Source organism: Vibrio rotiferianus, from assembly GCF_002214395.1.
In the GTDB taxonomy this organism is placed as follows: Bacteria; Pseudomonadota; Gammaproteobacteria; order Enterobacterales; family Vibrionaceae; genus Vibrio; species Vibrio rotiferianus.
Map to the genome: position 1 here is coordinate 2,651,384 of NZ_CP018312.1, position 57,671 is coordinate 2,709,054.

A 57,671-nucleotide genomic window follows, 5' to 3' on the forward strand; every position below is an offset into this window, starting at 1 on the left:
CCCCGAGAACCTTAAACGCGATCACAGAGGTGTGCGAACACTTTGAAACCGTTCGGCAAAAACGCTAACGTTTCCGTTGGAAATCCCGTACAATTTCCGTCCCATTTCTGTTCCCCCACAATTTGTTTATAAGGTACCAAGTAACATGGACTCCATGCTGCTTTATATGATCGATTTATTCGGTACTGCTGTCTTTGCGGTTTCTGGTGTTTTGCTCGCAGGCCGATTAAAGATGGATCCTTTTGGTGTGATCGTGCTCGGTAGTGTGACAGCTATTGGTGGTGGCACTATTCGTGATATGGCGCTTGGCGCAACCCCGGTATTCTGGATCACTGACACTACCTATCTTTGGGTAATTTTCATTACCTGTTTGCTCACCATGATTCTGGTTCGTCGTCCTAAACGTCTACCTTGGTGGGTGCTTCCCGTATGTGACGCGATTGGTTTGGCAGTATTTGTTGGTATTGGTGTTGAAAAAGCCCTGGCCTACAATGCATCCGGCATGGTAGCGGTGATCATGGGTGTCATTACTGGCTGTGGTGGTGGCATCATTCGCGATGTGTTAGCTCGTGAAGTACCAATGGTTTTAAGAAGCGAAGTCTACGCAACCGCATGTATCATAGGCGGTATTTTCCACACCACGGCATTGAGCATGGGTCATGACCACTCTTTCGCCCTACTCGCTGGCGTCGTTTCGACATTGATTATTCGTCTTGGTGCGATTCGCTGGCACTTATCACTGCCAACCTTTGCCATCAATCGATAATCTTCAGCTAATTAACTAAAAAGAGCCGTCCTAATCGACGGCTCTTTTTGTTTGCCCCACGCCTATCGCTTCTCGCACAAAGCTTGGTTATATTAAGGCTATTATTCCCAACATTCATGGATAGGCATGTTACTGGAAGGCATCGAAACACTCTTGGTATTAAGTAAAGAAAAGACCATGAGTCGTACTGGAAGTCAGCTTTACATCAGTCAATCAGCAGTCAGCAAACGGATTGCGAACCTAGAAAAAAAACTAGGGAAGAAGTTGATAGAGCCAAGTGGTCGCCATATAAAGCTCACTTCAGATGCTATAGCACTAATAAGCACTATCGAGCCTACATTTAATGAGTTACGTGGTCAGATACATGACCAACAAGAGCTCGAAGATTCGTCATTGATAAAAATAGACTGTTCGGAAACGTTGGTAGCAGGTTACCTCAGTTTGATCATGGAAGAGCGCTTAGCCCAAGATCCATACCTAAGAATTTCAACCAACCATACGCCACGAATCGTAGAAAACGTAAAATCAGGCAAAGCCACTCTTGGATTCTGCGCGGGTTACTTACCTCCTCATCATGGTTTGATGAGTTATCATCTAGCAGATGAGCCTTTCTCTATCATAAGCAGACATGAGCTCACAAAGATGCCAAAAGCAATTCTGACCAATGACTTAAATAATCCAGCCAACACTTATCAGCAGGCCGTGCTCTCTAAACACAATATCCAGCCTTTAATGGAAATGGATTCGTACACGGCAGCAGCACAATTAGCGTTAGGTGGTATGGCACCAGCTCTAATTCCAAGGTCGATCATTAAAACACTGAATATAGCGGAGGAGTACTGTTACAACTTTGAGGAACTCGCCCCCTTAATTCGTCCAATACACATCTGCCTACGCCACAACGCCTATCGTAATGAACGAGTTAAAACAGTGATAGAAGCCATTGTTGATGTTGTTGCCAAAGAAGTTTCGCCGCCATCAGCATTGACATAGTTATAACTAAAGGTCGAATCCACTTTTGTCCTTTGGTTACCACCACTTTGGCACCAAGTTGAGCACCAATAAAGCCACCTACAGCCATAGTCAAACCGATTTCCCACACAGGTAAGCCAGCTAGAATAAAGAACAGCAGAGCCGCAATATTCGAAGTGAAGTTAAGAATCTTAGTTCGAGCCGTTGCATCAACTAACGAGAAGTGACCAAGCGCGACAAAGCAGAGCGCAAATATAGAGCCAGTCCCCGGCCCAAAAAAACCATCGTAAAAACCAACACCACCACCAACACACAGAGCGAACATAGCTTCAGAGAGCTTTGGTTCACCCTCAGCCGCTTTCGAGGTTGAAGAAAGCAAAAAGTAGAGTGAAATCGCGATAAGTAATACTGGAATAAGGCTGGTTAGTATCCCGGCATCAATAAACTGCACAGCTTCTGCACCAATAGCAGACCCAATAAAGGTGCATAGAATCGCTAAGCGCATCTCTTTAAGGCTAACAATACCATTACGCACAAAATACCAACTGGCAGAAAAACTTCCGAATGAGCTTTGTAACTTGTTGGTCGCTAGCGCCTGAGTGGGACTGAGCCCCGCCGCTAATAAAGCAGGCAGAGTCAATAGGCCACCACCACCAGCCATTGCATCGATAAATCCCGCTGCCGATGCAACAAAAAACAATGCAACTAAAATCTCAAAAGTGATTTCCACTTATGCGTCCTTGTAAAAATGTGTAACGAAGAGAAGGCAACGATAGCACCACCACACCAACGCGCAAAAGGAAACTCAAGACACCAACCTATTCCTAATATTCATCAATAAGAAAAATCCAAGAAATGATACGTTAAATGTATCAATTACATTTCCAATCGAATTCACTCTCAAGAGCATTTCATTTTTTTGATGGCCAAGAAAAACACTGGCCTAATCTGGTAAATTCAATCTCATAGAAAGTGAAAACAATGGATGCTTTAGGGATTCGCCCATCAATAAAAGAGCAACAGCTACGTTCTCGTATAGAACAAACCGTAAATTTAAAACAGCTCTTCAGAGTCATAGATTCTAGGCCTGAAACTTCGGGGGCTGGGGTTATTTATATCGATAGAAAATTTACCATTATTCGCTTGAGAGACTTTAAGTCTACATGCCGTATCAACCCCATTTTCATCGTCTTACGTGAGCCGATAAAAGCTCAAACCACGCATGAGTTTGCAAAAGAGATAAAACAAGAAGAGCCCAAATCCAAGTTCAATCAAGAACTTTTGTCAGCGAGCATTAGCTGCGTTGGAGCTGCTATTGGGTGGCTTGGTGTTATTGGCTCCGGTTTGACAATACCCATTAGTGGTCCCGCAGGTTTAGCCATGTCCTATATTTCATTTGGAGCGACTGCCGCGGCTACAGCTCAATGCTCTATAGGAGTAGCAAGAACTGTAATGGCTTCAAAATCACCAGATAAGCTATCTAATTTAGACAGTAATGAATGGTACCAAAACACAACAAAAGCTTTAGATTACATATCTTTAGCCGGAGCTAGTGTAAGCGGATATCAGACAACAAAAATGGTTCTATCTCTCAAACAAACCACCGGAAAAGGAGTCTCCGAGATCCTAAAAGGACTAAACAGACAAGAACGTGCAAACTTGACTAAAGAAATTGTCCGTAAAAACCTCCCTACGTTTTCAAGTAAAGCGCGCAAGCAGCTTACGTTGTCTGGGGTGATACCTAAAAGGTATTCACAAGCAACGATTTCTACATCTATTTCCCACCAACTCCTCGACGCTATTGGAGGCTCAGTGAGCATAGTTGGAAGCGGCTATTCAGGTGAGATCAAAAACCTTGCCATTGGCATTTATGAGGAGTTGAAAGTTGAATACTGAATCGATTGGCATTGTGAACATATTAATAAGCATATGCTTATATTTAGCATTAACCATTGGTCTAGCAATAAGCCTAAGCATCTGGAATGAATGGTTTTCTATCACTCAACAAATGGAACTCGATACTTATTTCATTCTCTTCGGTACCATAACTGCAACAGTAATATGTGTGCCAAACATTCTGACTATAAGCAAGGGCTTGAGTATTGCAGCGAAAGTAAACTTGCTCACCATTGCATTTATTCTTGTTACTTGCAGCGCTAATTTTGTTATTACAAATGGCAGTACTATTGCTTCATCTTTAGGGACGTTACTTTCAGTTATCAGTTTGATGCTATACAAAAGTCCGCTCTACCAAGCTTTCTTAGCGCACTTCAATTCTCTCCATTTTAAGAAACCTTAAAGACAAAAAAAGCCCGCTCAAATGAGCGGGCAATGAGGTTGTCATATAAGCCCTATTTTTCGGGCTTACTGATTTTTATCTATTACGCTTCTAGGCTAGCTTTCACTTTTGCGTGTAGCTCTTGAACCGAAGTTACCGTGCTCTTCGCGTCTGCAGTGTGTGCCATACAAGTTGCGAATGCAGCGTTTAGTGTTGTCGTGTAGTTCACTTTCTCTGCTAGTGCTCCGCGACGAAGAACTTTAGAATCTTCAATCGCTTGACGGCCAGCGGCAGTATTCACGATGTAGGTGTACTCGTTGTTCTTGATACGGTCAAGAATGTGAGGACGACCTTCGTGTACTTTGTTTACTAGACGTGGGTTAATACCCGCTTCGCCAAGAATGACAGCTGTACCGTGCGTTGCATCTAGCTGGTAACCAAGTTTTGTCAACTTAGACGCTAGGTCCACAACGCGCTCTTTGTCACCTGCACGAACAGACAGTAGTGCACGACCACCTTCTGGGTAAATGTTGCCACAACCCAATTCTGCTTTCGCGTAAGCTTCTGCAAACGTAGCACCAACACCCATAACCTCACCAGTAGAGCGCATTTCTGGGCCTAACAGTGGGTCAACACCAGGGAACTTGTTGAATGGAAGTACAACTTCTTTCACTGAGTAATAAGGTGGGATGATTTCTTTCGTAAAACCTTGAGCTTCAAGCGATTGACCCGCCATTACACGCGCAGCAATCTTAGCGATTGGTGCACCCGTTGCTTTAGATACGAACGGTACTGTACGCGCTGCACGAGGGTTCACCTCGATTAGGTATACTTGGTTGTTCTTAACCGCGAACTGCGTGTTCATCAGACCACGAACACCCAACTCAAACGCTAGCTTTTCAACTTGCTCGCGCATTACGTCTTGGATTTCTTGGCTTAGCGTGTATGCAGGAAGAGAACATGCTGAGTCACCTGAGTGAACACCCGCTTGTTCAATGTGCTCCATGATACCGCCGATAACCACACGCTCACCGTCACAGATAGCATCGATATCGACTTCAACTGCATCGTCTAGGAAGCTATCTAGTAGAACTGGAGATTCGTTTGATACGCTTACTGCTTCGTTGAAGTAGCGACGTAGGTCTTGCTCATCGTATACGATTTCCATCGCACGACCACCAAGTACGTAAGAAGGACGTACAACTAGTGGGTAACCGATTTCACGAGATTTCTCTACCGCTTGCTCCATCGTCGTTACTGTCGCGTTTTCTGGCTGTAGAAGACCTAGACGGTCAACAGCAACTTGGAAACGCTCACGGTCTTCTGCACGGTCGATTGCATCTGGGCTAGTACCGATGATAGGCACGCCAGCCGCTTCAAGTGCACGAGCCAGTTTAAGTGGTGTTTGACCACCGTACTGAACGATAACGCCTTTTGGCTTCTCAACACGAGCGATTGCTAGTACGTCTTCCAGTGTTACTGGTTCGAAGTACAGACGGTCAGACGTGTCGTAGTCCGTAGAAACAGTCTCAGGGTTACAGTTAACCATGATAGTTTCGTAGCCATCTTCTCGCAGTGCTAGCGATGCGTGTACACAACAGTAGTCAAATTCGATACCTTGGCCGATACGGTTTGGACCGCCGCCTAGAATCATGATCTTGTCTTTGTCTGTTGGGTTCGCTTCACACTCGTCATCGTAAGATGAGTACATGTAAGCTGTATCAGAAGAGAACTCAGCCGCACACGTATCAACGCGCTTGTACACTGGGTGGATGTCGTACTGGTCACGTAGACGACGGATTTCGCTTTCCGCAACACCTAGAATCTTAGATAGACGTGCATCAGCAAAACCTTTGCGCTTCAGCTTGTTAAGTTCTTCTTTGTTTAGACCAGCGAAGCCTTTTGCTTTTAGCTCTTGCTCAAGCTTCACGATGTCTTCGATTTGAACTAGGAACCAACGGTCGATTTGCGTTAGGTTGAATACGCCATCTACTGACATACCTGCACGGAATGCATCCGCGATGTACCAAATACGCTCTGCGCCTGCTTCTTTCAGCTCATGACGGATTTTCGTCAGTGCGTCTGGCGCATCTAGGTCAACCATCTCGTCAAAACCAGTAGCGCCTACTTCTAGACCGCGAAGTGCTTTTTGTAGTGACTCTTGTTGGTTACGCCCAATTGCCATTACCTCACCAACTGACTTCATTTGCGTCGTTAGACGGTCGTTAGCACCAGCAAATTTCTCGAAATTAAAGCGAGGAATCTTTGTTACTACGTAGTCGATGGTTGGTTCGAATGATGCTGGCGTAGCGCCGCCAGTGATGTCGTTCATTAGCTCGTCTAGCGTAAAGCCAACTGCTAGTTTCGCTGCAATCTTAGCGATTGGGAAACCTGTTGCTTTTGAAGCTAGAGCAGAAGAGCGAGATACACGTGGGTTCATCTCGATGATAACCATACGGCCATCTTTCGGGTTGATACCAAACTGTACGTTAGAACCACCAGTTTCAACGCCAATCTCACGCAGTACTGCTAGAGATGCGTTACGCATTAGCTGGTATTCTTTGTCTGTTAGTGTTTGCGCTGGTGCAACCGTGATTGAGTCACCCGTGTGGATGCCCATTGGGTCAAAGTTTTCAATCGCACATACGATGATACAGTTGTCCGCTTTGTCACGAACCACTTCCATCTCGTACTCTTTCCAACCGATAAGAGATTCATCGATAAGAAGTTCGTTGGTTGGAGATAGGTCCAAACCACGACGACAGATTTCTTCGAACTCTTCCTTGTTGTATGCGATACCGCCACCAGTACCACCCATAGTAAATGATGGACGGATGATACAAGGGAAGCCAACCATATCGAGTACAGCGTAAGCTTCTTCCATCGTTTTTGCAGTATCTGCACGTGGACACTCAAGGCCGATAGACTTCATCGCTTTATCGAAACGAGAACGGTCTTCCGCTTTGTCGATTGCGTCAGCAGTCGCACCAATCATCTCAACGCCGAACTCTTCAAGAACACCGTGCTTCTCTAGGTCTAGTGCACAGTTCAATGCAGTTTGACCACCCATTGTTGGTAGTACTGCATCCGGCTTTTCTTTCGCGATGATGTTGCGAACCACTTCCCATTGGATTGGCTCGATGTAAGTTGCATCCGCCATGTCTGGGTCAGTCATGATGGTTGCAGGGTTAGAGTTTACTAGGATAACTCGGTAACCCTCTTCACGCAGTGCTTTACACGCTTGTGCGCCAGAGTAGTCAAACTCACATGCCTGACCGATAACAATCGGACCAGCACCAAGAATAAGAATACTTTGAATGTCAGTACGTTTTGGCATTATCTACTACTCCGAATTAAGCGCTGTGTTTTTTGATTAGTTCGATAAAGTGGTCAAATAGCGGTGCCGCGTCGTGTGGACCTGGGCTCGCTTCAGGGTGACCTTGGAAGCTAAATGCTGGCTTGTCTGTGCGGTGAATACCTTGTAAAGAGCCATCAAATAGCGATACGTGAGTAGCACGTAGATTTTCAGGTAGTGTTGCTTCGTCTGCTGCAAAACCGTGGTTCTGCGACGTAATCATCACAACATTACGCTCCAAATCTTTTACTGGGTGGTTTGCGCCGTGGTGACCAAACTTCATTTTCACTGTTTGTGCACCCGATGCTAGCGCAAGGATTTGGTGGCCTAGACAGATACCAAAGATTGGCAGGCCTTTTTCTAGGAATACTTTTGTCGCTTCAATCGCGTAAGTACATGGTTCTGGGTCACCAGGGCCGTTTGATAGGAAAACGCCATCTGGGTTTAGAGCCAGAACTTCTTCTGCTGAAGTTTCAGCAGGAACAACCGTTAGGCGGCAGCCTCGGTCAACCAACATGCGCAGGATGTTGCGTTTTGCGCCGAAGTCGTAGGCAACAACGTGATATGGCAATTCGCTGTCGTCTTTCGCTTCAGGAAGTCCACCCTCAAGCGTCCACGAACCTTGTTTCCATTGATACGCTTCTTTTGTTGTAACCTCTTTCGCAAGATCCATTCCTTTCAAACCTGGGAATTCTTTTGCTTTCGCTAGTGCCAAAGCTTCGTCTAGATTGTTACCAGCTACGATACAACCGTTTTGAGCACCTTTTTCACGCAGGATACGAGTTAGCTTACGCGTGTCGATGTCTGCAATGCCGACGATGTTTTGCGACTTGAGGTAATCAGAAAGGGATTGTTCATTACGGAAGTTAGAAGCGATAAGAGGGAGATCGCGAATCACAAGGCCTTGTGCGTGGATTGAAGAAGATTCTTCGTCTTCGGAATTGGTTCCGGTATTGCCAATGTGAGGATAAGTAAGAGTAACGATTTGTTGAGAATAGGAAGGATCAGTGAGAATTTCTTGGTACCCCGTCATCGAGGTATTAAAAACAACTTCACCAACGGAAATACCATCTGCTCCAATGGAAACACCGCGGAACACTGTCCCATCTTCTAGGACTAACAGTGCTAATTTACCCAAGACAACCTCCAGAATAAAAATGCATAAAAAATAAATTAAGCTGCAAATTTGCCTTCCTTTACCTTGATTATTTACATAAACAGGTATTTTTGACAAATTGGCGGTATTCTAAAGAGGGACTTGGAAAGTGTCAACACACATTGAAAAATAAATTATTACTTTCTAGCGAGTAAGGGCATTTCAACAGAAAAAGCCCTAAAAAAGTAAGTTTTACCTATCTACATACCACTTGCCATGACTTTTTTGTGAATTTTACAAATTTGAACTTATTACAGATCACAAAATTTTCTGAGATTTTTGCGCAAACGTTCATCCAGCAAAATCAACACTTACTTTTGAGCATTACACCAACATAAATAGCAAAACCACCCAAAATACCAATCAAACTATCGATAACACGCGCATCTCACGTACTCATTTCATTTACATAATTTTCTTCAAATACAAAAAAGCCGGCTTGCGCCGGCGAATAATTATGTACTTAAAGCTCATTCAGCCCGAGGACATCGGTCATGGTATAAAAGCCTGCTGGTTTAGAATGTAACCAAACAGCTGCCTTAACGGCACCATTAGCAAAGGTCATACGGTCAGTCGCTTTGTGTGTGATCTCAACACGCTCACCGATATCAGCAAACATCGCAGTATGCTCACCGACGATATCACCAGCACGAATAGTGGCAAAACCGATCTCATCTTTAGTGCGCTCACCAGTAATGCCTTCACGCGCGTACACCGCCACATCGCTCAGTTTGTTGCCCATTGCACCAGCAATGGCTTCACCCATACCAATCGCTGTACCTGAAGGCGCATCCACTTTATGGCGGTGATGCGCTTCAACAATCTCAACATCACAGTAGTCGCCCATGACTTTGGCTGCTTTCTCAAGAAGCTTGAAGACTAGGTTCACGCCAACAGAATAGTTTGGAGCCATGACAACAGGCACTTGCTTAGCGGCTTCATCAATCAGTTCACGCTCTTCTTCACTGAAGCCCGTTGTACCAATAATAATGCTCTTACCATGTTGCTTACATAGCTCTAGATTCGCTAGCGTGCTCACTGGAGCAGTAAAGTCGATAACAACATCAAAGTTCTCGACTTCTTTTGCTAAATCATCTGTCAGAAAGACATCAAACTTACCCTCACCACACAATTCACCCACATCAACGCCAACTAATGAAGACTCCGGACGTTCAGAGCCTGCTGCAACAGAGGCTTCCGGATTTAAGTGTGAGGCCTTTACTAGGTTGCGACCCATACGGCCAGCTGCTCCTGCGATTGCAATACGAACCATTGCGCTTTCTCTCCTTCTCTGGATAACGAGGCTTGTTCTCGTTCTCTTTCGTTTCGCGGTATCTTTTTAAACTAACAATATCCCGAGTTAACCACAAGATAGTTCGCGGTGAGTTAAGAAAACTCTTTTACTACTCGCTCAAGGATAGGTACATTCGCTTCAGGGAAGGTGTAATCAGGCAATGCTGTAATATCGACCCAACGGCCTTCTTGACCTTCACGACCATAAGGTTGGTTATTGAATTGAGTGACCGTCATGAAATCAAACTTCAGAGACTTATCTGGATAATCGTATTCCAAGTGCTCAAACAAGGCTTGCTCTGTCGCCGTAATACCAATCTCTTCCTCGAGTTCACGAATCATCGCTTGTTCAACACTTTCACCTTGCTCAACTTTGCCGCCAGGAAACTCCCAAAAGCCGCCTTTGTGTTTGTCATCTGGACGTTTGGTGATGAAGATTTGCGATTTGTCTTGGTTGAAGATGATCGCCGCAACAATGTGAATTCTTTTCATTAGATTCGTTCCTACAAAAAGAGCCGCCTAAGCGACTCTTTATTTATGTTTTCAGACTGTATTAGTCGATTTTACCGTGGCACTGTTTGTACTTTTTGCCGCTGCCACATGGACAAGGCTCATTACGTCCCACTTTACGCTCTTCGCGAACCATTGGCTGATGAGAACCTTCTTCAGACTCTTCACCTTCAGACAATGGGTTCTTTGCTGCCGCGTGTTGAGCTTGTGCACGACGAGCCGCTTCTTCAGCTTGCGCGCGACGCTGCTCTTCCATACGTTCAACTTCTTCTTGCTGTTGAACACGAACGCGAGATAGAACAGTAATCACGTCTGTTTTCAGCGCTTCTAGTAGACCTTCAAACAGTTCAAACGACTCACGCTTGTACTCTTGTTTCGGGTTCTTCTGCGCGTAACCACGCAGGTGAATACCTTGACGTAGATGATCCATCGCTGCTAGGTGTTCTTTCCATAGCGTATCTAGCGTTTGAAGCATAACTGACTTCTCGAAGTTACGTAGCACTTGTGCGCCAACCACTTCTTCTTTCGCTTTGTAAACTTCAACCGCTAGGTTAGTGATCTTCTCACGTAGCGCTTCTTCGTATAGCTTGTCGTCTTCTTCAAGCCATTGCTTGATTGGCGCATCTAGATCGAAGTCTGCTTTCAAGCGCTCTTGTAGACCTTCCACATCCCACATATCTTCTAGAGATTGTGGTGGAATGTATTCGTCGATGATCGCCGTAATAACATCTTCACGGTTTTGCTCGATCATGTCGCTAATGTCGTCAACGCTCATTAGCTCATCACGCAATTCGTAAACCACTTTACGTTGATCGTTCGCCACGTCATCGTATTCAAGAAGTTGTTTACGGATATCGAAGTTACGACCTTCCACCTTACGCTGTGCTTTTTCGATTGAACGAGACAGCATCTTAGATTCGATCGCTTCACCTTCTTCCATACCACTTTGGATAAGGCTAGCCATACGATCTGAAGTGAAGATACGCAGCAATGAATCTTCCATCGATAGGTAGAAACGAGATGAACCCGCATCGCCTTGACGGCCAGAACGACCACGTAGCTGGTTATCGATACGACGAGATTCGTGACGCTCAGTACCGATGATGTGTAGACCACCTGACTCTAGTACTTGATCGTGAACCTGTTTCCACTCAGCTTTGATAGCATCGATCTGTTCTTTGGTTGGATCTTGCAGTGCTTCCACTTTCGCTTGCCAGCTACCACCCAACACGATATCGGTACCACGACCAGCCATGTTGGTCGCGATGGTTACTGCGCCAGGTTTACCAGCTTCTGCAACGATTTCAGCTTCTTTCTCGTGGAATTTCGCATTCAGTACGTTGTGCTTGATCTTAGCTTTCTTAAGCGCGTTAGATAGCAGCTCTGATTTCTCGATTGAAACCGTACCCACTAGAGATGGTTGACCTTTCTCTACACGCTCTTTGATGTCTTCGATGATGGCAGCAAATTTTTCTGCTTCAGTACGGTAAACAACATCTGGCATATCGTCACGAATCATAGGTTTGTTAGTTGGGATAACAACCGTTTCTAGACCGTAAATCGATTGGAATTCGAATGCTTCTGTATCCGCTGTACCTGTCATGCCTGACAGTTTTTCGTATAGACGGAAGTAGTTCTGGAAAGTAATCGAAGCCAGCGTTTGGTTTTCGTTTTGAATCTTAACGCCTTCTTTCGCTTCAACCGCTTGGTGAAGACCTTCAGACCAACGACGACCCGGCATTGTACGACCAGTGTGTTCATCAACGATAACCACTTCGCCGTCTTCGTTAACGATATAATCTACGTTACGTTCGAACAATACGTGTGCACGAAGTGCTGCATTTACGTGGTGCAGCAGGCTGATGTTAGTTGGAGAGTAAAGCGTGTCACCCTCTTCCATCAGGCCGTTTTTCACCATCAGCTCTTCAACGAACTCTTGGCCCGTTTCAGTTAAGTGAACCTGTTTGGATTTCTCATCTACTGTGTAGTGACCATCACCGCGGTATTCTTCAGAATCTTCTTTATCTTGTTTTTGCAGATTTGGAATCAATAGATTAATACGAGTGTATAGCTCAGAGCTATCTTCTGCTGGACCAGAGATAATCAGAGGAGTACGAGCTTCATCGATAAGGATTGAGTCCACCTCATCGACTACAGCAAAGAAACGCGCGCGTTGAACACGGTCTTCGTTGCGGAAAGCCATATTGTCACGTAGGTAGTCAAAACCAAACTCGTTGTTTGTGCCGTACAGGATGTCGGCTTGATAAGCTTCTTTCTTCGCTTGAGGTGGCATGTTTGGCACGTTCACGCCAACAGTCATACCTAGAAATTCAAATAATGGACGGTTAGTCTCAGCATCACGTGTTGCTAGGTAGTCGTTCACTGTGACTACGTGTACGCCTTTACCTGGAAGTGCGTTTAGGTAAGCAGGAAGGGTTGCAGTTAAAGTTTTACCTTCACCAGTGCGCATTTCCGCAATTTGACCACCGTTCAGTACCATACCACCGATAAGCTGAACATCGAAGTGACGCATACCGTACACACGCTTAGATGCTTCACGAACCGTAGCAAATGCTTCTGGAAGCAGCTTATCAAGCGTTTCACCTTGTTCTAGGCGTTCACGAAACTCAACTGTTTTCGCTTTTAGTTCTTCATCTGATAGTGCTTCGAACGTCGGTTCGTAGTTATTTATTTCTTTTACAATTTTTCTAAGGCGGCGCAGTGTTCGGTCGTTGCGACTGCCAATTACTTTTGTCAGTAGCTTAGTTATCATTTTATGTAAATCTCTCGTTTATCAGACCGTTCCCGATCTACTTGAATGCCTTCAGTCTCTACCAGTTTGGAACTAAGAATACTGAGATAAATCATTTATCAAAGATATTGAGTTCAAACGTCCAATTTTCAAGGCTTAAATTTGAAACAATGTGGCATAGTGTAAGGATTTTTCTTCAATCCAACCATAAATAGCCCAATTTGTTTGAAGCACTCGGAAGTTTTTATCCAAACTGATGATGGATTAGCCAATATTCTCATGCAAAATCCCCAAAGCTTTGTGTCTCAAGCAATCAGAAATATCCATCAGAGATATGCAACTATAGATTAAAGGCCATAATGTAAACTATACCTGAGCAGAAAGCTGCTCTAGAATAGCTTTATCTCAACAAAATTAGTTTTTACCTATGCGCGACCACCGTCCTACCTCTACTGAAGATCTCATCGCTGAATCCCGGCTTAGTCAGCTTCAAGAACACGCGGGCGAGATCTTACTACTGAACAGAGCGTTACAAGAGATCTTACCGAAAGGAACGGCTGATCATTGCCGTGTGGCAAACGTGCGAGGCGGCCATTTATTGATCGATGTATCTAGTGCCGCGATCAAAATGAAGATCGATTATGATCGTTTGATGATCTTAAACAAACTAAGAAGCCAAGGACATGCAAAACTGATGAGCGTAGAAGTAAGGATTAATCCATCTCTCTACCGTAATCACTACGAGCAAGAACAAAAACCAAAGCGGCCACCGTTGACAGAAGCGGCAGCAAACTCGCTATTAATCATTGCTGACATGGCTCCGCCAAAAATCCAAGAACGCTTAAAGCGTCTTGCTGATATGGCAGAAAAGAAAAGCAAAGAATCCTAATCTGCAAATAGTAAAAAGCCAGGCATTGCCTGGCTTTTTTAATTTATTGCGTCTGAGTGTTGGGTATTACGCTAGAACCATATTTGGTTCTGCAAAAGCAACCGGAGAACCCGCTTCTTCTTCGAATGTTGTCCATTCCCATGCTTCTTGATCAGCAAGGACCGCACGCAGAAGTTGGTTGTTCAGGCCATGACCTGACTTGTACGCTCGGAACTCACCGATAATTGCGTGACCACACATGTAAAGATCACCAATTGCGTCCAATACTTTGTGAGTAACAAACTCATTTTCAAAGCGAAGGCCTTCTTCATTAAGAATGCGGTAATCATCCAGTACGATTGCGTTGTCAAAGCTACCACCAAGAACTAGGTTCTGGGATTGTAGGTATTCGATATCTCGCATGAAACCGAACGTACGTGCACGAGAAATCTCACGAACAAAACCTTGAGATGAGAAGTCAAACAAAAGACGTTGCTCGTCTGATTCGATCGCTGGGTGATTAAAGTCGATTTCGAAATCCATACGGAAGCCGTTAAATGGAACAAACTCTGCCCATTTATCACCATCTTCAAAACGAACTGGCTTCTTAATACGGATAAAACGCTTAGGTGCATTTTGTGGTTCAACACCCGCTTGTTGAAGCAGGTAAACAAAAGGACTTGCGCTACCATCCATAATTGGGATTTCAGGAGCATCAACTTCAACAATAATGTTATCGATACCCATACCAGCAAGTGCCGCATTCAAATGCTCAACAGTTGAAATACGTACGCCTTCATCATTCACCAATGCTGTACAAAGCATTGTATCGCGAACCGATTCTGGATCTGCTGGGAAATCTACAGGAGGATTTACGTCTGTACGACGGTAAATAATGCCTGTATTTGCAGCTGCCGGGCGCAGAGTAAGCGTAACTTTACGACCAGAGTGGAGACCCACACCAGTTGTTTTCACTATTTCTTTCAGAGTACGTTGTCTGATCATCTGCTTGCCTCTTAAAAAGTGCTACAAAACACGGCCGATTGTAACGTCGACCGTGAATGCTACCATAATTTTGAGCTGTGTCAAATTTACGGGTTAATAATTAATCAGCCTGACGACGCAAAAATGCCGGAATATCTAAATAACCGCTTTCCTTCTCTTGCTTAGGAGCAGCGCTTTGGCCACCAGCTGCAGGAGAAGAAGAAACTGTGTTTGTCGGCTGAGGAGTTACTTGTGGCTTCTCTTGTACAGGATTTGTCTGCAAAGTTTGTGCCGGTTTCTCTTCAGCTTGTGGCGCTGCGCTTTGAGCTTGTGGTTGAGCAGCTTGTGGCGCTGGAGCCACTTTCGCTTTACCACCAGCAACTAGCGTGATATCTGGCTTTTTCTCATTGCCAATACCAGTAGCAACAACAGTTACTCGGATTTCATCTGTCATATCTGGATCTAGTGAAGTACCAATAACAACAGTTGCGTTATCAGAAGCAAAAGCTTTCACTGTGTTACCCACTGTCTCAAACTCGTCAAGACGCATATCCAGACCTGCAGTGATGTTCACAAGGACGCCACGTGCACCTGCTAGATCGATATCTTCTAGAAGTGGGCTAGAAATTGCCATTTCAGCAGCTTCTTCTGCACGATCTTCACCTTTCGCGATACCGCTACCCATCATTGCATGTCCCATCTCAGACATCACAGTGCGTACATCCGCAAAGTCGACGTTGATCATGCCAGGACGAGTGATTAGCTCAGCGATACCTTGCACCGCGTTCTTAAGAACATCGTTAGCACTTGCGAAAGCTTCTAGTAGCGTTACACCACGACCAAGTACTTTAAGTAGCTTTTCGTTTGGAATCGTGATCAAAGAGTCAACGTGCTTAGATAGCTCATCGATACCTTGCTCCGCAAATGCCAAACGCTTTTTGCCTTCAAAGCTGAACGGTTTTGTTACTACCGCAACAGTAAGAATGCCAAGCTCTTTAGCTACTTCAGCAATAACAGGTGCTGCACCAGTACCTGTACCGCCACCCATACCAGCTGCGATAAATACCATATCGGCACCAGTGATGGACTCTTTAATTCTTTCTCTATCTTCGAGAGCTGCGTCACGGCCAACTTGTGGATTCGCACCAGCACCCAGACCTTTAGTGATGTCACCACCAATCTGGATCACATTGCCAACGCTTGTCTTACGAAGTGCTTGCGCATCAGTATTAACGCTGATGAATTCCACACCTTCGATGGATTCACGCACCATGTGTTCAACAGCGTTACCACCGCCGCCACCAACCCCAACGACCTTGATTACTGCATCGTCAGACATTTCCATCATCGGTTCAAACATGTGTTGTCTCCGTTTATCCTGCAACTCAGGTTAAAACTCTTTTTGTATCCAATTACGCAATTTACCGAAGAAGCCAGTAACAGATGAACGTTTCGGTTCATTATACTCGCCATCATCACTGGACTGCATGTCTCTTGCGTAATGAAGTAATCCAACTGCCGTAGAATGATACGGCTCTTTTACATAGTCAGTTAAACCACTAACTTCAAGTGGCTTGCCAACCCTAACTTGATTGCGGAATACGCGTTCCGCACACTCTACCACTCCGTCAATTTGCGCAGCACCACCAGTTAAAACCACACCTGCGGCTAAATGATGTTTGATGCCCTCTTCGCGCAATTTTGCTTGTACAGAGTCGATAGTTTGGTTAACCAGTCCCATAAGCTCAGAGTAACGAGGTTCAATCACTTCTGATAACGTCTGACGTTGCAGACTACGAGAAGGTCGACCTCCTACACTTGGGACATTAACCGTGTCATCCTTACTGACCAGTTCACTTAGGGCACAGCCATATTTAACTTTTATCTCTTCAGCATCGCTTACAGGCGTACCAAAAGCAAAAGCAATATCGCTTGTTACAGCATTTCCTGCGTAAGAAAACACTTCAGTGTGACGTAGCGCACCACCAGTCCAGATAGATACATCCATCGTGCCAGCACCAATATCAACCACACAAACCCCGAGCTCTCTTTCATCCTCGGTGATTACTGCGTTACTTGCAGCAAGCCCAGAAAATACAAGTTGCTCTACTTTAAGGCCGCAGCGCTCTACTGCCTTAATAATATTGCGTGCCATATCATTATGACATGAGATCAAATGGACACTTACTTCCATTCTTACTCCAGATAAACCAAGCGGGTTTTTAATGCCTTCTTGGTAGTCGATGGTGAACTCCTGTGGAATCACATGAAGGATTCGTTGTTCATCACCGATTTTAATCGATTTTGCAGTATGGATAGCGCGATCCATATCTTCTTGGGATACTTCCTCATCGGAAATAGTTCCCATGCCTTTCTCAATACGGCTCGCAATATGCTTACCCGATAATGAGATAAACACTCGGCTAATTTGGCATTCAGCCATTAGTTCGGCTTGATCAATGGCTCTTTGGACGGATTTAACTACCGACTCCAAATCGTTCACGCCACCTTTATCCATGCCACGTGACGGGCTGCTACCTGCACCAATAATATTTATTTGGCCATCAGGTAAAATTTCACCCACTAGAGCTGACACGGTTGCAGTGCCTATATCAAGACCAACAATAATGTTGTCATCAGCGGCCTTAGTCATCTGTACTCTCTTGTTCTAACTCTTGTTCAGGAAACCAACCGACTGCGGCTCCTGTATCGTACCGTAAGTCAATATAACTGATTCTTTGGGTGTCACTGCCAAGCTGATGATACAACTCAAAAAAACGCTGTATACGCTCGTCAAGAGACTCTTTACCTAATTCTAAACGTATGCCGTTATCGAGGATAATTTGCCAAGCACGACGTTCATTCAATACGAGTGAAGAAATCGCAAGACCAAGTTTTGCAAATTGAGGCTGTAATGTTCGGTAGGTCTCTAAGACTTCCGGCCCACTTGCTGCTGGTCCATATAATTTTACTTTTTCTTCCTTCAGCAGACCTACATCACCATCAAAAACGATCCCACTATTATCTAGTAGTTCGTTGCCATTCCAAATGGCTTCGGGATGATACTCCGTTAAGAATACTTTTACTTTATCTGGCCATTGCTTACGAATTGCGGCATGAGCAACCCAAGGCAAAGCTTCGACACTCTGCTGTAATACATCAATGTCCTGAGACATAAATGTACCGATATGATCGATTCGCCCGAACGCACTTTGCACGTCCTCAGCCGTGACATACTCCAAGTTACCTTGCAGTATTATTTTGGAAAGAGGTAACCTTTGGTCATCCCACATCCAACTGATCGCCGAATACAACACAGAACTAATCAAAGTCACGACGAAAACGAAAAACAGAGCACCTATTAGTTTTTCTTGACGACCACGGAGTAATTCCTTTTGTGGTGGTTCTTCATTCAGTGCCATATTTAACAATGGTATTGTTTCCTGACTGTTGTCCCGTGTTTTACCTTATCTATTACAAGGTGGTAAAAACTCTGACTTTAACCTTGGGATTATACTTAGCTCTTGTAAACTATCAAACATTGATAGTGACAAATCACAACTATCCTGACGCAAAATCGAGATCTGCGTCTTTTTCCACACTATGTGTAAACGAAAGCACTTATCCCTGCTGCATCTTTTCAATGTTTAACTCTAATGTTGCAAGTTGTTTAGCTACTTTACCTACATCTCCCGCACCTTGAGTTAAAACTAAGTCACCTTCTTGAATGACATTAGCAAGCACTGATGGTAGTTGGCTAGTTTCTGGGACAAAAATGGGATCAACCTTGCCACGGCTGCGAATCGTACGGCATAAAGCACGGCCATCCGCCCCTGCAATTGGCTTTTCGCCCGCAGCGTAAACATCCAACATGATTAGCACATCAACTTGTTCAAGTACGTTTGCAAAGTCATCGTACAAATCACGCGTACGGCTATAGCGGTGCGGCTGGAAAATCATCACCAAACGCTTGTCTCGCCAACCGCTGCGGGCCGCGTTAATTGTTACATCCACTTCTGTTGGATGATGGCCGTAATCATCAACAAGCATTGCATGACCGTTACCAGTATCAAACTCACCTAAGTGATCAAAACGACGGCCTGTACCTTGAGTGCCAGCCATTGCTTTTAGAATCGCTTCATCACTGATGTCATCTTCTGTCGCAACCGCAATCGCCGCTGATGCGTTGAGTGCGTTATGACGTCCTGGAATGTTTAGCGTGATATCAAGGTTTGCACGGCCTTCACGTACTACGGTGAATTTGCCTTGCTGGCCTTCTTGGTGGTAATTCTCGATACGCACATCAGCATCTTCAGAGAAACCGTAAGTGATCACTTGGCGGCTGATACGAGGAATCAATTCACGAATCACAGGATCATCGATACACACAATCGCTTGACCGTAAAACGGTAGGTTGTGAAGGAAATCAATGAAGGTCTGCTTCAAGGTTTCAAAGTCACCACCGTACGTATCCATATGGTCAGCTTCGATGTTCGTCACGATGCTCACCATAGGTTGTAGATGCAGGAATGAAGCGTCACTTTCGTCCGCTTCTGCAATCAAAATTCGGCTAGAGCCTAGGCGCGCATTCGTACCCGCGCTCTTAACCAGACCACCGTTCACAAACGTTGGATCAAGGCCTGCTTCAGAATAGATTTGAGTTACCAAAGCTGTGGTCGTCGTTTTGCCATGTGTACCCGCGACAGCAATACCATGACGGAATCGCATTAACTCCGCCAGCATTTCTGCGCGACGTACGATAGGGATACGCAACTCACGCGCTGCGATCACTTCTGGGTTTTCTTCATTGATCGCGGTGGATACAACAACAACACTGGCTTTTTCTACATTGCTAGCTTGATGGCCGATAAATACCGTCGCACCTTTTGATACTAGACGCTCGGTCACTGGGTTTTCTGATAGATCAGAACCTGTGATTTGGTAGCCTTCGTTCAACAGCACTTCAGCAATGCCGCTCATGCCCGCACCACCAATACCGATGAAGTGGATGGATTTCACGCGGCGCATCTCTGGCACCATTGCGCGAATCTGAGCTAAGTCTTGTGTATGTTGGATTGTCATCAATTCTATTCTCAATAATTCGTTAACGCTTTTCGGTCAAAGCGACAATGGCCTGTGCGACAACTTTGTCTGCGTTCAGTTTTGCAGCGCTACGCGCTTGTTCAGCCATTGTAAGTAAAGCTTGTCGATCCAATTGTTGGATCTGCTGAGTCAATGCCTCAACAGTTAAATCTGGTTGTTCTATCATTTTTGCAGCGCCGCAATCTACCAGATGGTCCGCATTCAAAGCTTGCTGACGGTCTTTATGCATAAATGGAACAAAGATGGCACCGACACCTGCCGCCGATACTTCAGAAACGGTTAGCGCTCCTGAGCGACAAACCAAAAGGTCAGCCCATGCATACGCTTGTGCTACGTCATCAATGAACTCTGTTACTTCTGCATTAGCCACACCATTGGCTTGGTATGCCGCATTCACTTCTTCAGCAGAACCTTTACCTGCTTGATGACGAATACAGTAATCTTCGCCTAATTTCGCCATTACTTCTGGCAGAGTTTGGTTAAGAATGCGTGCGCCTTGGCTGCCACCCATCACCAAAATACGAATTGGACCTTGTCGCTCTTGCATGCGTGTAACAGGAGCATCGAGCTGGGTCACATCTTCACGAACGGGGTTACCGACTACTTCCGCATTTGGGAAAGCACCGGGGAAAGCTTGGAATACCTTCTTCGCTATTTTTGACAACCATTGGTTAGTGAGGCCTGCCACGGCATTTTGCTCATGCAAAACCACTGGAATACCACTCATCCAAGCAGCAATACCACCAGGACCACTAACGTAACCGCCCATACCAAGCACTGCATCTGGCTGCCAGCGCTTCATATGAGCACGAGCCTGCATGACGGCATTGATGATCTGAAATGGTGCCGCAAGAAGACGCTTAACACCTTGACCTCGTAGACCTTTTACTTTGATAAAATCAATTTCAATACCATGTTTCGGCACTAAATCGGCTTCCATTCTATCCGCGGTACCCAACCAGCGAATTTCCCAGCCTTGCTCTTGTAGCTGCTTCGCTACTGCAAGACCTGGGAAGACGTGACCGCCAGTACCACCGGCCATCACCATCAAATGTTTATTTTTCTTCATCGACTTGTTGTTCTGATTCTTTCTGGCCGCGCTTCAAGCGGCATTCGTGATCGATTCGCAGCAAGATTGATACTGCTACGGACATGATAATAAGACTCGAGCCACCATAACTTATCAGCGGCAGAGTAAGACCTTTGGTTGGAACAATACCGGCAGCGGCGCCAACGTTAACCAAAGTCTGAAAAGCAAACCAAATACCGATACCAAACGCGAGGTAACCACCAAACATTTCACCTTCTTCGAAAGCACGTTTGCCAATGTAAACTGCTTTAAGTACCAAGCTAAAAATCAGCATAAGGACCAAGACAACACCAACAAAGCCTAGCTCTTCCGCCAATACTGCAAATACGAAGTCGGTATGCGCTTCAGGTAGGTATTCGAGTTTTTGAATTGAGTTCCCCAGACCTTGACCAAACCACTCGCCGCGACCAAACGCCATCAGCGACTGAGTGAGCTGGTAGCCACTACCAAATGGATCTTCCCAGGGGTCTAAGAAAGAGGTTACACGTCTCATCCGGTAAGGTTCTATAAGAATCAACCCGACAACCGCCCCAATACCAGCAATCATCAATGCTAAGAATTGAGTCAGTTTAGCCCCTGCGATAAATAGCATGCCAAAGAGGGTCACCAACATTACGACGACTGTGCCTAAGTCTGGCTGGCCGAGCAGTAATACCGCTAAGAATGCAAACACCATAATTGGCTTCATAAAGCCACCAAAGAAGGTTTGCCTTACTTCTTCTTGCTTACGTACTAGATAGCCAGACATAAAAATAAACAGCGATAACTTAGCGACTTCCGCTGGCTGTAAGTTAAATAGCCCTAAAGGAATCCATCGCGATGCGCCATTGACCGATTTACCCGCCAGTAACACAATGATGAGTAACGCAAATGAAATGCCTAGTAAGTAGTGACTGCGCTTAAACCATTGTTCTAACGGTATCTGAAGGATCACACATGATGCACCCAACGCAAGCACCAAGAACGTGGCATGTCTAAACATGAAATGGAAAGGCTGATCAGTCAGGCGCGAGCTGATTGGAAATGATGCCGAAGTCACCATCACCAAACCCGTTAACATCAAACCCAGCGCAATCCAAACAAGCTGGCGATCAAAGAGCGCCTCTGGAGCAGGATGCTTAAGCCAAGTGCCAATGCTGCGTTTAACGTTACCTAAACCCACGAAGTGTGTAACCTTTAATTATGCGTATTTATTAGCAAGAGCTGCAAATGCATCACCTCTTGCCATAAAGTTATCGAATTGATCAAAGCTAGCACAGGCCGGAGACAGCATCACCATATCACCCGTTTTTAACTGCGAAGATATTTGCTGAATCACATCTTCCATAGTATCAAAGCGAGTTGCTGATTCATGCAATGGCATAAACTCATCACCATCTGCGCCAAAACAACACAGTTGCAAGTTAAGTGTTGCGAAGATCGGTTTTAGTGGAGTGAAGTCCGCACCTTTACCAACACCGCCAACAAGCAAATACAGTTTACCTGTCGACTCTAGGCCAGAAAGTGCAGCCATAGTGCTCGCGATATTAGTTGCTTTAGAGTCATTCACCCATTTTACGCCCCGATTATCCGCAACCACTTGGCATCTATGTGTCAAACCAGTGTAAGTTTTCAGTGCATTCAAAGCGTTATAATAATCAACGCCTGCAGCTTTCAGCAGCGCAAGTACAACCAATGCGTTAGCAAGGTTATGCTTTCCGACAAGCATCAACTCATCGCTGGCGATAACACGCTGACCATGATCAAGCAGCCAAGTTCGTTGACCATCAGACTCAAGGCCGTAGGCTTGATCATCGCAGCCAAACGTGACAATTGGCATATCAACATCAGGGAAAGTTTCTTGATCATCACGGTTCACGATGGCCAGTTCAGCGTTGTCAAAAATACGCAGCTTAGCTTGTCGGTAGTCCGCCATGCCGTCATACCGATCCATGTGGTCTTCCGAAAGGTTTAGAAACGCCGCCGCTTTAAGCTTCAAACTTGATGTGGTTTCTAGTTGGAAGCTCGACAGCTCAAGCACATACAAGTCTGCGTCTTGTTCTAGCAAATCGAGAGCAGGAACACCGATATTACCACCGACACCGACCGTTAAACCTGCAGCTTTCGCCATTACGCCAGTGAGGTCGGTAACTGTGCTTTTACCGTTCGAACCAGTAATCGCAATTACAGGCTTATCGACTGTCCAAGCGAAGAGTTCGATATCACCAACAACCTGCGTGCCTTTGGCAAGAACCGCTTGGATTTCTGGTGTTGCTAAGGCGATCCCTGGGTTGGTCACAACTAAGTCGGCTTCTGCAAGCCACTCGGTATTCCAACCACCACTGTGCAGATCAACTTGCTCAGGTAAACGCTCAGCACTAGGAGGCGTAGCACGCGTATCGATAACTTTAACCGTCAGTTGCGGCTGTGTTTTTGTTAGGTGTTTAACGACAGAGAGCCCGGTAATACCGAGCCCTACAACAACGACCTTATGTATGTTTTGCCAACGTTCCATATTCGATCACAAAATTATAGTCTTTCCAAACAGTAAGCCTGTCCAAAAATTAACGAACTTTAAGTGTTGCTAGCCCAATTAAGACAAGAACAATAGAAATAATCCAGAAGCGTACAATAACACGAGGCTCTGGCCAGCCTTTCAACTCGTAGTGATGATGAATTGGCGCCATTCGGAAGATACGCTGCCCACGCAGTTTGTAAGAACCGACCTGCAAGATTACCGATAATGTTTCCATTACAAACACACCACCCATGATAACCAGAACGAGCTCTTGGCGAACCAGTACTGCAATCGTACCAAGTGCTCCACCAAGTGCTAGTGAACCGACATCACCCATGAAAACCTGGGCAGGATAAGTGTTAAACCACAAGAAACCTAGGCCAGCTCCAACAATCGCCGTACAGACGACAACCAATTCAGAGGCGTGAGGAAGGTACGGAATATGTAGATACTCTGAGAAATTGATATTACCTGTTGCCCACGCAATCACAGCAAAACCAGCAGAAACCAAAACCGTAGGTAAGATCGCCAAACCATCTAGACCGTCGGTCAAGTTCACAGCATTACTCGTACCAACAATCACGAAATAGGTCAGGATTATGTACATCAATCCTAGCTGAGGCATGATGTCTTTAAAGAATGGCACCACCAGCTGAGTAGCAGCAGTGTCTTTACCGTATGCGTACAGTGCGAACGCGACAACAAACGCGATCAATGACTGCCAAAAATACTTCCAACGAGCGACTAGACCATCTGTGTTCTTACGAACAACTTTTCGATAATCATCAACGAAACCAACAGCCCCATAGCCTAATAACACGGTTAATACCGCCCATACGTAAGGGTTAGATAAGTCAGTCCAAAGAAGAATGGTAATAGAAATTGCAGCCAAAATCATGATACCACCCATTGTTGGAGTACCACGTTTGCTAAAGTGAGATTCTGGACCTTCGTTACGTACGACCTGACCGATTTGCAACAACTGTAGTCGCTTGATCATGATTGGCCCCATCCAAAGAGATAAGCCAAGTGCAGTTAGTACGCTTAAAATCGCTCGGAAAGAAAGGTATTCGAACAATCGAAAGAAAGAAAAGTATGGCTGTAGCAGCTCGGCAAGCCAAATAATCATTAAAAATACTCCTTCAAAGCAGCCGCTATTTTAAACATTCCCGCACTGTTTGCACCTTTAACCAGAACGGTATGGTTGTCAGAACTAGCGAGGGTAAGGTGCTGCTTGATGTAGTCAATCATCGCTTCATGTGTTTCAAAATGAACGCCGGAACAAAGGTCACTAATAACCTTTGCATCACAGCCATACGTCAACACATGTTCAAAATTTTGTGGGGCAGCATGTTCTCCGACTTGACGATGAAGTGCAAGACTTTCGTCTCCCAATTCCGCCATATTGCCCAAAATCAACCAACGTTGGCCTTGAAACGTACCAAGAAGATCAACGGCGGCTTTCATTGCCGGAACACTTGCGTTATAGCTATCATCGATCAATTTAACGTGAGCATTAAGTTGCTCAACTTCAACTCGGCCTTTTACTTTACTTAAGTTCTTCAGACCAGCTTGAATATCCTCGACCTTCGCGCCCATATTAAAAGCAATGATGGAAGCAGCGATGGCATTTGCAACGTTATGCTGACCGATAATACCCAATTCAATTGAGAAGCTCTGCTGCCGAGGTTGATCATGGAGAACAAAGCTCGCTTCTCCTGAGGTATTTAAAACGATATTAGACGCATAATAGTCAGCATTTGAATGATTTTGTGAAAATGTAATGACATGTTTGTCAGACAATACCTCTTTCCACATTACCTCACCCTGACTGTCTAAATTTACGATCGCGACACCGTTTGATGGCAAGCCCTGATAAATCTCACCTTTAGCTTGCTTAACGCCATCGATTGACCCGAACCCTTCTAGGTGGGCAGCAGCCACATTATTAACCAACGCAATGTCAGGATTGACGAGTTGAGTAGTATAAGCAATTTCACCAGTATGGTTTGCTCCTAACTCAATCACAGCGTAGTCATCTGACGGCTGAGAACGAAGCAGTGTTAGTGGCACACCGATATCATTATTAAAATTGCCAGCAGTAAACAACACTTGGCCTTTTGACTGAAGAATACTCGCCACCATCTCTTTCACTGTCGTTTTGCCACAACTGCCAGTGATCGCGACGGTTGGGGTTCCACACTGCTTATGAACCCAGGCAGCCACATCACCCAACGCGACCTTACTATCGTCAACAACGACTTGAGGTACATTCACATTAACACGCTTTTGTACCAATAATGCGCCCGCACCGGACTCCACCGCTTGGTGACAAAAATCGTGAGCATCAAAACGTTCTCCAACCAAAGCAACAAATAAAGCACCTTGTTCGATAGCTCGAGTGTCGGTCGAAACAGACTCAATAGATAGATCATTGCCAACCAGCTCACCGCCGGTGATGTCCGCAATTTGAGAAAGCATTACTGTGATCATGATGAAAGCCCCAATAGTGTCATGGCTGACTCGCGGTCAGAGTAATGGACGGTTCCAGAATTTAGAATTTGGTAATCCTCATGGCCTTTACCCGCCAGAAGGATAATGTCTTGCGAAGAAGCATGCTCAAGGGCGTAAGACAACGCTTTAAAACGGTCATGCTGCACAATCGCCTCAGCCGGTTTCGTTAGACCAGCCAGCATGTCTTTCATGATCAGCGCTGGATCTTCACTGCGAGGGTTGTCATCAGTAAGTACAACTTTGTCACCCAAACGTTCGGCGATTTCCGCCATCATCGGGCGTTTACCCACATCGCGATCGCCACCGCAGCCAAAAATTGCCCACAGTTCACCTTGACAATGAACACGCAGAGCTTGTAATGCTTTCTCTAGTGCATCTGGAGTATGCGCGTAATCCACCACCACTTTTGCATTACCACTTGATTGGAATAATTCCATGCGCCCTAAGACTGGCTGCAATTGGCTTGCTGTCGTTAGTAAATCTTGCTTATAAAAACCGAGGCTAAGCAGCGTTGAGAAGGCCAACATCAAGTTCGCCGCATTGAACTCGCCAATAAGCGGCGCATGCAAGGTTCCTTCACCAAACTTGCCATCAAATTCAATCGTAATACCAGATTCCGCATACTTGATGTGGTTTGCATATACGCTCTGAGAAAATTCTGTGGTTGGTTTAAGTGATACAGCAAGCGCGTTGTTCAATTTCTTCGCCCATGCAGCTCCTACTTTGTCATCGACGTTGATGATCGCGTGGGTGCACTGATGCTGAGTAAACAAGGTGAGCTTCGCGTTTGCATACTCTTCCATCGTGCCATGGTAATCCAAGTGATCACGACTTAAGTTGGTAAATACGCCCGCCGCAAAAGATAACGCTTTAACGCGACCTTGAATCAAACCATGAGAAGAAACTTCAAGCGCTGTGTATTGCGCTTTTTGCTCCGCTAGAGAAGATAATGTCTTTTGAATTTCGACCGCATTACCGGTGGTGTTTGCAGCTTCTTGTAGGCTATTGAGGAAGCCATTGCCAGTAGTGCCCATGACTGCCGCTTTTGAACCAATTAAATCAATCCATTGTGCAATGAGCTGAGTGATGGTGGTTTTACCGTTTGTGCCAGTGACACCGATCAAATCCATATTTGGGTAAGGATACAAATGACCAGCAATTTCAGATAAGCACTTGTCCAACGCGTCGAGATATATCACGGGTACGTCATCAACAATCTCAATCATGCCATGCGTTTTTAGGTCACATGCTTGAGCAATAACCGCATTTGCACCTTGTTCAATTGCTGCTGGGATAAACTTACGTCCATCCACAACGTGGCCAATAATGGCAACAAAGGTAGTGCCTGATTGGACTCTACGACTGTCGAGTTCCAATTCAGAGACAATAATCGACGACAGGCTGGAGCAATCAACCCAATTTGAAAGCAGCGTGTCCATACTGATGGCTTTAGTCATATCTGTTCTCCGAGCTACAGCCCAACTCTTAATGCTATCGCAGCAGGTTAACACCTACTGCTGGAATTTATTTTCGTCTGGGGCAACATTAAGGATTTGTAATGCGCCCTTCATGATTTCCGAAAAGACAGGCGATGCGACTGAACCACCATAGTAATCATCACCTTGCGGTTCGTTAACAATCACCACTAATGCAACTCGCGGATCACTCACGGGTGCGAGGCCTGCGGTATACGTAATGTATTCATCACTGTAACCACCAGCGGCGGCCTTACGTGACGTACCTGTCTTTGCTCCAACTCGGTACCCAGGCACCGCAGCTCGACGAGCTGAGCCACCTTTCTGAGTCACGGTTTCGAGCATATCCAGAACTTGACGAGCATGTTCTTTACTGACCACCTGGCGAGACATATCTCGATCGTTGCTCTCGATAATATGAATAGGCTCGTACTTACCTAAATTCCCCAATGTCGCATAGGCATGAGCAAGTTGAATTGGAGTTATCGACAAGCCGTAACCAAAGGCAATGGTGGCACGTTCAATTGGAGACCAACGCGTTCTGGTCGGAAATATACCAGTTACCTCACCAACTAGGTTGAGCCCTGATACCTCACCGAGACCAACCGAACTATACAGTCCAAGTAAGGCTTCTACTGGCATCTGCATCGCCAACTTAGTCACACCAATGTTACTCGACTTCTTAAGAATTTCAGTCAGGCTCGCTTTGCCAACTTTCGATACATCTCGGACTCGACTACCACCTAGCTGAAGGATGCCGTTCCCGGTATCGACAATGGTATCCTTGTCAGCAACACCGTTTTCAAGCGCTGCAAGAATAACAAATGGTTTGATCGTTGAACCAGGCTCCATGGAATCGGTAATAATGCGATTACGCATCTTATAGCTCTGCCAATCACTGCGGTTGTTTGGGTTGTAAGACGGTGCGTTTACCATGGCTAATACTGCGCCCGTTTTAACATCTAACATAACTGCAGAACCCGATGTCGCCCGATGGTCAGCGACCGCTTGCTTAATTGCGCGGTATGCGATGGCTTGTAGTCTTTGATCGATCGTTAACTGTAGAGGCTTACCTTCTTCCTTTTCCTCTAGAGAAATATTTTCAACAACTCGTCCGTATCGGTCTTTTCGAATTGTTTTTTTGCCAGCTTCGCCTGTAAGCCATTTATCATAACTACGCTCAACCCCTTCTAGGCCGTGTCCGTCGATACCCGTAACGCCCACAAGGTGTGCACTCACTTCCCCTGCTGGATAATAACGACGTGATTCTGACTTAAGCCCAACGCCTGGCAACTTCAACTCACGAATGTAGTTTGCCATCGCTGGGCTCACTTGGCGTTGCAAGTAGATAAAACGGCGCTTTTCGTTCTTTTTGATTTTTTCAATCAATCCTTGGCGATCTAAACCCAGTACGTCCGCTAAGGCGTACCAGCTCTGAACTTGGTCTAGCGCTTTATCTTTGAAAATTGTAGCAGGATCGGCCCAAACGGCTTCAACAGGTACACTGACAGCAAGAGGCTCTCCATTTTGGTCAGAGATGATTCCTCGAGCAGATGGAAGAGACTTAACGCGCACAGAGCGTAAGTCACCTTGTTTGATCAGGTTATCTGGCTCAACAACCTGTATGTATGCAACTCGGCCAACCAGCAGTGCAAAAGCACAAAAAACGAAGAATAGTAAGAGGTGAAATCGCCATCGAATTAAGAACGGGTTATCGACTGTTTGAGGAGAACTCGATTTAGTCAATGTGTCTTTCTTATCGACCTTTGGCTTTGAGGAGGAAGTCTTCCCTTGCTTAGTCTTGGTTTTCTTTCCAATCATTTTAGTGTGATCACCACTTCTTTATCGCCATCAGGACGCTTCATTTCTAACTCTTTTTTAGCTAGGTCTTGAACACGACTGTGCTCTGCGAGCGCGGTCTCCTCTAGCATCAAGTTACGCCACTCATTATCTAAACGTTCTCGCTCAACTAAAGTGAGATCTTTTTCTGTAATCGCTTGGCGAGCGTGATGAGTAGCAAAAACCACCCCCATTGCAGACGCAAATATCAACAACATCAGCAATAAGGACCATCGACCAACGGTTATCAAATCCATTGCGATCAATTTAGCGAGGTTAGGAGTGGTTTTCGTCATGATTATTACAGTTTTTCTGCAATACGAAGAACTGAACTACGAGATCGCGGGTTCATCTCAATCTCTTGCTTGGTAGGCTTAATCGCTTTACCAATAGGCTTCATGTTCGCGCTACCAAGTGCACGAATTTGCTCTTCTGTCATCGGGATCCCATGTGGCACTTCAGGGCCTTTACTTTCTTTGCGGATGAAGCGTTTTACCATGCGGTCTTCCAACGAGTGGAAGCTGATCACTGACAAACGACCTTCTGGTGCCAGAATGCTCGCAGCGCCTTTCAGTGCTGTATCAATTTCTTCTAGTTCACTGTTGATGTAAATACGGAATGCTTGGAAAGCACGAGTCGCTGGGTGCTTTTTCTCTTTGAAACTTTTTGGCGCCGCATCTGAGATCAATTTTGCTAACTGACCAGTACGAACCATTGGCTCGTTCTCTTCATCTTCACGGTATGCCACGATTGCTTTTGCAATACGACGAGCATGCTTATCTTCACCAAACTCACGAATCACCCAAGTAATATCATCTAAGTCGGCTTCCATTAGCCATTGAGATACGGGAATACCTGATGTTGGGTCCATACGCATGTCTAGCGGACCATCTTTCATAAAGCTAAAACCACGTTCAGCATCATCGAGTTGCGGGGAAGAGACACCAAGGTCTAGCAATACACCGTCCACTTTACCAACAAGGCCATACTCTTCTGCGTATTTCGCCATACCTGAGAACGGGCCATGAATGATGGTGAAGCGCGGGTCGTCGATTTTTCCCGCTTCAGCGATTGCCTGCGGGTCACGATCGATGCTGTATAGTCGGCCGTTTTCACCTAGTTTCGACAAGATTGTTCTGCTGTGACCACCACGGCCAAATGTTCCATCGATATAGGTACCGTCGGGTTTGATAGCCAAGCCATCAATGGACTCATTTAATAACACAGAGATATGTTGGAATGTTTCGGTCATAGCTTTCTCGTTGAATGATCTTGAAGCGATTTCTAGGGCATGTAGACCTAGTGTACTGATTTCCCACATCATCGCCACTACAAGTCTAAAGTTAGACGTGATTCAGCGCCAAGTTTATTGGTAATGACATAGTTTGCGTCAATAAAATGCAAAAAACCCATCACTACCGAAGTAATGATGGGTCTCGAATAGGTGGAGCCGACACATAAGCCGGGTTCTGTTCCGCTTGCGCGGCGGTAGCCATTCGTCTAGGCCAGCAATCACTCACTGGCTCGAGCAACCTACCCGCCTCCTTACGCGAGCAACGCAATGTGGAGGCCTATTTGGTCTTGCTTCAGGTGGAGTTTACCCTGCTACGAACTATTACTAGTCGTCCGGTGCGCTCTTACCGCACCCTTTCACCCTTACCTGTGCCCTAGGGCCATCGGCGGTCTTCTCTCTGCTGCACTTGTCGTAGGCTTGCGCCCCCCAGGCGTTACCTGGCACCTTGCTCTATGAAGCCCGGACTTTCCTCCCCTTTGTCAGTCTCCCGAAGGACGTCAACGTCAGTCTCCCAAAGGGACTTCGACGTCAGTCTCCCGAAGGACATCAACAAAGCAGCGACTACCCAGTCAGCTCCGAGGGCGGATTGTATAGAGTTATCCCCTCAGAGTCTAGTGAGATCACAGAAATGCTGAAAACGGTCGGTTAAGTGGTCAAAAAGGCAGCGTTCTAAAAGCAGAGCGCTCCCGAAGCGCCAGCTTCCATAAGCAAAAGGGGAGCCGCGTTAACGACTCCCCTTATCAATCTTATCTAAACAACTCTGAAAGCTAACGACTCTTGAAAGAAACTACTAAAGCCCACTTCTCGGCCCTCGCCTCTCGAAGCGAAGTATTCCTGAAGTGTCAGCGTTCTGAGAGCTTCTAGCCCAGATTCTCTAAACCCCACTTATACAGTGCGTTTTTCTTTAGGCTATAGATCTCTGCGGCAAGTGCTGCGGCTTTCTTCAATGGCAGCTCTTTCGTCAAAATACCCAGCGTACGGGTTGCTTCATCTGGCAACGTATCTTCGGTTGAATCACGGTGACCGTGGATAAGCAGCACCATCTCACCGCGCTGTTGGTTGTCATCACTCTTGACCCACTCAATCAGTTCACCTAGAGGCATTCCTTGAATGGTTTCAAAGGTTTTCGTTAGCTCACGCGCCAAGACAACTTCTCGTTCAGGACCAAGAACGTCTAACATATCTTGTAGAGAGTCTAAAATACGGTGTGGTGACTCATAGAAGATACAAGTGCGTTCCACTGACGCAATTTCCAAGAACTTGTCTTTACGACCTTTGCTTTTCGGTGGTAGAAAGCCTTCAAAGCTGAAACGATCTGATGGTAAACCAGAAGCACTTAACGCAGTGATGACTGCACACGCACCAGGAAGAGGCACAACTCTTACGCCCGCTTGACGACATTTTGTGACCAAATGGTACCCTGGATCGCTAATTAGTGGCGTTCCAGCGTCAGAGACTAAAGCAATAGACTGACCTGAAAGTAGTTTTTCGACCAAGGCTTGCGCTTTTTGCTGCTCATTGTGATCATGCAAAGCAAAAGTTTTAGTTTGGATATTGAAGTGAGACAGTAATTTGCCCGTATGTCGAGTATCCTCTGCGGCAATGATGTCCACATTCGACAGAACTTCGATAGCGCGTTGTGTGATATCCGCTAAATTTCCGATTGGAGTCGGTACGATGTAGAGAGTTGGCCCCTCATTTGGCAACTTATTTTTATCTGTCATTTGTTTAGCATCACTTCAACGATTAATATAGAGACAATTTTGTACAAAATTATAGAGAACTCACGGCAATGATGAACCATAAGAGACTCAGTGTACCACGCTTACTCACTCCTGTTGCACTGGCAATTACGTTGGCAGCTTGTTCCTCTGGTCCAAAGCAACCAGACAGCGTAGACATTACGCTAGAGCCAACCCAGTCAGTTCAAAACTACATGATTCAAGCAGATAGCACTGAAGGTAGCCTACAGAATGACTGGCTTATTATGGCTTCTAAGGCTGCTATCCAGGCAAATGAATTCGATCAAGCTGAGTTACTACTAAAACGTCTTTCACGCCAACAACTTACTGACGTACAACAAGCTGAGTGGCAATTAACACGTGCGACGTTGAAACAGAAACAGGGCAATTACCAGCAGCTATTGCAAGAGTTGAACTTTCAGCCGTGGTGGAAACTACCAACGGAGCAGTGGAAAGATTATTATTCCCTCCGTGCGGATGCCTTCCAAAGCTTGCACAAACCCTTTGATGCAAACCGACAACTGGTTGCTCTTAGTCAGTACTCATCGCCATCTGAGCAAGCCGCTATTTCAAGTCGAATCTGGATGAACTTTGCAAGTTATTCAGAATATGAGCTGACCTCGCTACGCACAGAAGCGAGTGAAGATGTTCTAGATGGCTGGCTTCAGCTAGCAATTTACGCGAAAACACTTGCAGGCAATATACCTCAATTAAAAAACACGCTTGAACGCTGGTTGAGCGAAAACCCATCGCACCCAGCAGCCGTTTATACACCTACGGAAATCAAAAATATTTTGGCGTTAGAGATTGTTAAGCCAAACAATACAGCCTTATTACTTCCGCTTACCGGTAAGTTCGCCCCTCAAGCTCAATTGATTCGAGATGGCTTTATTTTTGCCATGATGAATGATGAGTATCGTGATCCTAACGCTACGCTAACAGTCATTGATACCCATGCGTACAGCGCTGATGAAATTAAGCAAAGACTTATCGATGATCGTATCGACTTCGTTGTAGGACCATTGCAAAAAGAAAACGTGACTTTGCTACAAACAAGCTTGGATGGCACCTCAAATGGCCCACACATTCCAGCCTTGGCACTCAACATCCCAGAAGATGTACAACCTGGTAATGAAATTTGCTACCTAGCACTCTCACCGGAACAAGAAGTTGCACAAGCAGCGAAACACCTATTCAGCCAAGGTTATCAGTTCCCAATGATTCTCGCGCCAAGTGGTTCATTTGGTCAACGTGTTGTTGAAGCCTTTAATGCCGAATGGGCTAAGTACAGTTCAAACAAAGTGGCAACTAGCTACTTCGGTGATAAACGCCAATTGCAAAAAAATATCAACGGAGTTTTTGGTCTACAAGAAAGCCAGCAACGTATCGCTCAAATGCAATCACTGCTACGCACCCCGCTAGAAACTCAACCTCGCAGCCGAAGAGATGTTGATGCGGTATACATTGTTGCACGCAGTTCCGAGTTGACGCTCATCAAGCCATTTATCGAAGTTGCAATCAACCCTGACGCAAAGCCGCCGCAGCTATTCTCTAACTCGCGTAGTAATAGTGGTGATACTGTATATGAGGATCTCACGGGGATTATTTACAGTGATATTCCATTGCTAATTGATGCAGACCCAACAGTGAAAGCTGAAATGACAGAGCTTTGGCCAAACCAGTCAAATATGGAAAAACGTCTAGAGGCTCTAGGTATGGATGCTTACAAACTGATGGGCGAATTACCACAAATGAAGGTGGTTCCAGGCTACTCCGTACCGGGCCAAACAGGCACCCTAAGTATTGATAACAACTGTGTCGTACAACGCGAGTTGAGCTGGGCTGAGCGTGGGGCTCTTTAGTAAGCGACAAATTGGTAATCAATACGAAACCCTGGCGAAGCAGTATTTGCAGCGCCAGGGTTTGCGCTTTTTAGATCAAAATTATCTGACTAAAGTCGGCGAAATTGATTTAATCTTCCAACAAGGTGAAACTATCGTCTTTGTTGAGGTCAAATATCGTAAGAATGATAGCTTTGGCTCAGCAGCAGAAATGGTCACCCGCGCAAAAATGCGTAAACTAGTCAAAACAGCCCAAATTTGGCTAAGCCAGCAACAGCGCTCGGCGTACAATATCGATTATCGGTTTGATGTGGTCGCCATTCACGACAGTGGTCGAGACATCAACTGGATACAAAATGCAATCTCTGAAGGATAAACGATGCTAGACAGCATTAAAGACAGTTTTACAGAAAGTATTCAAATTCAAATTGCGGCAGCAGAAGCACTGCCAGACGCCATTACTCATGCAGCTCAAGCCATGGTCTCGAGTTTGCTCAATGGCAATAAAATTCTATGTTGTGGCAACGGTGGCAGTGCGTCGAACTCTCAGCAGTTTGTTTCTTGCCTTTTAAACCGATTCGAGACTGAACGCCCTAGCCTACCAGCAATGGCCCTAACAGCAGACAACACAACGTTGACTGCCGTCGCCAACGACTACCACTACCAAGAGATCTTCTCTAAACAGGTGCGTGCTTTTGGTCAGCCTGGCGATATCCTACTAGCGATTTCAACCAGTGGTAATAGCAAGAACATCATCAAAGCAATGGAAGCTGCCGTAACGCGTGATATGACGATCATCGCTCTTACGGGTAAAGATGGCGGTGAGATGGCAGGTCTGCTTGGCGAAAACGACGTAGAAATTCGCATTCCTTCTCACCGAACTGCACGTATTCATGAAGTTCATATGTTAACGTTGCATTGCCTTTGTGATTTAACCGATCAGGTGCTTTTCCCTGCACACGACGAATAACTAGCCGGAGAGTATTACGCTATGATGCGATGTCTTGTCATCTTACTTACGATGTTCAGCCTAAGTGGTTGTGCAGGGTTGTTTATTGCTGGGGCTGCCACAACAGCCAATATAGTAACTGATACCCGTACAACTAAAGAGATATGGCAAGACAACAACATCGAGTTCGAGATTGCAGCTCTAGGAAATAAAGCCCCGTTTAAAGGTCAAGTTCGTGTAGTGGCTAGTTCTTATAACGGAACAGTTGTATTAATGGGCCAAGCACCAACACAAGCGCTAGTGAATGATCTAGAGTCTAAAGCTCGAGACGTAGAAGGCGTCAAGAATGTTCACAACCAAATTAAGTTGAAAAAACCGCTGAGCGTTACAGAAATAAGTAACGACAGTTGGATCACCACAAAGGTTAAATCAGCACTGCTTACAGATAGTGAGCTCAATGGTGTGAAAGTTAAAGTAATCACTGAAGACAGTGAAGTTTTCTTGTTCGGATACGTGACCGCTGAACAAGCGAATAGAGCCACTGATATCGCCAGAAATATCTCTGGTGTAAAGCAGGTAATTAAAGGTTTTCAGTATGGTGAAACGATCTCAGAAACCGAATAATTGGCAATTAACAAGCAATAAAAAAGCAGCGATAACGCTGCTTTTTTTATTTAATCACTCTTAAGCTTGGTCGGCCTTTCGGACGAGGAGCTTCATCTTCAGTTTGTTCTGAATCAGTAGGAGGCACTTCCGAAGAGTCACTTACCGTGCTAAATGCCGGTGCCTGCTCTTCTTCTACCATCTCCTCATCTTCAATATGAGTGTACGCCTCTTCTGGTTCAAACATTGTACCTGCACCGTTTTCACGCGCATAAATTGCATGTACAGCGTAAACAGGCACAATAACTGAATGAGGACGACCACTGAATCTTGCGTGAAAGGTAATGGCATCATTACCTAGCTCAAGTTGACCGACAGCACGCGGAGCAATATTCAAGATAATTTGACCATCTTGAATAAACTCAACCGGTACACGTACACCTGGTAGAGTTGCATCAACAACAAGGTGTGGCGTTAGGTCATTGTCTACCAGCCAGTCGTAAAATGCGCGAAGCATATACGGACGGCGAGCAGTCATTTTTGCAATATCCATAACGTGTTATCTAAATCGCTTAGCGAACTAGGCGCATTTCACGTTCAGCTTCAGTCAGAGAAGCAAGGAATGAATCACGTTCAAATACGCGGTTCATGTAAACTTTAATCTCTTTTGAACCTGGGCCAATTAGATCAATACCTAGTTGTGGTAAACGCCACAATAACGGAGCTAGGTAGCAGTCAATTAGGCTGAATTCTTCGCTCATGAAGTATTCATACTCAGCAAAGATTGGCGCTAGAGTCAGAAGATCGTTACGCAGTTTAATGCGTGCTTTTTCTGATTCCTCTGCGTTGCCCTTCATAACTTTCTCAGCGAGTGAGTACCAGTTACGTTCAATACGGTACATCATCAGACGGCTGTTACCACGAGCAACTGGGTAAACAGGCATTAGAGGTGGATGAGGGAAACGCTCGTCCAAGTACTCCATGATGATTTTCGAATCGTAAAGAGCTAGCTCACGGTCAACAAGAGTTGGCACTGATTTGTATGGGTTTAGCTCAACAAGCTCAGCAGGAAGGTTAGCTTCATCAACAAGCTCTACTTCAACACTTACGCCTTTTTCAGCTAGTACGATGCGAACCTGATGGCTATACAAATCTGATGCACTTGAGAAAAGAGTCATCACAGAACGTTTATTGGCAGCTACAGCCATGGAGCCCTCCAGTACACTTACAAATAAAAATAATGGAGGCTAAGCCTCCATTATCCATCAATTAAAATTGGGAATTAGCACGGTATGATAGCACAATTAATGCACATCACGCCAATACTCTTTCTTGAGCATCACGACAACTATTGTTAGTAGAACTAGGAAGCCCATAACCCACCAACCCATCGCATGACGCTCAAGTTTAACTGGGTCACCTGAGTAAACTAGGAAGTTAACTAGATCACCAACAGCTTTATCGTACTCACCAGAGCTTAATTCACCTGTACCGTCCGTTTCAGTGCCAACGACCACTTGTACTTCCTCACCGTCAACGACTTTCGTGCCGTAAACTGGTGTAGGAATACCTTGAAGCTCTTCAAGAACATGCGGCATACCAACACTTGGGAATACCATGTTGTTCACGCCGAATGGGCGGGATGGATCAACATAGAATGCACGTAGGTAAGTGTATAACCAATCCGCACCACGCACTCGAGCTACTAGAGTTAGATCCGGTGGCGGAGCACCAAACCAGTCCCCTGCTTGCTTCGCAGGCATCGCATTAACCATCAGGTCACCAACTTTCGCCTCAGGGTCGAAAATCAGGTTTTCTTTCATTAGGTCAATTGGAATATCCAAGTCCGTTGCTACTCGCTCATAACGCTGGTATTGCGTTGAGTGACAAGCAAAACAGTAGTTCATGAATAGCTTCGCGCCGTTTTGCAGCGAAGCTTTATCCGATAGGTCCACGTTTGCTTTATCTAGCGGAACATTGGCACCCGCTGCCATCGCTAGAGATGGCAACATAGCAAATAGAATTACAATCCACTTCTTCATTTGAATGTCACCCTCTCTGGTAATGGTTTGGTCGCTTCATTTTTGCTGTAGAAGAACAGCAGTACAAAGAACATGAAGTAACACAAGCTAAAGATCTGAGACAGAATCGTGTAAAGCGGCGTTGCCGGTAGTGCACCCAAAATACCCAGAGCAATAAAGGCGATAGTGAACTGAACAATATTCAATAGGTGGATTTTGCTACGGTAACGGTACGAACGTACTTTACAGCGATCCAACCAAGGTAGAACAAACAATACTGCAATTGACGCCCCCATTAGGATTACACCCAATAGCTTGTCAGGAACCGCACGCAAGATTGCGTAAAACGGAGTGAAGTACCATACAGGAGCGATATGCTCAGGTGTCTTCAGTGGGTTTGCAGCTTCAAAGTTAGGCGGCTCAAGGAAGTACCCACCCATCTCAGGGTTAAAGAACAGCACGTAACAGAAGAAGAACAAGAAACCAGCCACACCAACCAAGTCCTTAACCGTACCGTACGGATGGAAAGGAATCGAATCGATGATGTCGTATTTCTTCGAGTAGTAATCGTGGAACTTAAATTGCGATTGGTAATCGTCGCCCATCGAGCCTTTTGGTAGCTTAGTTTCGATACCGTCAGGGTTGTTTGAGCCAACTTCATGTAGCGCCAATACGTGCAGTACCACCAAAAGAAGCAGAACGATAGGTAATGCAATTACGTGAAGTGCGAAGAAACGGTTCAGCGTTGCACCAGAGATGATGTAGTCACCACGGATCCAAAGCGTCAAATCATCACCGATAACTGGAATCGCACCGAACAGAGAAATGATAACCTGAGCACCCCAGTATGACATCTGACCCCATGGTAATAGGTAACCCATGAAAGCTTCCGCCATTAGAACTAAGAAGATCAACATACCGAAGATCCAAAGTAGCTCACGAGGCTTCTGGTATGAACCGTAAATCAAACCACGGAACATGTGCAGGTAAACCACAACGAAAAACGCTGACGCGCCAGTTGAGTGCATGTAACGTAGCAGCCAACCGTACTCCACGTCACGCATGATGTATTCGATAGAAGCAAACGCGCCTTCACCAGAAGGAACGTAGTTCATAGTCAGCCAAATACCCGTCAGGATTTGGTTAACCAATACCAACATTGCCAGAGAACCGAAAAGGTACCAAAAGTTAAAGTTCTTCGGCATTGGGTATTCCGACAAATGCTTTTTATAAGCATTCATCGCTGGAAGTCGTTTTTCAACCCAGTCTAATAGTGCTTGCATTATGCGTCTCCCTCATCAACACCGATAATGAGCTTCGTATCACTCAAATACATGTGCTTAGGAACCACAAGGTTCAGCGGTGCAGGTACACCCTGGAACACTCGACCAGCCATATCAAATTTAGAACCGTGGCACGGACAGAAGAAGCCAGACTTAACGCCTTGAACTTGCTCTGCGAACGTATCCGGTAGATAGGTAGGTGAACAACCTAAGTGAGTACAGAAGCCAACCGCCACGAAATACTCAGGCTTGATCGAACGATGTGCGTTCTGAGCATAAACTGGTTGTTGTTCCATTTCTGATTGTGGGTCACGAAGCTGTCCATCGATGTTCTTAAGGTTATCGACCACTTCTTGAGTACGGCGTACAACCCATACAGGCTTACCTTGCCACTCAACACGGACCATCTGGCCAGCTTCAATTTTGCTGATATCCACTTCCACCGGTGCACCCGCAGCTTTCGCTTTGGCACTCGGATTCCATGATTTGATAAAAGGCACGGCGACGGCAGCTGCCCCTAATCCACCAACAACTGCCGTTGTAGCGGTTAGAAAACGCCTGCGACCGTTATTTAAAGGCGCGTTGCTCATCCAAACATTCTCCCATTTGCTCCCTTTGGATCGTTGTTATTCCGCTTATAAGAGCATGGCTAACTAATAATGAATTTAGTTCTATTTATTGGAGGGAAATGATAAAGAAAACCCTACTTTTTGACAAGATAAAGCTACCTTTTTGTAACAATTGTGAGGCAAATCGCTCACGCCGTCACAAAAGCGGCAGAATTATAAAAAATAGATGTGATTTGTAACAAGAAAGCGAAACGAAGAACGCCTGAATATTCGAGAAAAAGCCTTGTATTCCGGTTATTTTCCGTCGCTTAGACAGGAAGATATTTCAAGAATGTGAAGGTTATCGCCACTTTTGTTACTCAAACTTTGTAGCACGAGTAAGGCGTAAAAACTCATCATTAGAGAGAGTAAATGTTGCGAGGATATTAAGTGAAGGAGTAAAAATGAGTGCGAAAGGAGGAAAATGAATAAATGCCGACTTCTGAAAAACAAAAAGCTCGGCATATAGCCGAGCTTTGGTACACAGTATCCAGAGTAACTCTGGACCAGCATAATTTCCGATAAGAGGAAATTAACGCTTAGAGAACTGTGGACGACGACGTGCTTTACGTAGACCAACTTTCTTACGTTCAACGCAACGAGCGTCACGAGTAACGTAACCAGCTGCACGTAGAGTAGGACGTAGAGACTCATCGTATTCCATAAGAGCGCGAGTGATACCGTGACGGATAGCACCAGCTTGACCAGAAATACCGCCACCTTTAACAGTAACGTATAGGTCTAGCTTCTCAGTTAGTTCAACTAGCTCAAGAGGTTGTTTAACAACCATACGAGAAGTTGGACGACCGAAGTACTCATCAAGGCTACGCTTGTTGATTACGATGTTGCCGCTGCCTGGTTTGATGAAAACACGCGCAGCTGAGCTTTTGCGACGGCCAGTGCCGTAGTATTGATTCTCTGCCATTTTCGAAATCCCCAATTAGATGTCTAGTACTTGTGGTTGTTGAGCAACATGGTTGTGCTCAGCGCCTGCGTAAACTTTAAGCTTACGGTACATAGCACGGCCTAGAGGACCACGTGGAAGCATGCCTTTAACTGCAAGCTCAAGAACCATCTCAGGTTTACGATCGATCAGCTTTTCAAAAGTGATAGATTTTAGACCACCTGGGAACTCAGAGTGACGGTAGTACACTTTGTTCTTAGCTTTGTTGCCAGTTACAGCAACTTTCTCAGCGTTGATAACGATGATGTAATCACCAGCGTCAACGTGAGGAGTGTATTCAGCTTTGTGTTTGCCACGTAGGCGAGATGCAATTTCACTTGCTAGACGACCAAGAGTTTTACCCTCTGCGTCTACAACGTACCAGTCGCGTTTTACAGTTTCTGGTTTAGCAACGAAAGTTTTCATGCTAATAATAACCCGTTAATTAAAATTTAAACTTTAAGGAACACCCAATAGTGCTCCCACACTGTCTAAGAGCCCAGTCATCACCCCTTCGAGTCGTTGGTTCTCTCGACCTTCTATGTCGAAATAACTTCGATAATCAGGTCTGCAGTAACGGTGGGTCGCAGGATTATAGAGAAGAGCGAAGAAAAAATCACCTTTTTTTGCGTTAAATCACGAATTTTTTCTTCACTTTTTTAAGATGAGTTGCTGATTTTTACGCCAGATGCTCTCTAGCGAGGTATTCGTGGCTCTGCATCTCGGTCAATCGAGACAGACAACGTTTAAACTCGAATTCCAACTGCCCTTGCGCATAAAGGGAATCCATCGCCACTTCTGCAGAAATAATCAGTTTGACGTTACGCTCGTAGAACTCGTCCACCAATGCAATAAAGCGTCGCGCGGCATCATCTATCTTACGGTCCATCTGCTTTACATCTGCCAGCAATACCGTGTGGTAGATACGAGATAATTCAATATAGTCATTCTGACTGCGGGGCGTTTGGCATAGTTGCTCAAAAGAAGCGTGTAGCACGCCATCACTAGCTTCAATCACCGCCACTTCGCGATGGTTAATTTCAATGCTGCTTACTGCAACTTTTCTTTCGCCAATCAATTGCTGGTAGTAGTGCTTGAGGTTAACGGACGCTTGTTCATCCAGTGGGTAGTGATAAATCTCCGCCTGCTCTAATGTACGCAGGCGATAATCAACACCACTATCTACATTCAACACTTCGCATCTTTCTATAATCATTGCGATTGCTGGCATAAAACGCGCTCGTTGTAAGCCATTTCGATAGAGGTTCTGAGGCTCGATATTCGATGTTGCCACTAATACCATTTGGCGTTTAAACATTTCTTGTAGCAAAGTTGCCAGAATCATTGCATCGGTAATGTCAGACACGAAAAACTCATCAAAGCAAACTATATCCGCTTCTTTCTTAAACAAATCAGCGACTTTAGATAACGGATTCTCCACTTCGCCTAGACGCTTAAGTTCATCATGGACTCGATACATAAATCGATGGAAGTGAACTCTCATCTTCTTCTCTGTTGGAAGGGAGTCATAAAAGGTATCCATTAGATATGTTTTCCCACGCCCAACACCACCCCAAAAATACAATCCTTTGGGAGGTTCTGGAAGTTCAGGCTTCTTACCTAATAGTTTTTGCCATTTAGAAACTTGAGGAACTGGCGCAGCTTGGAAGGCTATAATGTCGTGGTAGAGCTTATCTAAAGCAACAACGGCGTTATGTTGGGCCTCATCACGCTGAAAGCCATTATCTACAATATCTTTTTCGTATCGTTTTAATGGTGTCATAGCAATATGTCGTATCAGAGGAACAGAGAAATAATGTCACGCGACAGTCAGTTTGTATCATTCTGTAGAAGTGCTTGCACTCCATAAACAGGGCTTCTATTTTTCTTTATCGACTGTGCAAGGCATAGTAACATGGACATGCACCGCGTGTAACTAAGTAGTAAAAAACTTGTTAAAACAACTATAAGGAGCAGTTATGCCTTGGATTTATGCCATTGTGGGTTTGCTGGTCGGTACAATTGTAGGCGTAGTCATAAGCAGACTAACCACCCCAGAATATAAGAAGCAAAAATCAGTTCATAAAGAGCTAGAAGCCGCGAAATTCCAATTAGAGCAACAACGCCAAGAGCTTGTCGATCACTTTGCACAGACTGCAGAAATGTTGGATACCTTAGGTAAAGACTACACCAAGCTATACCAACATATGGCGAAGACATCTGCTGAACTTCTTCCTAACCTGCCGGAGCAAGACAACCCGTTTGATAAGAAAACAGCGATGTCGACTGATGTAGCAGAAGAGCAACAAGAAGACGCAAATGAACAGCCTAAAGACTATGCTAATGGCGCAACCGGACTGCTTAAAGATCAAGAAAAGGAAGTCATCGAAGCTCCAGAATTAGTAGCAGCTAAAGCTTCATAAACGTCATGTAAACCCAAGTAATCACACACGAACTGTGATACTTGGGTTTTTTCTTTTCCTAATAATTGTACTTTTTGTCATTTCCTTCCTCTCTAGTTTGAACTTTTTTCCAACATCAATGTTCTAAACTCCATAACAACCTGCCGGCCCCTTTTGACTATCAACACCAATCCCCATAATGGATTTGATGAAGATATTTCTTTTGGCAGACCTGTTAAACAGAGGAGTTATTGGATGAAAAAACCTTTGCTTGCGCTAACCGTTCTATCTTTAAGCTTGAGTTCAATCATCACACCAGTTACCGCTACCGCTGCACTTCCATTGAGTGTTGATGGTGAGCAATTACCTAGCCTTGCGCCAATGTTGGAGAAAGTGACTCCGGCAGTCGTCAGTATTGCCGTGGAAGGCAAGCAGGTTCAAACCAGTCGTATACCAGAGCAGTTTCAGTTCTTCTTCGGTCCTGAATTTCCAACAGAGCAAACCAGAGAACGCCCTTTCCGAGGTTTAGGTTCTGGCGTCATCATTGATGCCCAAAAAGGACAGATCGTCACCAACTACCATGTCATTAAAGGGGCAGACGACATAAGAGTACGTCTATATGACGGCCGAGAATACGATGCAAAACTCATTGGCGGTGACGAGATGTCAGATATTGCATTGCTAAAACTTGAGACGGCAAAAAACCTTACCCAGATAAAAATTGCAGACTCAGACAAGCTCCGTGTCGGAGACTTTAGCGTTGCGATTGGCAACCCATTTGGGCTAGGTCAAACCGTCACTTCCGGCATCGTATCAGCTTTGGGACGAAGCGGATTGAATGTCGAAAACTTCGAAAACTTCATTCAAACCGATGCGGCCATCAACAGCGGTAACTCAGGCGGTGCTTTGGTTAACCTTAACGGTGAGCTGATCGGTATCAACACTGCTATTCTTGGTCCAAATGGTGGCAATGTCGGCATTGGCTTTGCTATCCCATCGAATATGATGAAAAACCTTACTGACCAGATTTTAGAGTTTGGTGAAGTGAAACGCGGTATGTTGGGCGTTCAAGGTGGCGAAGTTACTTCTGAACTTGCAGAAGCTCTAGGCTATGAGTCAAGTAAAGGTGCTTTTGTTAGCCAAGTTGTGCCAGACAGTGCCGCAGATAAAGCTGGGCTAAAAGCGGGAGACGTGATTGTTTCCGTTAACGGAAAGTCGATTGATACCTTCTCTGAGTTACGAGCAAAAGTAGCCACCTTAGGGGCCGGGAAAGAGATAACACTTGGCGTTATCCGCGATGGTAAGAAAAAGGACTTCGACGTGACGTTGGGCGAGTCCACCAATATCAAAGCCAAGGCTGAGACCTTACACGATGGCCTCAAAGGCGCAGAATTAGGTAACACCACACCAAGTGATAGTATTCAAGGTGTCAAAGTTACTAACGTAGTTGAAAACTCACCGGCAGCTCAATACCAGCTGCAAAAAGATGACATCATTATTGGTGTAAACCGTCAAAGAGTGAAGAATTTAGCTGAACTGCGCTCAATTACCGAGAAACATAAAGGGGTATTGGCTCTGAACATCCAACGAGGAGATCGTACTATTTACCTCGTTATCCGCTAATCCTTTGAGTAGCGTCTATAAAGGGCAGTATGTTTACATACTGCCCTTTTGTTATTTTTCAATGTAATGCTATTCTTCTTGTCTCTAATTTGAGTTGTTCTACAAAGCATGGAGTGGGTATGCTGAACTTTTTGTTACGTTCTGTTTTTTTAGGTCTCGCGACTGCGGCGGTTGTTCTATTGGCCGTACCTTCTTTGCGTAGCAATATCATCCCAGAGGCTCTTGACGTTCAGCCAAGTAATATTAAGTCACTGGAAGTCTCTTTTAATCAGGCCGTCAGAAAAGCAGCCCCTGCTGTGGTCAATATCTACAGCCGTAAGTATGTGGAAAACGATCGCAGTAAACTTTCGACTCAAGGCTTAGGTTCTGGCGTTATCGTCAGTGAGAAAGGCTACATTATTACTAACTACCATGTCGTCGCTCAAGCCGATCAAATCGTAGTCGCATTACAAGATGGCCGTGCTGCTGCAGCCCAATTGGTTGGAACAGACAAACGTACCGACATTGCTATCTTGCGTGTCGAAGGTTCCAACCTCCCAGTCATACCACTCAATCCAGAATATCAGCCTCAAGTTGGTGATGTCGTCCTAGCAATTGGCAACCCTTACAACTTAGGCCAAACCACTACCTTCGGCATTATTTCAGCAACAGGTCGTTCATCGATCAGTGATGGTCGCCAAGCCTTTATCCAAACCGACGCGGCAATCAACGAGGGTAACTCCGGTGGCGCTTTGGTCAACACTCAGGGAGAACTGGTTGGCATCAATACCGCTTCTTTCCAGCAAGCGACCGATCTTGAAACCTACGGTATCTCCTTTGCAATCCCAGCCCCTCTAGCAAACAAGATCATGCAGAAGATCATCGCAGATGGTCGTGTGATTCGTGGCTATATTGGTATTGATGGGCAAGATATTAATGCAGTGACGGCTCGCTTACTGGGGAATGAGCACATCGGCGGTATTGTCGTTTTAGGGATCGATCCAAATGGACCTGCAAGTGCGGCTGGCTTTGAAAAGCAGGACATTATTATCAGCATTAACGGAACCAAGGTGCAAGGTCGTCAAAGTGTGATGGATATTGTTACTGACTTGCGTCCAGGCACCAGCGTTGATGTTGGTATTATCCGCAAGGGTAAAGAAATGAATTTGAAAGTAACCATCGCCGAAGACAAACAAGAAGCATAAAAAATCCCAGCCATTGGCTGGGATTTTTGTTTGTGCGTTATTCGCTATCGCTCGGCTCTTCTGAAACCTCTGAGCTTCCACCCATTTCAATTTCAATTCGAGTTACGCGCTGCAAACCTCGCGGTAGCAAGCTGCCTCGACGTCCGCGTTCACCACGGAAGTTCTCAAGATCAGCAGGTTTCAAACCTAACTTTCGCTTACCTGCATAAAGTGTAAGAGACGCACCTTGTGGCAGAGCCATCAAGTGAGAAAGCACCTCTTCACGTTCTTTCGCCTTCGCTGCTGGGATGTTGATGATCTTGTTACCCTTACCTTTCGCTAATTGCGGTAGGTCTTTGATTGGGAACAACAGCATACGACCTTGATTCGTAATAGCTAGAATTTCATCTGAATCCAAGTCTGCAATCGTCTTTGGTGTCATCACCTCAGAGTTTGCAGGTAGAGTCACCAATGCTTTACCGCTGCGGTTCTTAGATAGCAAATCTGAACCTTTACATACAAAGCCGTAACCAGCATCAGAACCCACCAGCCATAGCTGATCTTCTTCACCCATGATCACTTGGCGAATATTGCTGCCTGCGGTGATATTCAAACGACCTGTAATTGGCTCGCCTTGACTTCTTGCAGACGGTAATGAATGCGACTCAAGTGAGTAGCTTCGACCATCACTGCCAAAGAACACCGCTTGCTGGTTACTCTTACCACGCGCATGTGCTAAGTATTGGTCACCAGACTTGTAGCTCAAGCCTTCAGCATCCACATCGTGACCTTTCGCGTGACGAATCCAGCCTTTCTCAGAAAGCACAACCGTGATTGGCTCACTTGGTACTAGGTCGCGTTCAGTCAATGCTTTTGCTTCTGCACGTTCAACCATTGGAGAACGGCGGTCATCACCATATTTCTCTGCGTCTGCTTTGATTTCTTTCTTCAGTAGTGTGTTCAGACGACGCTCAGAACCTAGTAGCTGTTCTAGCTTCTCACGTTCTTTCTCTAGCTCGTCTTGCTCACCACGGATCTTCATCTCTTCTAGTTTTGCTAGATGACGAAGTTTGGTATCTAGAATTGCATCCGCTTGGATATCGGTAATGCCAAAGCGTTCCATCAGCACTGCTTTTGGATCGTCTTCAGTACGAATGATCTCAATCACTTCATCTAGGTTTAGGTAAGCAACCAACAAACCTTCCAAGATGTGTAGACGAGCCATTACTTTGTCTAGGCGATGTTGTAGACGGCGACGTACAGTCGTACGACGGAACTCGATCCACTCAGACAGAATTTGTACCAGACCTTTAACTTGAGGACGGTTATCCAAACCAATCATGTTCAAGTTAACGCGGTAGCTGCGCTCAAGATCCGTAGAAGCGAACAAGTGGTTCATCAACAGATCGCAATCAACGCGGTTTGACTTCGGAACCACAACGATACGCGTCGGGTTCTCGTGATCCGATTCATCACGAAGATCGTCAACCATTGGCAGCTTCTTAGCACGCATTTGGTTAGCGATTTGCTCAAGTAATTTTGCACCTGATACTTGGTGTGGCAGAGAAGTGATTACGATATCTGAACCTTCTTTGTGCCATACCGCGCGCATCTTGATGCTGCCACGACCGTTGCGGTAAATCTTCTCAATATCTGCTTGTGGCGAGATAATTTCCGCTTCTGTTGGGTAATCCGGACCTTTAACGAACTGCATCACATCAGGCAGTTCCGCCTTCGGGTTGTCGATCAAATGAATGGTCGCATCCGCCACTTCACGAACGTTATGAGGTGGAATATCCGTCGCCATACCTACTGCGATACCGGTTACACCGTTTAGCAGGATATGAGGCAGACGTGCAGGCAACATTTGTGGCTCTTTCATCGTGCCATCAAAGTTAGGTTGCCATTCAACTGTACCCTGACCTAATTCGCCTAACAGTACTTCGGCAAACTTAGACAGTTTTGCTTCGGTATAACGCATTGCTGCGAATGATTTCGGGTCATCTGGCGCACCCCAGTTACCTTGACCGTCAACCAATGGGTAACGGTAAGAGAATGGCTGCGCCATCAATACCATCGCTTCGTAACATGCAGAGTCACCGTGCGGGTGGTATTTACCCAACACGTCACCAACGGTACGTGCGGATTTTTTGTATTTTGCTGATGCCGAAAGACCAAGCTCCGACATTGCGTAAATGATGCGTCGTTGAACCGGTTTCAGACCATCGCCAATGTATGGCAATGCGCGGTCCATGATTACGTACATCGAGTAGTTCAGATAAGCGTCTTCAGTGAACTTGCGCATTGGCAACTGTTCAACGCCATCATAAGTAATTTCTGTAGACATCCGTTAAACCTCTGCCATATCGCCATTGCTTTGTAGCCAAGAACGACGGTCATCTGCTCGTTTCTTACCAAGCAACATATCCATCATTTCCATGGTCGCCGCTGAGTCATCAATGGTTAACTGAACCAGACGACGAGTATTTGGATCCATGGTTGTTTCGCGCAACTGAAGTGGGTTCATCTCACCCAGACCTTTGAATCGTTGCACGTTGATTTTGGCTTTCTTCTTCGACAAGCGCTCTAGTACGCCATCTTTTTCGTCATCGTCTAGGGCATAGAAGACTTCTTTACCACAGTCGATACGGTACAGAGGCGGCATCGCTACGTAGATATGGCCAGCTTCAACCAACGCACGGAAGTGACGAGTAAACAGTGCACACAATAGCGTTGCGATGTGTAGACCATCCGAGTCCGCATCGGCAAGGATACAGATCTTACCGTAACGAAGGCTGTCTAGGTTGTCACTGTCTGGGTCGATACCCAAAGCTACCGAGATATCGTGCACTTCTTGAGAAGCCAGAACTTGATCTGCAGAGACTTCCCACGTATTCAGGATTTTACCGCGCAATGGCATCACCGCTTGGAACTCACGATCACGTGCTTGTTTAGCAGAACCACCCGCCGAGTCACCCTCTACGAAGAAGATTTCGGTGCGGTTAAGGTCTTGTACAGAACAGTCGGTCAGTTTGCCTGGCAGTGCAGGACCTGATGCGACCTTCTTACGTACAACCTTTTTGCTCGCGCGCATACGACGGTGTGCGTTAGCGATACACACTTCCGCTAACTGTTCAGCCAGCTGCGGCTTTTCGTTCAACCAAAGGCTGAATGCGTCTTTTACGACACCAGAGACAAAGGCAGCCGTCTGACGAGAAGACAGACGCTCTTTGGTCTGACCGGCAAATTGCGGATCTTGAATCTTAACTGACAGAACGTAAGAACAGCGGTCGAAAACGTCATCACCCGTTAGCTTCACGCCGCGAGGCAATAAGTTACGGAATTCACAGAACTCACGCATTGCATCGAGCAAACCTTGGCGCAGGCCATTAACGTGCGTACCACCCTGTGCGGTTGGGATAAGGTTCACGTAACTTTCCGTGATCATCTCGCCGCCTTCTGGCTGCCAGATCACCGCCCAGTTTGCTGCTTCAGTTTCTGCTGAGAACTCACCAGTAAATGGTTCTTCAGGGAGAACTGGATAACCTTTCACACCTTCCGCTAGATAGTCTTTAAGACCATCTTCGTAGTGCCATTTGTAGTCTTTGTTGTTTACTTTATCGGTAAACGTAATCTCTAGACCCGGGCAAAGTACTGCTTTCGCACGTAGGTTATTCACCAAACGTGTTACCGAGAAGTTTGCAGAATCAAAGTACTTTGCATCTGGCCAGAAGTGTACACTGGTACCACGGTTGCGACGGCCACATGTGCCCGTAACCGTTAGATCAGATACCTTATCACCATGCTCAAATGCAATCTCATACACTTGACCATCACGACGGACTGTCACTTCAACACGCTTAGATAGCGCGTTTACTACAGAGATACCTACACCGTGCAGACCACCAGAGAATTGGTAGTTCTTGTTAGAGAATTTACCACCTGCGTGAAGCTTACATAGGATCAGTTCAACACCTGATACCTTTTCTTCTGGGTGGATATCAACAGGCATGCCTCGACCATCATCGATCACTTCTAATGATTGGTCAGCATGTAGGATGACTTGTACTTTTGAGGCATGTCCGGCAAGCGCTTCATCGACACTGTTATCGATAACTTCTTGGCCCAAGTGGTTTGGGCGCGCTGTATCCGTATACATCCCTGGTCGGCGACGTACTGGCTCTAAGCCATTCAGTACTTCAATGGCACCAGCATTATATTGTTCAGTCATATTACGGAATTGTTCTCAAAGTTTACTTGTTTCCCGAGCTTCGCAATGATGCGAACCATATTCGAAAAACGAAAAAGCTACCCCGTCTGCACCCTTAGCATTGGCAAGGTTATGCATAACAAAGTAGTCAGGGCTTCATACCCTTAAGTTCTTTTTGGCAAAACATAGTCGGAAAGCATGCCAACTATGTCAAGAAACGGTTGGATATAGCAATGAAAACTATGAGCCTATTCCAATCGTCTCGTTAGTATTACAGTTTTAGGAATTCAATGATTTGAGCAGGATAACGCTCAAAGCCGATAAAACTGTGATCACCGCCTTCTTCTACCGTTTGTCTCGCTTGCGCAAACTTTTCTACGGCCTGGCGATAGTCCAATACCTCGTCTTCCGTTTGCTGTAACAACCAGAAAGACTCAGGCGACGCGATGCTTTGTACATCAAGTGCTTTTAGCTCGTCAATATGACAAGCTTCAAGTGTATAGGTTTCGTGCGTATACGGGTTGGTTTGCTCACCAAGGTAATCCACCAGCAATTCATAAGGCTTGACCGCTGGGTTTACAACCACAGCTCGAAAGCCAAATTTTGCATTCAACCAAGTCGACATGTAACCACCTAATGAGCTACCAACGAGACCAATGTTATAGTCGTCTTGATGCTGCTCAACGATATCTAGTAAGTATTGAGCCGCAAGTTGAGGGAAACACGGTAGCTGAGGCACGATAACCTTAATATCCGGTCGCTGCTGTTCACAGAACGCTTTCATTACATTCGCTTTCATGGAAAGCGGCGAGCTGTTAAAGCCATGGATATAAAGCAGCAAAGAAGGTTTGCTCATGATCGCCTCACGTTAAAAAAGTAAGCCCGAACATAAGGTTCGGGCATGATAATGATTAGTAGCCGTTTGAGGTAAAGTCCGGCTGAAATTGGCCATCTGGTAAACGGTTGACCTCGGTCGTAATGTCACCATTACTGTGCAACTCAAGTTCTCGCCAACCTGGTGACTCAGTATCAAGTGCAAAGTCATCGGAATCTGGTTTGAACTGCACGCAAGTTGATGGCGTAGCCATCACACGGATGCCATTATCCAAAACGTTCATATCTTGGTGGACATGGCCGCATAAAATGCCTTTTACGTTCGAAAAACGATTCACAACTTGCCAAAACGCTTCCGCATCTTTCAATGTATGCTGATCTAACCAGGCACTGCCAACCAATAGAGGATGGTGGTGCAAAAGGACCAAAGTATGTCGCTGTGGATTTTCTGCGAGCTTTTCCTCAAGTAGTGTCAGCTGTTGATCGCTTAATCGCCCATGGGGTACACCAACGACCTGAGAATCCAAAAGAATCAACTGCCAGTGCTCACCGAGCATAAGATGCTCAACAGATTGAATTTGAGGAGATGGCAGAACACTGCCCATGTTGGGCTTGTAATCATGATTACCAGGAAGCCAGAAACAATCTTTTTCCAACGGTGCGATACCTTCAGCAAAACGCTGATAAGATTCGGCACTATGATCTTGCGAAATATCACCAGTTGCTAATATGTAGTCAAACTGCACCTGACGATGGAGAATCTCTTGCACCACGGCAGAGAAGCTGTCGGCAGTTCTTACGCTCAGCAAGCTGCCCTCATCTGCAGCAAACAGATGAGTATCCGTGATTTGTAATAGCTTTATACTGTCACTAGATAATTGCAAAATGAAAACCTGATTCGTCCACTATAGTTCTTTGTTGTTTTCCCTTAATGAGCTGACAATCAATTGAAGGCAAGTGGTGTTCTACTAATACCACTTCGTAAACAGAACGTCAGCCATTCACCAAGGAATGTATTGAGCTGATGCTTTTCATCTCTTTGCATCAACTGGTCGTTGGGATAATCATATTTAGCTTTAATGCGAGAAAATTCTCCACCTGAACATACTTCAGCAACTCTCGCATCGTGATAAAGCCTGACAGACATCGTCGGTAAAGGAAACACTGGTGTTTCATCACTCTGACATATCTCAACAACTGTGGTGTATTTTGTGATTTCATTCACGGTCAATTGGTAGACCATACTCGCAGCTTGATAGCAGCGAACATCACCAACTTCGGCAGAGGCAGGCAGTAACGCGTTCAGCTTAGCGTAGTTGGTCTCATATGTTCTCATTAGACCCGCTAAGTCGACATGATATCGTCGTTTTTCAGCTACTTGTGCCATTACTCATTCTCCACCGTAGGGGGAACTCCCCATTGTGACGTCAATTCCTCATGGTTCAATTGCAGCCATTGCAATGCAATGATAGATGCACCATTCTCGAATTTACCGTCTTTCACCCATTGATACGCGGTTTCACGACTAAGGACATGGACTCGAATATCTTCATTCTCATAGTCTAAACCATGAATGCCATGCGCTTTAGTTGCATCCACTTCGCCAATGAATACATCCAGCTTTTCAGAACAACCGCCAGAAGAAGGATAATAAGAGGTTACCGAAGCCACACGTCCGACTTGAATACCCGCTTCTTCTTCCGCTTCTCGACGAATCACCTCTTCAGCAGATTCATCGCGATCAATCATGCCAGCGACAATTTCGTACTGCCATGGGTGTGAATGTTCCAACGCTCCCACTCTGATCTGTTCAATGATCACAACCTGATCAGTCACAGGGTCATACGGGAGCATAGCAGCAGCATGACCACGCTCGAACATTTCTCGTTCAACAACGTCACTCCATCCACCAGCAAACAACCTATGCTTAAAACGGTATTTCACCATTTTAAAGAAGCCTTTAAATACGGTTTCTTTTGAGATTATTTCCACATCCTGTGGAGTAAAATCATTCTGTTGCTTGTCACACTGTTGCATTCAACACCTCTTTGAGTGAATCGTGTAGTTTACTCATTGTTCTGAGCTTGCTCAAAGGACATTGCTCAACTTTTTATATAATAGTTATAAATAATTTTAAGCAAATCCCAAAAATTTATTGCACGAGTGGATAATTAAGTGTAAAAAAGTGCAAAGTTTAGAGTAAATATCGTTCAAATTGAGTTAAACTACTGAGAATTAACCAATCTATTGACCGCGGGAATAGAAAATGAAAAAACTGCTTCCACTTTTTATCAGTGCAGCGCTAGGTAGTATGAGTACATCTGCATTGGCAGACTCTCTTGCAGAAATCTACGATTTAGCAAAACAAAATGATCCTCAACTACTGAGTGTTGCAGCACAGCGCGACGCTGCTTTTGAAGCAATCAACTCTAGCCGCAGTGCCCTACTACCTCAAATTAACTTGACCGCAGGATACAACCTAACTCGTGGTGATACTGATCCTGACGCAGGCAGCAGTATCTCAAATGATAAAAATGTTCTATCTGCAGGCGTTGGCTTCTCTCAAGAGCTTTACAACCGAGCGTCTTGGATCACATTAGATACCGCTGAAAAAACCGCGCGTAAATCAGATGCATCTTACGCGGCAACACAACAAGGCTTAATCCTACGTGTCTCTCAGGCATACTTCGAAGTGCTACGAGCGCAAGATAACCTAGTGTTTGTTCGTGCAGAAAAAGCTGCCGTTGGCCGTCAGCTAGAACAAACAAAGCAACGCTTTGAAGTAGGTCTATCAGCAATTACTGACGTACACGATGCACAAGCTCAATACGATGCAGTACTAGCTGATGAAGTGTTGGCAGAAAACTCACTGATCAACAGCTACGAATCGCTACGTGAAATCACAGGTCAGGAACATAAAAACCTGAATATTCTTGATACTGCGCGTTTCTCAGCAAGCCCATCGAACGCCACTGCAGAAGCTTTACTTGACCAAGCAAAAACTGAAAACTTGAGCCTATTGTCTGCACGTATCTCACAAGATATTGCTCGCGATAACATCTCTCTAGCAAGCTCTGGTCACTTGCCAACGCTATCGCTAGATGGTGGTTACAACTATTCTGACCAAGCAGAAAGTATTAACGACAACACCACTGATGGCTTTAACATCGGCGTTAACCTAGCTGTGCCTCTATACACTGGTGGCAACATTACTTCTAAAACGAAACAAGCTGAATTCGCATACGTTGCAGCAAGTGAAGATTTAGAAAAAGAATACCGCAGCGTAGTAAAAGATGTTCGTGCGCAAAACAACAACATTAACGCTTCAATTGGCGCGTTAAAAGCTTATGAGCAATCTGTTGTTTCTGCGAAATCTGCGCTAGAAGCGACTGAAGCAGGTTTTGATGTAGGTACTCGTACCATCGTAGACGTTCTAGACTCAACTCGTCGTCTATATGATGCCAACAAAAACCTATCTAATGCTCGTTACGATTACATCTTAAGCGTACTTCAATTGCGTCAAGCGGTTGGTACACTGAGCGAGCAAGATGTCCTAGATGTTGATGCAGGCCTGAAGCCAGCAAAATAAGCATCGATATCTAAGTAACACACAAAACGCCAGTTGAGTTTTCAACTGGCGTTTTTTTGTTGGGGTAAGTAACCAAGCCAAGTGCGCTTTAGATTCCCTCCCCTTTCGAAGGAGCGGGTTAGGGAGGGGTTGCTTCTCGATCTAATTGACGACACTGGTTTTCAATCAGATCGAGCATTAAGCCCCTCTAACTCCCCTTGAAAAGGGGGAGGACTGGAATGCGTTTGTGGTTACATTCACTCCTTCAAAAACAACAAAGGTCGCTCGAAAGCGACCTTTAGTAATCAATTTGGCGAGAAACGAATTAGCCCTTACCACCTTTGATTGCGTTAATGATTTCGCTGGTTGAGCAACCATCTTCGAAGTTCAGTACGCGAACTTCACCGCCTGCGGCAATCACTTCTTTACCACCAGCAATCTCTTCTGGTTTGTAGTCACCGCCTTTTACTAGCAAACTTGGCAACACTTCAGAAATCAAACGCTGAGGCGTGTCTTCACTGAAAGGTACGACCCAATCAACTGCACCTAGACCTGCCAATACTGCCATACGACGGTCTGTCGGGTTTACTGGGCGACCAGGGCCTTTTAGGCGCTTAACGGAATCGTCAGTGTTGACCGCAACGATAAGGCGATCGCCAAGTTCAGCAGCATGGTTTAAGTAAGACACATGACCAGCGTGTAGGATGTCGAAACAGCCATTGGTCATCACCACCTTCTCACCTTTCGCGCGTGCTTTCTTCACAGCTTCGATCAGTGCTTGCTCTGAAATCACACCGTAGTCGGTATCTTGACTACCATGAATCGCTTCCGCCAATTCAATCTCAGATAGGGTTGATGTACCTAGCTTGCCAACCACAACACCTGCTGCTGCATTGGCTAGTGCACATGCCTCTTCAAATGATTTACCCGCCGCTACCGATGCTGCCAATACAGAGATAACCGTATCGCCCGCACCTGTCACGTCGTACACTTCTTTCGCTTGAGTAGGTAAATGGAACGGCTCTTGACCACGACGAATAAGTGTCATGCCATTTTCGCTGCGTGTTACCAATAGTGCTTCAAAGTCGAATTCTTCAACCAGTGCTAGTGCTTTTTCTACTAACTCTTGCTCAGACTTCACTTTACCGACTACGTCTTCAAACTCTTTCATGTTTGGCGTTAGTAGTGTTGCGCCACGGTAACGCTCAAAGTCCGCACCTTTCGGATCGATGAATACAGGAATATTCGCTGCACGTGCTTTTTGGATGTATGCCTGAACGTGCTCCAAAGACCCTTTCGCGTAGTCAGACATGATCACCGCTTTCACTGCTGGCAATGCGGTTTCCATGCGAGACAACACTGGCTCTGGATCGGTGTTTTCAAACTTGTCTTCGAAATCAAGGCGAATCAACTGCTGACCACGACTCATCACACGTAGCTTCGTAATGGTTGGATATTCAGGCAATGCCACGAAATCGCATTTTACTTTGAGCGAGTTCAGCGTTTCCGTCAGTACTTTCGCTGGCTCATCCATGCCTGTTAGACCAACAATGTGAGCATGACCGCCGAGTGAAGCGATATTCATTGCGACGTTCGCAGCACCACCCGGACGCTCTTCATTGTTTTCTACTTTAACAACAGGTACTGGCGCTTCAGGGGAGATGCGTCCAGTTGGGCCATACCAGTAACGATCTAGCATGACATCACCGATGATTAGCACACCAGCGCTGTTGTAATCAGGTAGAATTGGTTTCATTATTGGTCTCCAAAAATTAAATCGTGATGAGTTTAACACAGCCTTTTTCTAGGCTGAACCTTGTGCACTACTTATGCTTAGGCAAACCATTGATTCCATGCTTGCTTCACCCACTCTCGTTCTGCAACAAATTTCTCTTCCGCCACATCGGCATCCAAATTGAGCAAGTTGCGACGATGAATCTCATCGCGCATTGATGTGTATGCGCGCGTCAATTGCATCGCTTGATCTTCTTCCATGACACCTTGCGCTATCAAGGTTTCAAAAATACGTACGTTATCGCACCAGCGAATCAGCTTCGGCTTATTGTGACTGTAGTTGAGCACTAGGTATTGAGCGAGAAATTCAATATCGGTAATGCCGCCGTTATCTTGCTTAAGCATAAAGCGACCGGACTTTTTCCCACCCAAGTGGTCACGCATTTTCTCACGCATATCGACCACTTCTTTCTTTAGAGTGTCTTCGTCACGCTGTTTACACAACACATCATGACGCGTGTTGTGGAAGGCGATCGCTAATGGCTCATCACCATAGATCATGCGAGCACGTACTAACGCCTGATGCTCCCATGTCCACGCATCTTGGTGTTGATAATCATCAAACGCATCGGTTGGGCTTACCAACAAACCCGAAGCACCAGACGGACGTAAGCGAGTATCCACTTCGTACAGAATGCCTGATGCAGTGCGGGTTGAGAAAATATGAATGATGCGTTGTGCCAAACGAAGATAGAACTGGCGGCCATCAATCTCTTTCTTACCATCGGTATACACGTTCACAGGACAATCGTGCATAAATACAATATCCAGGTCCGAGTTATAACCCAGCTCCCAACCGCCGACTTTCCCATAACCAATCACAGCGAAGCCTTTACCTTCACGATCTTTTACATGAGTTGGTTCACCATATTTTTCAGACACTTGCAACCAAGCTTGGTTCACTACCGCTTCGACAATCGCTTCTGCCAAGTAGGTTAAGTGATCACTTACTTTCATCACAGGCAACACGCCAGCAATATCGGCAGCCGCAATGCGGAGGATGCAGATTTGCTTAAACTGACGCAGCGCTTCCATCTGCTGTTCCATATCATCTTCAGGGATACGGGCAAGGAAATCACGCAGTTCAGTTTGGTAACTGTCTAGGGGGATTGGGTTGTAAAGATGCTGTGGGTCTATCAGCTCATCAAGCAGTATTGGATAACGCGATAACTGCTCAGAAATCATCGGGCTTGCAGTACAAAGGCGAACCAATTGCACTAACGCTGCCGAATGTTCATCTAACAATTCAAGGTAAGTGGTACGGGTGCAGATGTTATGCAGTAAGTGCAACACTCGCGGTAAGCCAAATTGCGCATCTGGGTGGGCAAATACTGCATCGAA

Annotated in this window: 51 protein-coding genes and 1 other RNA gene (2 of these 52 running past the window's edge); 14 read left to right on the forward strand and 38 right to left on the reverse strand. The window is 45.5% G+C overall.

Annotation, left to right across the window (positions count from 1 at the left end; genetic code table 11):
* The 3 genes from btuF to BSZ04_RS21380 form a co-directional block, all read left to right on the forward strand.
* Nucleotides 1-68, forward strand: partial view of a vitamin B12 ABC transporter substrate-binding protein BtuF gene (btuF, locus tag BSZ04_RS21370; RefSeq protein WP_162531081.1) — the 3' portion only. The gene continues 757 nt to the left of window position 1, outside the view; the window shows 68 of its 825 coding nt (coding positions 758-825); the start codon falls outside the window, past its left edge; its stop codon occupies nt 66-68.
* 77 nt (nt 69-145) lie between these two features.
* On the forward strand, nt 146-766 hold the full coding sequence (locus BSZ04_RS21375) for a TRIC cation channel family protein (RefSeq protein ID WP_017190089.1): 621 nt from the start codon (nt 146-148) through the stop codon (nt 764-766).
* Between the two features lie 126 nt (nt 767-892).
* A complete protein-coding gene (locus BSZ04_RS21380) occupies nt 893-1,759 on the forward strand; it encodes a LysR family transcriptional regulator (protein WP_088881327.1) in 867 nt (288 codons plus the stop codon).
* Here BSZ04_RS21380 and BSZ04_RS21385 read toward each other — a convergent pair.
* Nucleotides 1,689-2,468, reverse strand: coding sequence for a TSUP family transporter (locus BSZ04_RS21385; protein WP_038884196.1), 780 nt, complete (start codon nt 2,466-2,468; stop codon nt 1,689-1,691). The genes BSZ04_RS21380 and BSZ04_RS21385 overlap by 71 nt on opposite strands.
* A 251-nt stretch (nt 2,469-2,719) precedes the next feature.
* Between BSZ04_RS21385 and BSZ04_RS21390 the strand changes: the two genes are divergently transcribed.
* Entirely contained in the window at nt 2,720-3,634 is a 915-nt protein-coding gene (locus BSZ04_RS21390; protein WP_088881328.1) for an Ssp4 family T6SS effector, read from the forward strand.
* The gene (locus BSZ04_RS21395; RefSeq protein ID WP_167381316.1) at nt 3,624-4,037 is read left to right on the forward strand and encodes a hypothetical protein; all 414 of its coding nucleotides are present in this window, start codon (nt 3,624-3,626) and stop codon (nt 4,035-4,037) included. The genes BSZ04_RS21390 and BSZ04_RS21395 overlap by 11 nt, the downstream gene beginning before the upstream one ends.
* An 82-nt stretch (nt 4,038-4,119) precedes the next feature.
* Here the strand turns inward: BSZ04_RS21395 and carB are convergent, their stop codons facing one another.
* From carB to secA, 5 genes are all read right to left on the reverse strand, one after another.
* The gene (gene carB, locus BSZ04_RS21400) at nt 4,120-7,353 is read right to left on the reverse strand and encodes a carbamoyl-phosphate synthase large subunit (RefSeq protein WP_005436162.1); all 3,234 of its coding nucleotides are present in this window, start codon (nt 7,351-7,353) and stop codon (nt 4,120-4,122) included.
* Between the two features lie 16 nt (nt 7,354-7,369).
* Complete coding sequence (carA, locus tag BSZ04_RS21405; RefSeq protein ID WP_010445883.1) at nt 7,370-8,509, reverse strand: glutamine-hydrolyzing carbamoyl-phosphate synthase small subunit; 1,140 nt, start codon at nt 8,507-8,509, stop codon at nt 7,370-7,372.
* 481 nt (nt 8,510-8,990) lie between these two features.
* Complete coding sequence (dapB, locus tag BSZ04_RS21410; RefSeq protein ID WP_038884192.1) at nt 8,991-9,800, reverse strand: 4-hydroxy-tetrahydrodipicolinate reductase; 810 nt, start codon at nt 9,798-9,800, stop codon at nt 8,991-8,993.
* 113 nt (nt 9,801-9,913) lie between these two features.
* Complete coding sequence (mutT, locus tag BSZ04_RS21415) at nt 9,914-10,312, reverse strand: 8-oxo-dGTP diphosphatase MutT (protein ID WP_010445879.1); 399 nt, start codon at nt 10,310-10,312, stop codon at nt 9,914-9,916.
* 61 nt (nt 10,313-10,373) lie between these two features.
* The gene (secA, locus tag BSZ04_RS21420; protein ID WP_088881329.1) at nt 10,374-13,103 is read right to left on the reverse strand and encodes a preprotein translocase subunit SecA; all 2,730 of its coding nucleotides are present in this window, start codon (nt 13,101-13,103) and stop codon (nt 10,374-10,376) included.
* Nucleotides 13,104-13,509: 406 nt separating this feature from the next.
* Here secA and BSZ04_RS21425 point away from each other — a divergent pair, with 406 nt between their 5' ends.
* Nucleotides 13,510-13,971, forward strand: coding sequence for a DUF721 domain-containing protein (locus BSZ04_RS21425; protein ID WP_010445876.1), 462 nt, complete (start codon nt 13,510-13,512; stop codon nt 13,969-13,971).
* 66 nt (nt 13,972-14,037) lie between these two features.
* On the opposite strand, the gene lpxC is transcribed toward BSZ04_RS21425, so the two are convergent.
* The 16 genes from lpxC to rsmI form a co-directional block, all read right to left on the reverse strand.
* Nucleotides 14,038-14,955, reverse strand: a complete 918-nt coding sequence (gene lpxC / locus BSZ04_RS21430) for a UDP-3-O-acyl-N-acetylglucosamine deacetylase (protein WP_038884189.1) — start codon at nt 14,953-14,955, stop codon at nt 14,038-14,040.
* Between the two features lie 100 nt (nt 14,956-15,055).
* Nucleotides 15,056-16,294, reverse strand: a complete 1,239-nt coding sequence (gene ftsZ / locus BSZ04_RS21435) for a cell division protein FtsZ (RefSeq protein WP_088881330.1) — start codon at nt 16,292-16,294, stop codon at nt 15,056-15,058.
* Between the two features lie 30 nt (nt 16,295-16,324).
* Nucleotides 16,325-17,587 (reverse strand): cell division protein FtsA, encoded by a 1,263-nt coding sequence (gene ftsA, locus BSZ04_RS21440; protein WP_010445869.1) that lies wholly within the window; start codon nt 17,585-17,587, stop codon nt 16,325-16,327.
* On the reverse strand, nt 17,580-18,365 hold the full coding sequence (locus BSZ04_RS21445; protein ID WP_029560917.1) for a cell division protein FtsQ/DivIB: 786 nt from the start codon (nt 18,363-18,365) through the stop codon (nt 17,580-17,582). Before BSZ04_RS21445 ends, ftsA begins: the two co-directional genes overlap by 8 nt.
* Nucleotides 18,366-18,555: 190 nt before the next feature.
* Nucleotides 18,556-20,016, reverse strand: a complete 1,461-nt coding sequence (gene murC / locus BSZ04_RS21450) for a UDP-N-acetylmuramate--L-alanine ligase (protein WP_162531082.1) — start codon at nt 20,014-20,016, stop codon at nt 18,556-18,558.
* A gap of 22 nt (nt 20,017-20,038) precedes the next feature.
* On the reverse strand, nt 20,039-21,106 hold the full coding sequence (gene murG, locus BSZ04_RS21455; protein WP_088881332.1) for an undecaprenyldiphospho-muramoylpentapeptide beta-N-acetylglucosaminyltransferase: 1,068 nt from the start codon (nt 21,104-21,106) through the stop codon (nt 20,039-20,041).
* The gene (gene ftsW / locus BSZ04_RS21460; protein ID WP_010445860.1) at nt 21,093-22,289 is read right to left on the reverse strand and encodes a cell division protein FtsW; all 1,197 of its coding nucleotides are present in this window, start codon (nt 22,287-22,289) and stop codon (nt 21,093-21,095) included. Before ftsW ends, murG begins: the two co-directional genes overlap by 14 nt.
* Before the next feature lie 18 nt (nt 22,290-22,307).
* The gene (murD, locus tag BSZ04_RS21465) at nt 22,308-23,621 is read right to left on the reverse strand and encodes a UDP-N-acetylmuramoyl-L-alanine--D-glutamate ligase (RefSeq protein ID WP_088881333.1); all 1,314 of its coding nucleotides are present in this window, start codon (nt 23,619-23,621) and stop codon (nt 22,308-22,310) included.
* 49 nt (nt 23,622-23,670) lie between these two features.
* On the reverse strand, nt 23,671-24,753 hold the full coding sequence (gene mraY, locus BSZ04_RS21470) for a phospho-N-acetylmuramoyl-pentapeptide-transferase (protein WP_010445856.1): 1,083 nt from the start codon (nt 24,751-24,753) through the stop codon (nt 23,671-23,673).
* Nucleotides 24,753-26,117, reverse strand: a complete 1,365-nt coding sequence (locus tag BSZ04_RS21475; RefSeq protein ID WP_088881334.1) for a UDP-N-acetylmuramoyl-tripeptide--D-alanyl-D-alanine ligase — start codon at nt 26,115-26,117, stop codon at nt 24,753-24,755. The genes mraY and BSZ04_RS21475 overlap by 1 nt, the downstream gene beginning before the upstream one ends.
* Complete coding sequence (gene murE, locus BSZ04_RS21480; RefSeq protein ID WP_088881335.1) at nt 26,114-27,595, reverse strand: UDP-N-acetylmuramoyl-L-alanyl-D-glutamate--2,6-diaminopimelate ligase; 1,482 nt, start codon at nt 27,593-27,595, stop codon at nt 26,114-26,116. Before murE ends, BSZ04_RS21475 begins: the two co-directional genes overlap by 4 nt.
* Before the next feature lie 54 nt (nt 27,596-27,649).
* Nucleotides 27,650-29,434: a penicillin-binding transpeptidase domain-containing protein gene (locus tag BSZ04_RS21485; RefSeq protein WP_088881336.1), complete on the reverse strand. Its 1,785-nt coding sequence runs from the start codon at nt 29,432-29,434 to the stop codon at nt 27,650-27,652.
* A complete protein-coding gene (gene ftsL / locus BSZ04_RS21490; protein ID WP_010445849.1) occupies nt 29,431-29,748 on the reverse strand; it encodes a cell division protein FtsL in 318 nt (105 codons plus the stop codon). Before ftsL ends, BSZ04_RS21485 begins: the two co-directional genes overlap by 4 nt.
* A 5-nt stretch (nt 29,749-29,753) precedes the next feature.
* Entirely contained in the window at nt 29,754-30,704 is a 951-nt protein-coding gene (gene rsmH, locus BSZ04_RS21495) for a 16S rRNA (cytosine(1402)-N(4))-methyltransferase RsmH (RefSeq protein WP_010445846.1), read from the reverse strand.
* A 190-nt stretch (nt 30,705-30,894) separates the two neighbouring features.
* An RNA gene (gene rnpB, locus BSZ04_RS21500) (RNase P RNA component class A) lies at nt 30,895-31,323 on the reverse strand.
* 283 nt (nt 31,324-31,606) lie between these two features.
* Nucleotides 31,607-32,470: a 16S rRNA (cytidine(1402)-2'-O)-methyltransferase gene (gene rsmI, locus BSZ04_RS21505; protein ID WP_010445844.1), complete on the reverse strand. Its 864-nt coding sequence runs from the start codon at nt 32,468-32,470 to the stop codon at nt 31,607-31,609.
* Nucleotides 32,471-32,538: 68 nt separating this feature from the next.
* Here rsmI and BSZ04_RS21510 point away from each other — a divergent pair, with 68 nt between their 5' ends.
* The 4 genes from BSZ04_RS21510 to BSZ04_RS21525 are packed head-to-tail and all read left to right on the forward strand — an operon-like array spanning nt 32,539 to nt 35,902.
* On the forward strand, nt 32,539-34,350 hold the full coding sequence (locus tag BSZ04_RS21510) for a penicillin-binding protein activator (RefSeq protein WP_010445842.1): 1,812 nt from the start codon (nt 32,539-32,541) through the stop codon (nt 34,348-34,350).
* A complete protein-coding gene (locus tag BSZ04_RS21515; RefSeq protein WP_038884181.1) occupies nt 34,337-34,705 on the forward strand; it encodes a YraN family protein in 369 nt (122 codons plus the stop codon). The genes BSZ04_RS21510 and BSZ04_RS21515 overlap by 14 nt, the downstream gene beginning before the upstream one ends.
* A gap of 3 nt (nt 34,706-34,708) precedes the next feature.
* Complete coding sequence (locus BSZ04_RS21520) at nt 34,709-35,299, forward strand: phosphoheptose isomerase (RefSeq protein WP_010445840.1); 591 nt, start codon at nt 34,709-34,711, stop codon at nt 35,297-35,299.
* Between the two features lie 21 nt (nt 35,300-35,320).
* Nucleotides 35,321-35,902: a BON domain-containing protein gene (locus BSZ04_RS21525; RefSeq protein ID WP_088881337.1), complete on the forward strand. Its 582-nt coding sequence runs from the start codon at nt 35,321-35,323 to the stop codon at nt 35,900-35,902.
* 46 nt (nt 35,903-35,948) lie between these two features.
* On the opposite strand, the gene sspB is transcribed toward BSZ04_RS21525, so the two are convergent.
* The 8 genes from sspB to zapE form a co-directional block, all read right to left on the reverse strand.
* On the reverse strand, nt 35,949-36,434 hold the full coding sequence (gene sspB / locus BSZ04_RS21530; protein ID WP_088881338.1) for a ClpXP protease specificity-enhancing factor: 486 nt from the start codon (nt 36,432-36,434) through the stop codon (nt 35,949-35,951).
* A gap of 19 nt (nt 36,435-36,453) precedes the next feature.
* The gene (sspA, locus tag BSZ04_RS21535) at nt 36,454-37,089 is read right to left on the reverse strand and encodes a stringent starvation protein SspA (RefSeq protein ID WP_010445837.1); all 636 of its coding nucleotides are present in this window, start codon (nt 37,087-37,089) and stop codon (nt 36,454-36,456) included.
* Between the two features lie 96 nt (nt 37,090-37,185).
* Nucleotides 37,186-37,923: a cytochrome c1 gene (locus tag BSZ04_RS21540; protein WP_010445836.1), complete on the reverse strand. Its 738-nt coding sequence runs from the start codon at nt 37,921-37,923 to the stop codon at nt 37,186-37,188.
* A complete protein-coding gene (locus BSZ04_RS21545) occupies nt 37,920-39,185 on the reverse strand; it encodes a cytochrome b (protein WP_010445835.1) in 1,266 nt (421 codons plus the stop codon). The genes BSZ04_RS21540 and BSZ04_RS21545 overlap by 4 nt, the downstream gene beginning before the upstream one ends.
* Nucleotides 39,185-39,775 carry a ubiquinol-cytochrome c reductase iron-sulfur subunit gene (petA, locus tag BSZ04_RS21550; protein ID WP_010445834.1) on the reverse strand — a complete coding sequence of 197 codons (591 nt, stop codon included), beginning with the start codon at nt 39,773-39,775 and terminating at the stop codon, nt 39,185-39,187. The genes BSZ04_RS21545 and petA overlap by 1 nt, the downstream gene beginning before the upstream one ends.
* A gap of 550 nt (nt 39,776-40,325) precedes the next feature.
* Complete coding sequence (gene rpsI / locus BSZ04_RS21555) at nt 40,326-40,718, reverse strand: 30S ribosomal protein S9 (RefSeq protein WP_005436094.1); 393 nt, start codon at nt 40,716-40,718, stop codon at nt 40,326-40,328.
* A gap of 15 nt (nt 40,719-40,733) precedes the next feature.
* Entirely contained in the window at nt 40,734-41,162 is a 429-nt protein-coding gene (rplM, locus tag BSZ04_RS21560; protein WP_012842158.1) for a 50S ribosomal protein L13, read from the reverse strand.
* Nucleotides 41,163-41,415: 253 nt separating this feature from the next.
* Complete coding sequence (gene zapE, locus BSZ04_RS21565) at nt 41,416-42,519, reverse strand: cell division protein ZapE (protein WP_045386526.1); 1,104 nt, start codon at nt 42,517-42,519, stop codon at nt 41,416-41,418.
* Nucleotides 42,520-42,715: 196 nt separating this feature from the next.
* Between zapE and zapG the strand changes: the two genes are divergently transcribed.
* The 3 genes from zapG to degS all read left to right on the forward strand — a co-directional run bounded on the left by zapG (nt 42,716) and on the right by degS (nt 45,945).
* Complete coding sequence (zapG, locus tag BSZ04_RS21570) at nt 42,716-43,159, forward strand: Z-ring associated protein ZapG (RefSeq protein ID WP_010445827.1); 444 nt, start codon at nt 42,716-42,718, stop codon at nt 43,157-43,159.
* A gap of 234 nt (nt 43,160-43,393) precedes the next feature.
* Nucleotides 43,394-44,761 (forward strand): Do family serine endopeptidase, encoded by a 1,368-nt coding sequence (locus BSZ04_RS21575; protein ID WP_010445825.1) that lies wholly within the window; start codon nt 43,394-43,396, stop codon nt 44,759-44,761.
* A gap of 119 nt (nt 44,762-44,880) precedes the next feature.
* Nucleotides 44,881-45,945, forward strand: coding sequence for an outer membrane-stress sensor serine endopeptidase DegS (gene degS, locus BSZ04_RS21580; RefSeq protein WP_088881339.1), 1,065 nt, complete (start codon nt 44,881-44,883; stop codon nt 45,943-45,945).
* Nucleotides 45,946-45,982: 37 nt separating this feature from the next.
* Here the strand turns inward: degS and parC are convergent, their stop codons facing one another.
* The 6 genes from parC to nudF form a co-directional block, all read right to left on the reverse strand.
* Nucleotides 45,983-48,271 carry a DNA topoisomerase IV subunit A gene (parC, locus tag BSZ04_RS21585; protein ID WP_005447746.1) on the reverse strand — a complete coding sequence of 763 codons (2,289 nt, stop codon included), beginning with the start codon at nt 48,269-48,271 and terminating at the stop codon, nt 45,983-45,985.
* A 3-nt stretch (nt 48,272-48,274) separates the two neighbouring features.
* On the reverse strand, nt 48,275-50,155 hold the full coding sequence (gene parE, locus BSZ04_RS21590) for a DNA topoisomerase IV subunit B (protein ID WP_088881340.1): 1,881 nt from the start codon (nt 50,153-50,155) through the stop codon (nt 48,275-48,277).
* 250 nt (nt 50,156-50,405) lie between these two features.
* Entirely contained in the window at nt 50,406-50,990 is a 585-nt protein-coding gene (gene yqiA, locus BSZ04_RS21595) for an esterase YqiA (RefSeq protein WP_045386516.1), read from the reverse strand.
* Between the two features lie 55 nt (nt 50,991-51,045).
* Complete coding sequence (cpdA, locus tag BSZ04_RS21600) at nt 51,046-51,852, reverse strand: 3',5'-cyclic-AMP phosphodiesterase (RefSeq protein ID WP_038884174.1); 807 nt, start codon at nt 51,850-51,852, stop codon at nt 51,046-51,048.
* 59 nt (nt 51,853-51,911) lie between these two features.
* On the reverse strand, nt 51,912-52,355 hold the full coding sequence (locus tag BSZ04_RS21605) for a DUF1249 family protein (protein WP_010445813.1): 444 nt from the start codon (nt 52,353-52,355) through the stop codon (nt 51,912-51,914).
* A complete protein-coding gene (gene nudF, locus BSZ04_RS21610) occupies nt 52,355-53,005 on the reverse strand; it encodes an ADP-ribose diphosphatase (protein WP_038884173.1) in 651 nt (216 codons plus the stop codon). Before nudF ends, BSZ04_RS21605 begins: the two co-directional genes overlap by 1 nt.
* A gap of 229 nt (nt 53,006-53,234) precedes the next feature.
* On the opposite strand from nudF, the gene tolC reads away from it, so the two are divergent.
* On the forward strand, nt 53,235-54,557 hold the full coding sequence (tolC, locus tag BSZ04_RS21615; RefSeq protein ID WP_088881341.1) for an outer membrane channel protein TolC: 1,323 nt from the start codon (nt 53,235-53,237) through the stop codon (nt 54,555-54,557).
* A 304-nt stretch (nt 54,558-54,861) separates the two neighbouring features.
* On the opposite strand, the gene hldE is transcribed toward tolC, so the two are convergent.
* Nucleotides 54,862-56,292, reverse strand: a complete 1,431-nt coding sequence (gene hldE / locus BSZ04_RS21620; protein WP_088881342.1) for a bifunctional D-glycero-beta-D-manno-heptose-7-phosphate kinase/D-glycero-beta-D-manno-heptose 1-phosphate adenylyltransferase HldE — start codon at nt 56,290-56,292, stop codon at nt 54,862-54,864.
* Between the two features lie 77 nt (nt 56,293-56,369).
* A protein-coding gene (glnE, locus tag BSZ04_RS21625) for a bifunctional [glutamate--ammonia ligase]-adenylyl-L-tyrosine phosphorylase/[glutamate--ammonia-ligase] adenylyltransferase (protein ID WP_088881343.1) crosses the window boundary here: on the reverse strand, nt 56,370-57,671 show its 3' end. Its footprint extends 1,542 nt past the window's final position; the window shows 1,302 of its 2,844 coding nt (coding positions 1,543-2,844); its start codon lies beyond the right edge, outside the window; its stop codon occupies nt 56,370-56,372.

Coding starts and splice junctions, on each gene's coding strand:
- BSZ04_RS21375 (WP_017190089.1), top strand. CDS start 146: ATGGACTCCATGCTGCTTTATATGATCGATTTATTCGGTACTGCTGTC.
- BSZ04_RS21380 (WP_088881327.1), top strand. CDS start 893: ATGTTACTGGAAGGCATCGAAACACTCTTGGTATTAAGTAAAGAAAAG.
- BSZ04_RS21390 (WP_088881328.1), top strand. CDS start 2,720: ATGGATGCTTTAGGGATTCGCCCATCAATAAAAGAGCAACAGCTACGT.
- carB (WP_005436162.1), bottom strand. CDS start 7,353: ATGCCAAAACGTACTGACATTCAAAGTATTCTTATTCTTGGTGCTGGT.
- dapB (WP_038884192.1), bottom strand. CDS start 9,800: ATGGTTCGTATTGCAATCGCAGGAGCAGCTGGCCGTATGGGTCGCAAC.
- mutT (WP_010445879.1), bottom strand. CDS start 10,312: ATGAAAAGAATTCACATTGTTGCGGCGATCATCTTCAACCAAGACAAA.
- secA (WP_088881329.1), bottom strand. CDS start 13,103: ATGATAACTAAGCTACTGACAAAAGTAATTGGCAGTCGCAACGACCGA.
- BSZ04_RS21425 (WP_010445876.1), top strand. CDS start 13,510: ATGCGCGACCACCGTCCTACCTCTACTGAAGATCTCATCGCTGAATCC.
- lpxC (WP_038884189.1), bottom strand. CDS start 14,955: ATGATCAGACAACGTACTCTGAAAGAAATAGTGAAAACAACTGGTGTG.
- ftsZ (WP_088881330.1), bottom strand. CDS start 16,294: ATGTTTGAACCGATGATGGAAATGTCTGACGATGCAGTAATCAAGGTC.
- ftsA (WP_010445869.1), bottom strand. CDS start 17,587: ATGACTAAGGCCGCTGATGACAACATTATTGTTGGTCTTGATATAGGC.
- murC (WP_162531082.1), bottom strand. CDS start 20,016: ATGACAATCCAACATACACAAGACTTAGCTCAGATTCGCGCAATGGTG.
- murG (WP_088881332.1), bottom strand. CDS start 21,106: ATGAAGAAAAATAAACATTTGATGGTGATGGCCGGTGGTACTGGCGGT.
- murD (WP_088881333.1), bottom strand. CDS start 23,621: ATGGAACGTTGGCAAAACATACATAAGGTCGTTGTTGTAGGGCTCGGT.
- mraY (WP_010445856.1), bottom strand. CDS start 24,753: ATGATTATTTGGCTTGCCGAGCTGCTACAGCCATACTTTTCTTTCTTT.
- BSZ04_RS21475 (WP_088881334.1), bottom strand. CDS start 26,117: ATGATCACAGTAATGCTTTCTCAAATTGCGGACATCACCGGCGGTGAG.
- murE (WP_088881335.1), bottom strand. CDS start 27,595: ATGACTAAAGCCATCAGTATGGACACGCTGCTTTCAAATTGGGTTGAT.
- BSZ04_RS21485 (WP_088881336.1), bottom strand. CDS start 29,434: ATGATTGGAAAGAAAACCAAGACTAAGCAAGGGAAGACTTCCTCCTCA.
- ftsL (WP_010445849.1), bottom strand. CDS start 29,748: ATGACGAAAACCACTCCTAACCTCGCTAAATTGATCGCAATGGATTTG.
- rsmH (WP_010445846.1), bottom strand. CDS start 30,704: ATGACCGAAACATTCCAACATATCTCTGTGTTATTAAATGAGTCCATT.
- rsmI (WP_010445844.1), bottom strand. CDS start 32,470: ATGACAGATAAAAATAAGTTGCCAAATGAGGGGCCAACTCTCTACATC.
- BSZ04_RS21510 (WP_010445842.1), top strand. CDS start 32,539: ATGATGAACCATAAGAGACTCAGTGTACCACGCTTACTCACTCCTGTT.
- BSZ04_RS21520 (WP_010445840.1), top strand. CDS start 34,709: ATGCTAGACAGCATTAAAGACAGTTTTACAGAAAGTATTCAAATTCAA.
- BSZ04_RS21525 (WP_088881337.1), top strand. CDS start 35,321: ATGATGCGATGTCTTGTCATCTTACTTACGATGTTCAGCCTAAGTGGT.
- sspB (WP_088881338.1), bottom strand. CDS start 36,434: ATGGATATTGCAAAAATGACTGCTCGCCGTCCGTATATGCTTCGCGCA.
- sspA (WP_010445837.1), bottom strand. CDS start 37,089: ATGGCTGTAGCTGCCAATAAACGTTCTGTGATGACTCTTTTCTCAAGT.
- BSZ04_RS21540 (WP_010445836.1), bottom strand. CDS start 37,923: ATGAAGAAGTGGATTGTAATTCTATTTGCTATGTTGCCATCTCTAGCG.
- BSZ04_RS21545 (WP_010445835.1), bottom strand. CDS start 39,185: ATGCAAGCACTATTAGACTGGGTTGAAAAACGACTTCCAGCGATGAAT.
- petA (WP_010445834.1), bottom strand. CDS start 39,775: ATGAGCAACGCGCCTTTAAATAACGGTCGCAGGCGTTTTCTAACCGCT.
- rpsI (WP_005436094.1), bottom strand. CDS start 40,718: ATGGCAGAGAATCAATACTACGGCACTGGCCGTCGCAAAAGCTCAGCT.
- rplM (WP_012842158.1), bottom strand. CDS start 41,162: ATGAAAACTTTCGTTGCTAAACCAGAAACTGTAAAACGCGACTGGTAC.
- zapE (WP_045386526.1), bottom strand. CDS start 42,519: ATGACACCATTAAAACGATACGAAAAAGATATTGTAGATAATGGCTTT.
- zapG (WP_010445827.1), top strand. CDS start 42,716: ATGCCTTGGATTTATGCCATTGTGGGTTTGCTGGTCGGTACAATTGTA.
- BSZ04_RS21575 (WP_010445825.1), top strand. CDS start 43,394: ATGAAAAAACCTTTGCTTGCGCTAACCGTTCTATCTTTAAGCTTGAGT.
- degS (WP_088881339.1), top strand. CDS start 44,881: ATGCTGAACTTTTTGTTACGTTCTGTTTTTTTAGGTCTCGCGACTGCG.
- parC (WP_005447746.1), bottom strand. CDS start 48,271: ATGTCTACAGAAATTACTTATGATGGCGTTGAACAGTTGCCAATGCGC.
- parE (WP_088881340.1), bottom strand. CDS start 50,155: ATGACTGAACAATATAATGCTGGTGCCATTGAAGTACTGAATGGCTTA.
- yqiA (WP_045386516.1), bottom strand. CDS start 50,990: ATGAGCAAACCTTCTTTGCTGCTTTATATCCATGGCTTTAACAGCTCG.
- BSZ04_RS21605 (WP_010445813.1), bottom strand. CDS start 52,355: ATGGCACAAGTAGCTGAAAAACGACGATATCATGTCGACTTAGCGGGT.
- nudF (WP_038884173.1), bottom strand. CDS start 53,005: ATGCAACAGTGTGACAAGCAACAGAATGATTTTACTCCACAGGATGTG.
- tolC (WP_088881341.1), top strand. CDS start 53,235: ATGAAAAAACTGCTTCCACTTTTTATCAGTGCAGCGCTAGGTAGTATG.
- hldE (WP_088881342.1), bottom strand. CDS start 56,292: ATGAAACCAATTCTACCTGATTACAACAGCGCTGGTGTGCTAATCATC.